Origin of the sequence: Acidovorax sp. ACV02 (assembly GCF_014851475.1) — a bacterium.
Lineage (GTDB): Bacteria > Pseudomonadota > Gammaproteobacteria > Burkholderiales > Burkholderiaceae_C > Acidovorax > Acidovorax delafieldii.
In genome coordinates this window covers 114,813-169,479 of sequence record NZ_JACUZU010000010.1, presented here as the reverse complement: position 1 = coordinate 169,479, position 54,667 = coordinate 114,813, and the positions used below count along the sequence as shown (strand labels likewise).

The window sequence follows — 54,667 nt, the reverse complement described above, 5'->3', positions numbered from 1 at the left end:
CGGTGTTCAACTTCATCCCCAAGACGGCGATGGAGTTCTACAAGGCGGTGGCCAGCGATGACACGGCCACGCAGCACCGGCTGCTCAAGTCGTTCTTCATGCCGTACCTGGCCATCCGCAACCGGGTGGAGGGCTATGGCGTGTCGATCATCAAGGCGGGTGCGCGCATCGTGGGCCATGACGGCGGGCCGGTGCGGGCGCCGCTGACGGACCTCAAGCCCCACGAGATGCAAGAGCTCAAGGCGCTGATTGACAAGCTCGGGCCGCAGTGAACGCGGCCTAGCGCAGGGCCTGGTTCACCAGGCCCTCGTTTTTTGCTCCCATTGCAGCCCCCCCTACACCCCGGGCCCGGCCGTGCACAGGTCCGGAGGCAGTCGTGGCACGCCCATTCCCAAAACCCCAACATAACAACGCAGACAGACAAAATGTTCAAGCAAATCGTTATCGCCGCGGCCGCCGCCGTGACCATTGCCGCGCTCGCAGGTTGCGCCGCGGGTGCAGCAACCACAGCCTCCTCGGCATCGACCGAACAGGCAGTGGCTGCCGCCGCAGAAAAGCTGCGCGTGGCCATGATTGACCCCACACCCGCTGCACTGACCGCCCTCGTCGCCGACGACCTGAGCTACGGCCATTCGGGCGGCCGCGTGGACACCAAGGACAGCTTCATCGGCGACCTGATCGCTGGCAAGTCCGACTTCGTGACCATCGCCATCACCGACCAGACCATCAAGGTGGTGGGCAACACCGCCATCGTGCGCCACACTCTTACGGCCGACACCAACGACTCGGGCAAGCCCGGCAAGGTGCAGATCAAGATCCTGGGCGTGTGGCAACAGCAAGGTGGCCAGTGGAAGCTGCTGGCGCGCCAGGCCGTGCGCGTCGCGGCATGATGTAGACACATCGGGGCGGCTGTGTGCCGCCGTATGCCGCCCCTTGCATTTTTTGGCACTGTTGCCCCACGAAACCATGACCACGACTCCCCCTCGCATCCTGCAAATCGGCCGCCTGCCCCTTCCTGCACTGGAGGCCGAACTGGCTGCCCGTTACAGCGTCGCCCGCCTGGCCGACCAGACCGATCCGGCGGCTTTTCTGGCGTCGCACGGTGCGGAGTTCACGGGGGTGGTGACCACCGCAGCCATCGGCCTCAAGGGCGAAGTCATTGCGGCATTGCCCAACCTTCGGGTCATCAGCAGTTTTGGCGTGGGTTTTGATGCGCTGGACATCGATGCAGCCAAGGCCCGTGGTGTGCAGGTGGGCTACACACCCGGCGTGCTCAACGACTGTGTGGCCGACATGGCGTTCGCGCTGATGCTGGATGTGTCACGCCACGTGGCCGCCAGCGACCGTTTTGTGCGCCGTGGTGAATGGCCGAAGGCCAGATACGCACTGGGCACCCGCGTGTCCGGCAAGCGGCTGGGCATTGTGGGCATGGGCCGCATCGGGCAGGCCGTGGCCGAGCGTGCGAGCGGGTTTCGCATGGAGGTGGGGTACCACAACCGCCGCCCGGCGCAGGAATGTGCACTGCCCTACTTCGAGTCGGTGACCGCGCTGGCGCAGTGGGCCGACTACCTCGTGCTCACCGTTGCAGGCGGCTCTGCAACGCGCCACCTCGTCAACCGCGATGTACTGGAGGCCTTGGGCCCCAACGGATTTCTCATCAATGTGGCGCGTGGCACTGTGGTGGACGAGGCGGCACTGATCGATGCGCTGACCGAGCGCCGCATTGCCGGCGCCGGGCTGGACGTGTTTGAGAACGAACCCAGCGTGCCCGCCGCGCTGATGGCGCTGGACAACGTGGTACTGACCCCGCACACCGCCAGCGCCACCCACGAAACCCGTCGCGCCATGGCAGACCTGGTGCTGGAGAACCTGGCATCCTTCTTTGCGACGGGCACCGTGCGCACGCCGGTGCCAGGCACGCCGGGCGCTTGAGCCCGCCACGGCGCCCTGTGTAACGCAGCTGCCCTCACAGGGAGGGTGTGGGGCAGTTCAGCGCGTCACTTCACGCGGTCGCGCGAGATGTCCATGATCATGCGCGTGGCCAGGTACAGGCGCGGCACGATGGTGTTGATCTGCACGTACTCCGCATCGTTGGAGTGCGCGCCGTAGCCCGACAGGCCCATGCCCTCCACCACCGCGCCCTTGGTCTTGAGCGCCGCAAACGCTGCGTCGGTGCCGCCGCCGGTGGCTTTTTCCACCACATTGAGCGACATGCCCAGCTCCTGGTAAATGACCTTGCCGTAACCCGCCACGCGGCGGGATGCGTCGCTGGCCTCCAGCGGCGGGCGGCGCACTTCAAACTTCACATCCACCTTGGATGCGGGCAGCAGCTTGCTCTTGACCTTCTCTTGCAGGCCTTTCTCCAGCCCGTCGAAGTCCGCCACACGCAGCGCGCGCGCATCGGCCTGGGCCGTGGCTTCGGCCGGAATCACGTTGCGGTTGGTGCCCGCCTTGGACACCGTCCAGTTCAGCTTGAGGCCCTCGTCGGACTTGGACAAGTCCTTCATTTGCAGCAGCTGGTGCGACAGCTCATACAGCGCGTTCACGCCATCCTCGGGCTTGGCCCCGGCGTGCGATGCCTTGCCCTGCACCGTAAGGTAGGCCGCTCCAATGCCGCTGGTGGCCAGGCGCAGCGTGCCGTCGGTGCCGCCGCCTTCGAACGACAACACCACGTCCTGCTCAGACGCCACACGGGTGATGGTGCTGCGCCAGCCGGGCGAGCTGATTTCTTCGTCACCGTTGATCAGCACGGTGAGCGTGCCGTAGTCCTTGAAGTTGAGCTTTTGCAGCAAGGCCACGGTGTGGATGATGAGCGCGATGCCCTGCTTGTCGTCCGAAATGCCCAGGCCATAGGCCTTGTCGCCATCGATGCGGAACGGCTGGCCTTTGAGCATGCCCTTCAGGTACACCGTGTCCATGTGCGCGATGAGCATGATCTTCTTGCTGCCCGTGCCCTTGAACACGGCCTGCACTGCAGGGCCCACCTTCTCGGGGGTGTCGTCGAGGCGGTAGATGTCACTGGTTTGCAGCACGTCCACCGTGCCGCCCAGCTGCTTGAGCTGGCTGGCAATGCGCTCGGCGATCTGATTCAGGCCTTCGATGTCCTTGCTGCCCGACTCGATATGCACCAGGTCGCGCAGGGTGTCGAGCAGCGGCTGCTGCTCCTTCTGGGCCAGCGCATGGACATCAGCCACCGGCGCAGCGTTGGCCACGGCGGCGGCAAACGCCAGCGCCAACGAGGCCATCAGGGGGCGGACAAACGAAGGGGCTGAGTGTGGGCGGCGCTGCAGATGGTGCATGGTGCAAAGGCTCGGTGAAGGAATGAGGAAAGCGATTATGGAGTCTTGCAACACCAATTTCAAACACTGATCCTCCTTGCAATGTTTCGGTCAGCGCCTGCGCGCCAGACTCAGCCCGCGGGCGCAAACACCTCGGGGCCCAGCCGTGACCTGTGGCCCCGCGGTTCGAACAGCCACATGCCATACAGCGGCAGAGATTCCGCCAGCCGCAGGGGCGCCACCAGCGTGGACGCACCGCCCAGCAACGCAGGGTGCGGCACAACAGCCAGCAGGTCGGACTGCGCCACCAGGTGCAACAGGCTGGCAAAGTCGGGGCAGCGCACGGACATCTTGGGCGCGGGCATGCGGCGCACACGGTGCGCTTCCGTCAACACATCCACCGGTCCGCTGACACTGGGCCCCACACAGGCCCACGCAGCGCCCTGCAGTTGCGCCAGCGACTGGGCCCGGACCAATGGGTGGCCCTTGCGCGCATAGACCTGGGGATGCAACTCGTACAGGGGGCGCTCCGCCACATCGGGATGCGCAAACTTGCGCGGTTTGGGGGCAATGACCGCATCAAAACGCCGCTGTAGCAGGCCTTCCAGCAGACTGCCTTCATCGGCCGTCGCCATCTCCAGCGAGCGCCGGGCGTTGGGCAGGCACCAGCTGGCATACAGCAGCGGTCCACAGACCAGCGCCGCAGAAGACGTCAGCCCCACCCGCAGCAGGTATCGGTCTGCCGCAACCACTGACGCGCGGGGCAGCGCCTCCACCCCTTGTGCCAGGGGCAGGGCCTGCGCGGCCACGGCTCGGGCCAGGTCGGTGGGTACATGGCGGCGTCCGTCCCGCACCAGCAAGGGCTGCGCGAAGTGGGCTTGCAGCGCCTTCATGCCATGGCTGATCGCAGGCTGCGACACACCGCAGGCCTTGGCCGCCAAGGCGAACGAGCCTTGTTCGATGACCGCGTGGAGGTATTGCAGGTAGCGCAGATACATAAACACCTTTTATGTATAAGCCACCATTGTCTCTTGTCGTGCGGCGCGGAGTTGGCGAAGCTACGCACTCCATTCCACGACCTTTGCATCGCCACGTATGAGCCACACCCCCATCGACACCGTCCGCACCTACCTCGCCCACCTGCATGCCAGCCACACCGACGGGCTGATTGCGTGCTTTGAAGACGATGGCGTGGTGCATTCGCCCTTTCTGGGCGCCATGCGCGCGAGCGACTTTTTCCAAAAGCTCGCCCAGGCTTCCAGCGGCAGCGTGATCACCGTGCTGGATCTGTTCGTCTCCGCGCAACCAGACAACGGCGGCGCCGTGCGGGTGGCCGCCTATTTCCGCTACGACTGGACTTTGAACGATGGGCGCGAGGTGACGTTCACCTGCGTGGATGTGTTCACGTTCGACGCGGGCAGCACCCGCATCCGCGACATGAACATCGTCTACGACACCCACCCGCTGCGTGAGGAGGTGGGCGACAAGTACGCGCCTGATCCGGTCACAGCAGCTCCACGCCCTTGAGCGTCACAAAACTCGTCTCGCGCGTGACCTGTACAAAGTCCTGCAGGTACGGCTTGGCCGACAGGCTGGGCAGGCAGGCGGCGTGCAGCTCGCCGCGCAGGCCTTTGTCGCCAGGTCCTGCCGCAATGGGCCGCGCCGTCACATACCCCCGGTCCAGGTAGCTCTGCACCGCCCACAGCGGCAGCGCCGCCACGCCGCGCCCGCTGGCCACCAGCTGCAGCATGGCCACCGTCAGCTCGGTGGTGCGGCGCGGGGGGCGCACGCCGGCGGGCTCCAGCACCTGGCGGATCAAATCGAGCATTTCGTCGGGCACGGGGTAGGTGATGATGGTCTGGTCGGCAAAGTCCTGCGCCACCAGATGCGGCTTGGCCACCAGCGGGTGCGTGTTAGCCAGCAGCGCGCGGATCTCGAAGCCAAACAGCGCGTGGTAGTCCACGCCCGCCTCGTCGGCATCCACCTCCGACACGATGGCCACATCGGCCCGGCCCTGGTGCAGCAGGCCCACGGGGTCGGCATGGAAGCCGCTCACGATGTCCAGCTCCACCTCGGGCCAGCGGGTGCGAAACGCGTCCATGGCGGGCATCAGCCAGTCAAAGCAGGTGTGACATTCCACCGCAATGCGCATCTGCCCACCCTGCCCCAGCACCAGGCGGGCGATGTCGCGCTCGGCGCCTTCCACCTGGGGCAGCATGGCATCGGCCAGGGCCAGCAGCCGCTCGCCCACGGCGGTGAACTGCGGCGGCACCGATTTGCGCTCAAACAGCGGCTGGCCGTAGCGGTCTTCCAGCAGCTTGATCTGGTGCGACAGCGCCGACTGCGTGAGGTTGAGCAACTGCGCGGCCCGCACCAGGCTGCCGCTGTCACGCAGGGCCACCAGCGTGCGCAGGTGGCGTACTTCCAGGATCGACTGGTTCATTATTAATTTTCAAGTTGATCAACTAAAACTTTCGTTTGAATAATAAACGAGCCTGCGTGACCATCGGTGCCTTCATTGCATTGCTCCATTCAGAAGAAGGAAATCACCATGTCGCTCGCCGCAGTTTCCGTAACCGCCGCCACCCGCCGCCCCGTGCGCACGCACACCCTGGGCTTTCCGCGCATGGGGGCGCAGCGTGCGCTGAAATTCGCGCTCGAATCCTTCTGGCGGGGCGACAGCACCGAGCCCGAGCTTCAAGCCACCGCCGCCCAGCTGCGCCAGCAACACTGGCAGGCGCAGGCCGATGCAGGCCTGGGTTGTGTGACCATGGGCGACTTTGCGCTGTACGACCATGTGGCCAACCACATCCAGCTGCTGGGCTGCGAGCCTGCGCGCTTTGGCTTTGATGCCCACACGCCCGAGCTGGCCCGCTACTTTGCAATGGCACGGGGCGTGTCGGCCCACACCACACCTGACCACGCAGGCTGCAGCGCCGGTTGCACCGCCAAGCACCACACCGCAGGCCAGCCTGCACTGGAGATGACCAAGTGGTTCGACACCAACTACCACTACCTCGTGCCCGAGTTCAGCGCCCACACCCAGTTCCACCTGGCCAGCGAGCGCCTGTTTGCCGAGGTGGCCGAGGCCCAGGCGCTGGGCCACCGCGTCAAGGCCGTGCTGCTGGGGCCGCTGAGCTTTTTGTGGCTGGGCAAATCCAAGGCGGCGGGCTTTGACCGCTTCAGCCTGCTGGAGCAACTGCTGCCCGTGTACGAGGCCGTGCTGGCACGCCTGAAGGCCCAGGGCGTGGAATGGGTGCAGATCGACGAGCCCATCCTGGGCCTGGACCTGCCCGATGCGTGGCGCCATGCCTTTGAGCCCAGCTACTGGCAACTCGCCCGCAGCGCGCCCAAGCTGCTGCTGGCCACCTACTTCTCGCCGCTGGCCGAGAACCTGCGCCTGGCCTGCCAGCTGCCCGTGGCCGGCCTGCATGTGGACGCCGTGCGCGCGCCCGACGAACTGGTAGGCGTGGCCGACTGGTTGCCCTCGCACAAAGTGCTGTCGGTGGGAATCGTGGACGGCCGCAACATCTGGCGCACCGACCTGGATGCGGCGCTGCAAAAGCTGCGGCCCGTGGCCGACAAGCACCAGGGCGAGCTGTGGCTGGCACCGTCGTGCTCGCTGCTGCATGTGCCGTTCAGCCTGCAGGCCGAGACGCAGCTGGATGGCGAGGTGAAGTCGTGGCTCGCGTTTGCGGTAGAAAAGCTCCATGAGCTGCGCGTGCTTGCCACCGCCTTGTCGCAAGGCGAAGCGGCGGCAGACGACGAACTGCACGCCGCCCGCACCCCCCTGGCCGCCCGCCGTGCCAGCCCGCGTGTGCACCGCGCCACCGTGGCGGCCCGCATTGCCGCGGCCGCGCCAGGGGCCGACCAGCGCGCCAGCGCCTTCCCTGCCCGGCAAAAGGCCCAGCGCGCACGGCTGAAGCTGCCGCTGTTGCCCACCACCACCATTGGCTCGTTCCCGCAGACGGCGGAGATCCGCGCCGCACGCGCCGCCTTCAAGCGCGGGGCACTGGATGCGGCCCACTACCAACAGAAGATGGAAGCTGAAATTGCCCTGGCCGTGCGCAAGCAGGAAGCCCTGGGCATTGACGTGCTGGTGCACGGCGAAGCCGAGCGCAACGACATGGTCGAGTACTTTGGCGAGCAGCTCGACGGCTTTGCCTTCACCGCCAACGGCTGGGTGCAGAGCTATGGCTCGCGCTGCGTGAAGCCGCCCATCATCTACGGCGACGTGGCCCGTCCCACGCCCATGACCGTGGCCTGGACGCAGTACGCGCAGAGCCTCACCGCCAAACCCATGAAAGGCATGCTCACCGGCCCCATCACCATCCTGCAATGGAGCTTTGTGCGCGACGACCAGCCCCGCGCCACCACGGCCGACCAGATCGCCTGGGCCATCCGCGACGAGGTGTGCGACCTCGAAGCCGCCGGCATCGCCATCATCCAGATCGACGAGCCCGCGATCCGCGAAGGGCTGCCGCTGCGCCGCGCGGGGTGGAAGAGCTATCTGGAGCGCGCCACGCGCGCCTTCCGCATCAGTGCCAGCGGCGTGCGCAATGACACGCAGATCCACACCCACATGTGCTACAGCGAGTTCAACGACATCCTGCCCGCCATCGCGGCCATGGATGCCGATGTGATCACGATTGAGACGAGCCGGTCGGACATGGAGCTGCTGCAGGGCTTTGGCGACTTCAAATATCCGAACGAGATCGGCCCTGGCGTGTACGACATCCACTCGCCCCGCGTGCCTGGCGTGCAGGAGATGGCTGCGCTGCTGGAAAAAGCCGCCGAGGTCGTGCCCGTGGAGCACCTGTGGGTGAACCCCGATTGCGGCCTCAAAACCCGGGGCTGGCCCGAGACCGAAGCCGCCCTGCGCCACATGGTGCAGGCCGCGCAGGAAGTGCGCGAGCGGTTGCTGGAAGAGGCGGCCTTGGCCTGACGGCCCCCCGGTTCAGCCAGCAGCGCGCTTGATCTCGGCCAACTTGACCAGCACCTGCAGCGCGTGGTTCAGCGGCGTCGGCACGCCCAAGGCGGCGCCGCGCTTGACCAAATAGCCATTCAGGTGGTCGATCTCGGTGGGTTTGCCACGCGCCAGATCCTGCGCGGTGGACGAATACTGCCCGGGCATGGTGCTGGCAATGCCGCGCACCGCCGCCTGCACATCGCCCGGAATCGTCACTCCATCGGCCGCCGCCACCGCCAGGCACTCGGCCACGATGTCGGCAATCACCTGCGTCACGCCGGGCACCTGCACCAGCGGGCCGTAGGGCTGCTGCGACAGGGCCGACAGCGCGTTGTAGGCGCTGTTGAGCAGCAGCTTGGCCCAGAGCGCGCCGCGCACGTTGTCTGACACCTGGGTGGGAATGCCCGCCGCCGTGAGCTGACGGGCCACCTCGTCGCTGCGCGACGAAGGTGCAATCACCAGCTCGCCCCGGCCATGGTGCACCACATGCCCGGGGCCGCCCATGGCAGTAGCCACATAGACCACCGCGGCTGCCACGGGGGTGCTGGCGTCCAGCACGGCGCGCACGCGCTCGTCGTTGTCCACACCGTTCTGCAAAGTCAGCACCAGCGCGCCAGGGGCCAAATGGGGGCGAATCTGCTGCGCGGCGTCTTCCGAGTCGGACGACTTCACGCAGAACAGCACCACGTCCGCGCCGTGCACGGCGCTGGCCTCGGTGCTGGCCGCCAGGGGCACCTGCACATCCATCGCCGCCGTCTGCAGCCGCAGACCGTTGTCACGCACGGCCAGCACGTGGGCGGGCCGCCCGATGAGCGTGACGGCATGGCCCGCCCGGGCGAGCAAGGCACCAAAGTAGCAGCCCACGGCACCCGCGCCCATCACGGCAAAACGCAGGGGCGGTGCAATGTCCAAGGCAGTGGGCAGGGAGGCAGATGAATCAGCAGCAGCGGTCATGGCGGTGTCCCGGTGGGCAAGTCACGGAAGGGGCGGTCACAAGGCGCCCCACTATATCGGCGGCAGCCTGCGCACCAATAATCAAGGGTTTTTGGGCTAATGCGCTAGTCGAACATGCCTTATCAGCTATCAAATACGTAGCAAATTGACCTTCTGCAAGGCTGCTTGCGGGGGCGCACTCCCTCCACTCGCGCCATTTTCAGCACCGCGAACCCCCGTCCGTTACCTCCCGTTCGTGGGCTCCCACCCCGCTCAAAGGCCCCTCTCCAGTGTCAGGAATTCAATCAATGCAAAGACAATAATTGTCTAGTCAATTAAATTTCCCACCCATGTCAGCCCCTCCCGAACCCAGCCAAGCCCCCGCGTTCTACAACGCCGAGCACTACGACCCCAGCAAGCTGGTGCCCGAAAACAGCGTCGGCTACCTGATGCGCAAGGTGATGTCGTCCATCCGCACGCAGGCCGATGCCCAGCTGTCTTTGCACGAACTCACCTACGCCCAGTGGCTGCCACTGTTCAAGTTGTCGCTGTGCGAGACCGCGACCGTGGCCAGCCTGGCGCGTGACCTGGAGACCGACCCGGCCTCCATGACCCGGTCGCTCGACCGCATGGAAGCCAAGGGCCTGGTGGTGCGGGAGCGCTCCACCGTGGACCGCCGCGTCGTGCAACTCAGGCTCACACCGGAAGGCCAGCGCATTGCAGCCCTCGTGCCGCCCGTGCTGGCCGACGTGCTCAACGGCCACCTCAGCGACTTCAGCCATGACGAGTGGCAGCTGCTGCTGTCCATGCTGCGCCGCATGCTGGCCAACGGCGAAGCGCTGCGCCAGCAGCCACCCTCACCCACCGAACCCGCAGCCGGTTGACCCCGCCCTGTTGCCCTGCCCCCTGGAGATTTCCGTGACCGCCACTGCCCCCACCTCCCTGTCCACCCGCTCTGCCCTCGCCGCCCATCTGGCGGTATCGGCCGTTGCCCTGGCCGCCGCGCTGCTGCTGGTGGGCTGCGCCAACCCCGGCCCGGCCCACACACCGCTCGCGCAAACCACCCCGGCCGCCGCTGGACTGACCGCAACCACCACCGACGTGGTGGCCACCAGCCAATGGTGGAAAGCATTGGGCGACGAGCAGCTCAACACCCTGATCGACACCGCCCTGCAGGGCAACCCCAGCCTGGCCGTGAGCCGTGCCCGCCTGGAGCAAGCCGTGGCCCTGAGCCAGGTGCGCGAGGCCGCCAACGGCCCGCAGGCCACCCTGGGCGTGGACGCTACCCGCCAGCGCTACACCGCCAACGGGCTGGTGCCCGCCCCGGTGGCTGGCAACACATACAACAGCGGCACCGTGCAGGCCACGCTGAGCTGGTCGCCCGACTTCTTTGGCCAGCACGCTGCCGAGCTGCAGGCTGCGCTGGGCCAGGCCCGCGCCGCCCAGGCCGATGCAGCCGCCGCCGCCAACACCCTGGCCGCCCAGGTGGGGCGCAGCTATGTGGCGCTGGCCCGGCTGGTGGCCCAGCGCGATGTGGCCACGCGCGCGCTGGAGCAACGGGAAGAACAGCGCAAGCTCACGCAAGAGCGCACCTCTGCCGGCCTGGACAGCCAGGTCGAGCTGACCCAGGCCCAGGCCGCTGTGCCCGACGCCCGCACACAAATCGAAGCGCTCGAGGAGCAGATCACCCTGGGCCGCCGCCAACTGGCCGTGCTGACCGGCCAGGCGCCCGACGCCCTGCCCCAGCTCACGCCCCGCCTTGCTGCCCTGCAGCCCACTGCCGTGCCCGAGGTGCTGGGCGCCGACCTGCTGGGCCGCCGCCCCGATGTGGTGGCCGCGCGCTGGCGCGTGGAAGCGGCAACGCAAGGTGTGAACAGCGCGCGCAGCGAGTTCTATCCCAACATCAACATCGGCGCGTTCATTGGCCTGAACTCGCTGGGACTGGACCGTTTGTTCAACGGTAGCTCGCGCCAGATGGGCGTGACCCCCGCGCTGCGCCTGCCCATTTTTGACGGGGGCCGCCTGCGCGCCCAGCTGGGCGGCCGCGCTGCCGAGATGGACGTGGCCATCGCCCAGTACAACGGCGCCGTGCTCGATGCGGTGAAGGAAGCCGGCGACGCCGTGGCCTCCATCCAGTCGCTCACCCGCCAGCAGGCCTTGCAGGACGAGGCCGTGGCCAGCGCCGAAAAAGCCTACCGCTTTGCGCAGGAGCGCTACCGCGCAGGGCTGGGCAACTACCTGGTGGTGCTCTCCACCGAAAGCCAGGTACTGGCCCAGCGCCGCCTGGCCGTGGACCTGCGCGCCCGCCAGCTCGACACCCGCCTGGTGCTGATGAAGGCCCTGGGTGGCGGCTGGACGGACGACACGGCCGTGCTGCACACCGCCGCCGCGCACTGACCGGCCCACCGCACCGGACCGCACTCATTCAAAAACACATAACAACACATTCCTGAAAGACCACAGCCATGACCGCCAACAGCGAACCCCTCACCGCCAACGAAGCCAACACCGCCCGCCGCCGCGGCCTCACCCTCATCGCCGCAGCCGTTGCGCTGGTGGCCATCGGCTGGGGCGGCTGGCACTGGGCCAATGGCCGCCATGTGGAGACCACCGACAACGCCTACGTGGCAGGCAACGTGGTGCAGATCACGCCACAGATCGGCGGCACGGTGGTGTCCATCGGCGCTGACGACACCGACTACGTGAAGGCCGGCCAGTTGCTGGTCAAGCTCGACCCTGCCGACGCCCGCGTGGCGCTGGAGCAGGCCGAGGCCCAGCTCGCCCAGACGGTGCGCGAAGTGCGCACCCTGTATGCCAACAACTCCACGCTCAAGGCCCAGGTCAGCCTGCGCAGCGCCGACCTGGCCCGTGCCCAGGCCGATGCTGCCCGCGCCCAGGACGACGTGAACCGCCGCACCCCGCTGATGGCCAGCGGTGCCGTGGGCAAAGAAGAGTTCCAGCACGCCACCGCTCAGCTGGCCGCCGCCAAGAGCATCGTGGCCGCCGCCCAGTCGGCCGTACTGGCCGCACAAGAACAACTGGCCGCCAGCCAGACGCAGACCGAAGGCACCTCGGTCGAGCAGCACCCCAATGTGCAGCGTGCCTCGGCCCGCGTGCGCGAGGCCTACCTGGCCGTGCAGCGTGCCCAGCTGGTCGCCCCGCTGGACGGCCACGTGGCCAAGCGCGGCGTGCAAGTGGGCCAGCGTGTGCAGGCCGGCGCCCCGCTGATGACGCTGGTGCCGCTGAACGACCTGTGGGTGGACGCGAACTTCAAGGAAAGCCAGCTCAAGACCCTGCGCATCGGCCAGACCGCCGAACTGGAAGCCGACGTGTACGGCACCAAGGTCACGTACCACGGCACGGTGACAGGGCTGGGCGCAGGCACTGGCGCTGCCTTTGCGCTGCTGCCCGCACAGAACGCCACGGGCAACTGGATCAAGGTGGTGCAGCGCGTGCCCGTGCGCATTGCGCTCGACCCCAAGGAAGTGGCAGAGCACCCGCTGCGCGTGGGCCTGTCGATGGAAGTCAAGGTGGACACCGCCGACCAGAGCGGCAAGACGCTGGCCGACACCCAGCGCACCACGCCCGTGGCCGCCACCGCTGTGTTTGACGAGCAATTCAAGGCCGCCGACGACGAAGTGGCGCACATCATCGCCGCCAACCTGGGCCGCAATGGCAAGGCCGCCGTGGCCGTGGCGTCGCCCAAGGTGAGCAGCCAGCCCGCAGTGCAGGCGCAAAAGCATGCATCGGCCCCGGCGCAGCCCGCTGTGCAGTCCCCGGTGGTGCAGTAAGCGGGGTTGACCGAGCATGACTGCCGCCAACCCCACTGCAGACACCGCAGGCCAGGCCCCCGCTCCGGCGGCGCCTGCTGCGGTGTCGCCACCAGCAGCCCCCCCCGGGCCGCCTGCTGCCTATCCTCCGCTGCAGGGCACCGCCCTGTTGCTGGGCACACTGTCGCTGTCGCTGGCCACGTTCATGAACGTGCTGGACTCGTCCATCGCCAACGTTTCCATCCCGGCCATTGCCGGCGACCTGGGCGTGAGCCCCGGCCAGGGCACCTGGGTCATCACCAGCTTTGGTGTGGCCAATGCGATCTCGGTGCCGCTCACCGGCTGGCTCACCCAGCGCTTTGGCGCGGTGCGGCTGTTCACCATGAGCGTGCTGCTGTTCGTGCTGACCTCCTGGCTGTGCGGCTTTGCGTCGTCGCTGGAGATGCTGGTCTTCTTCCGCGTGCTGCAGGGCCTGGTGGCCGGGCCGATGATTCCGCTGAGCCAGACGCTGCTGCTGGCAAGCTACCCGCGCGCTCTGGCGGGCACTGCCCTGGCCCTGTGGGGCGTGACCACGCTGGTCGCGCCGGTGGTGGGGCCGCTCCTGGGCGGGTGGATCACGGACAACATCTCGTGGCCGTGGATCTTCTACATCAACGTGCCGGTGGGCCTGCTGGCCGGAGTGCTGACCTGGGGCATCTACCGCAAGCGCGAGACCCCCATCCGCAAGCTGCCGATTGACACCGTGGGCCTCAGCCTGCTGGTGTTGTGGGTGGGCGCGCTGCAGCTCATGCTAGACAAGGGCAAGGAGCTGGACTGGTTTGCCTCGGGCGAGATCATCACCATGGCCGTGGTTGCGGTGGTGGCGTTTGCTGTCTTTCTGGTGTGGGAGCTGACCGAAAAGCACCCGGTGGTGGACCTGAAGCTCTTCAAGGGCCGCAACTTCACCTTTGGTGCGCTGGCGCTGTCGGTGGCCTATGCGCTGTTCTTCGGCAACGTGGTGCTGCTGCCACTGTGGCTGCAGCAGTGGATGGGCTACACGGCCACCTCGGCCGGCATGGCGCTGGCGCCGGTGGGCGTGTTCGCCATCCTGCTCACGCCGCTGGTGGGCAAAAAGGTCGGCCAGTGGGACCCGCGCCGCATGGCCACGGGTGCGTTCATCGTGTTCAGCACGGTGCTGTGGATGCGTTCGCAGTTCACGGTGCAGACGGACTTCATCCACATCCTGATCCCCACGCTGTTGCAGGGCGCGGCCATGGCGTTCTTCTTCATCCCGCTCACCACGCTGACGCTGGCGGGTGTGTCACCAGACCGCATCCCGGCGGCAGCAGGTTTGTCGAACTTTGTGCGCATCACCGCCGGTGCCATGGGCACGTCGATTGCCACCACGCTGTGGGAGAGCCGCGCCGCCATGCACCACGCGCACCTGACCGAAGGTCTGGTGCAAGGCCAGGGGGTGTTCGCGCAGACGCTGGACGGCCTGGTGGCCTCGGGCCTCACGCAGATGCAGGCGCTGGCGCAGATCAACCGGCTGATCGACCAGCAGGCGTTCACCCGCGCGGCCAACGACATCTTTTTGGGCTCGGCCGGCTTGTTCCTGCTGTTGATCGGGCTGATCTGGCTGACCAAGCGCCCTGCGCGCAGCGGCGGCGCGGGCGCGGCAGACGCAGCGGGGGCCCACTGAGAGGCTTCGGCACAGGTTGGGAGAGAAAACAGCTGCAAGTGCTAGTCAAACATGCGCCTGCAGCTATCATTTTTGATATGAATCTGCGGGGTCTCGTCCGGGCACAACCCGCGCATCCCACAGTGGGTGTCGGAAATCCCTGACCCAGTGGCGGGCGCGGCACCTGCGGGCAGTTCGCGGGGTGCACCCAACAATGCACTCACCGCAAACCACTCCAACAAGGAACTGCCATGTCACTCTCGCTGATTCTTCTGATCGTTCTGATCCTCATCCTGGTCGGCGCCCTGCCCACCTGGGGCCACAGCCGCTCATGGGGCTACGGACCCAGCGGCGGGATTGGCCTGGTGGTGCTGATCCTGGTGATCCTGCTGCTGATGGGCCGGATATGACCGGTTGTTGAACCTTCCACGCAGGTGTGGGGCGCGAGGCAACACTGTTCGCGCCCCGTCCGCTACGGAGCACTCACCCAGGGCCCTTTCGAGGGCCCTTTGTTTTGGGCGCCGCGTTGTGGATGGCTCGCCGGCACAACTGGCAAACAAGCCAGCCGGCGGCAGACACAACCCAATCAAATGATCAATTCGCGCCCAAAAATACAATCAAATTGATATTAATTGCATTTTTATAATTTATTTGATACAAACGATACCTCTGTTTGACTACCTACGCGCCCAGCGCCCATGCCTCTCCCCATCTCCACCGTCGGCAACATGCGGCAGTTTCAGGTCCGCCTGCTTCAGAGCATGTTGCTGGCCAACATCGCGCTGGGGCTTCTGTTGCTGGGGGTGGGGGCATGGGGGGTGATTCCCACGCCGGGCACATGGAGCCTGGCCATCGGGGCTGGCACCTTGCTGATGATGGCGCTGTGGGGGGCGCTGCGCTGTCGGCCCCAGGTGTATGTGTCGGTGGCGCTCGTTCAAACCATCGCCGGGCTGGCGCTGTTCACCTATGCGCTCTGGCAGCCGCTGGGGCACGAGTTGCGCGCCGTATGGTTCTTGATTGGCGTGGGTGCGGCCTACCTGTTGCTGGGGCGCGCAGCAGGCATTGGCTACACCCTGGTGACGGTGGCGCTGATGCTGGGCAGCAGTGGCCTGCAAAGGCTGCCGTATTCGCCGCACGCACTCATCACCTTCACGCTGGCACTGGTGCTCAGCAGCGTGTGCTTTTACCTGTTTGTGGGAGAGGCGCTGCGCATGTACCAGCACCTGTCCGAGCGGGATCAACAGTTCACGCTGCTCACGGAAGGCGCGGAAGAGGTGATCTGGCGGATCAACCCCGACATGACGGTGGCGTATGTGAGCCCCTCTGACGAGCGGGCGCGCGGCGTCCCCGCGCACGAGGTCATCGGCCGCTCGATCTACAAGACACTGACACCTGAGGGCGCTGAGGCACTGCGCGAGGCGGTGCGTGACCGGCAGCCGCTGTTGACGCTGCCAATGCGCTGTGCCAATGGCGGCGTGCGGTGGTTTGAGATGTCCAGCCGCCTGTACCGCGATGCCCGGGGCCAGCCAGCCGGATACCACAGCATTGGCCGGGACGTGACGGGGCGGCGGGAGCTGGAGCGCGCCTTGCAGGCAGAGCGGCAGCACCTGGAGGCTCGGGTCAAGGAGCGCACCGCAGCGTTGTCCGTCGCCAAGGAAGCCGCAGAGGCTGCCCTGCGCACCAAGAGCATCTTTCTCGCCAACATTGGGCACGAGTTGCGTACCCCCATGACACTGATCCTGGGGATGACCGAACTGGTGCGCAACCGCTCGCAGGATGAGCGACTGAAGCCCGTGCTGAACAACGTGATGGATGCGGCCAAAGGCCTCATGCGCATGCTCAACGACCTGATCGATCTGGCTGCGCTGGAAACACGCCAGGTAGCGTTCCAGTTTGCGCCGCTATCGGTCCCAGAGCTGGCCGCAGATGCGGTGCAACTGCTGGAGCCGCAGGCGCGCCAAAAAGGCTTGCAGATCTTCCTGGCCCTCGATGGCGTGGGCACCGACGCCAGCCACGTGGGGGACGCAGACCGTATTCAGCAGGTGCTGGTCCACCTGCTGGACAACGCCGTGAAATTCAGCCTCTCGGGTCACATCCAGCTGACCCTGGAGACCGAGCAGGACACCCCTGATGCGACGGTGTGGCGGCTGCGCGTGACGGACGAGGGTATTGGCATTGCGGCCGGTGACCAGCACCGCATCTTCACGTTGTTCGAACAGGTCGACGGGTCATCCACGCGCGGCTTTGAGGGTGCGGGACTGGGGTTGGCGCTGTGCAAACGCCTCGTCGAGGGCATGGGGGGCAGCCTGGGGGTGGAGAGCGAACCGGGCAAGGGCAGCAGCTTTTGGGTGTCGCTGCCGCTGCCCAAGGTCACCTGATACAGCTCCAGCCCCAACACGCGTGCTCACAGCACAGGTGGCAGGTACCGGTGCACCCTCACGGTTCAGGCTGTTCAGGCAGTCCGTGTCGAGGGCGCACGCCACTCTGCCAGAGCAAACGCCGAAGTCAGCGCTGCAAACTCGTCCTTGGCCACGGTGCCATCGGCGTTACCCGCACGGTCCATCACCTGCAGCACGGCTTGCGCAAACGGATCGCTGCCCGCCTGCTGGCCTTTGGTGCGGGCCAGCCCCTTGAGGAATTCATCGTGGGTGATGACACCATCCTTGTCCGCGTCAAAGCCCGCCGTGAGCTGCTGCTTCTGATCTTCGGTGGCACCAAACCGGGTCAGCAACGCCTGGAAATCGTCCTTGGACACGGCCCCTGCCGCACGGCCACCGGGCAATGCCGCAGTGGCCTGACCGGACGAACGCCCCACGGCCATCCCCGCGCCAGAAGGCTGGCCCTGGGTCGCCAGAGCGCCCTGCCCGGCCATTCCCGCCAGCGTCTGCGCCTCGGGGCTCAGCGTGACCACGGCCGAGGGCTCGGGCGACGCCGCCTCACCCCCACGCCGCGCGGACGCCTTGCCCGCGCCACTGGAGGCGGCATTGAAAATCATCGACGCCACCGATGCGAGGCCGGAAATGAGAGGGGACATCGCCATGAACTCCTGTGTGGCGACAGCCCGGTACCTTTGACCTGTCCGCAAGTCACCGCATCGCCCAGATGCACCAAGGGTAGCGGGCAGCAGCCCGTACGGTGGGCGAATAAGCCAACAGTTTTCACGCCAGTTTTGCGAATGGACAGCGGGCTGGAGGCTGCGAGCCCGGCAGTCGCACGCGATCCTAGGCACTCCCTCTGCCCGGCATCACCACCCGAATGCAGGTGCCCCCACCCGGACGCTGCAGCACCAGCAAGTCACCGCCCGCCATCTGGGCGCGGTGGTTCATGCCTGCCACCCCATGGCCTCCCAGTGGGCTGCCTTCGCCAGCGTGAAGCAGCATGCCGCGCCCGTTGTCGCTGACCTCGGCACACCAGGACTCGGCACCCGCACGGTAACGCACACCCACCGAGACCTCGGTGGCGCCCGAATGCTGCAACACGTTGCTCAAGGCCTCCTGAACAATGGCAACCAGGTGCATGGCACTGTCGGCATACGGAAAACTGGACAACGGCGGAATTTGCACATCCCACACCATGCGAATGCCACGCCGATCAAGCACGGGCTGGATGCGGTGCCGGAGCCGGGCCAGGCGGTCAGCAAATGGCTCGTCCGCCGCATCCATGGAGTCCACCACGAGTCGCAGGTCCAGCATGCACTTGTCGAGCAGCGAACGGAGTTCACGCACTGCGGGCGGCTCGGTCTCCAGCAGCGCCATGGCAAAGACCAGTTGTGCGCCCAAGTTGTCATGCAAATCCTGCGCAATGCGCCGCCGCTCTGCCGTCACCTCAGCACTGGCGCGCAGCCGCAGCCGGGGGCGCCACTGCAGGGCCCGCGGCAGTTGCACCAGCAGCAGGGCCCCCAGGCCCACCGAGATCACCAGGGCGGCCAGCTCCCACCATTGCCGATCCGACGGCCTCTCCTCGTCATAGCCATAAAACGCCGTCGCAAGGAGCGCCCATTGCAGCAGCCACATGCACATGCAAGCGATGGCGAACAACGGGGGACGTGTGCGAAACACCGCTCAATCCTGGCTTTCTAGGTGGCGTGGGCAACCGAGAGCACACCTGGTGACCGCACAACCCACACACGCGGCAGCCACCTGCATCACTCCGTCAAAAGAGCCCCCGCAGCGAGGCGAAGCGCACCGCCTGGGCACGGGTGCGCACCTGCAACTTGCGGTAGATGTTGCGCAAGTGGGTGTTGACCGTCATGCTGCTGATGAGCAGGCGCGCCCCCACCTCGACGCTGGTGTAGCCGCTGGCCACCATGCGCAGGATTTCCTTTTCCCGTGTGGACAGCCGATCTGCCTCGTCGGGCTGCCGTCGCTTGTTTTCGGCCGAGTGGGTGCGGTCAAACCGCTGCAGCAACCGCCGCGCCAGGTTGGGGGTGATGGAGGCGCCACCATTGGCCACCTGCAAAACGGCTTGCGAATAGTTGCCGAACCACGAGTTCTTGCCCACATACCCCGTAGCCCCCAGTTCAAAGGCCCGCAGGACCTGCTCGTCGTTTTCCATGACCGAGATCACGACCGTTTGGGCCGATGGGCGCACAGGCTTCACGTAATTCAACAGGTCAAAGGCGTCACCGTCGCCCAGGTTCAGGTCCACCAGGAGCACATCAAAATCGTGATTCTTGATGGCCTTGCGCCCCTCGCGGACACTGCCCGCCTGCGCCACCAGCAACGTGCGGGCATCGGCCATGAGCTCCTGTGCAATCACCAGGCGGATGTGCGGATCGTCGTCCACCAGCAAGACCCGCACCGGGTTGGCCTCCTGCCCAGTGAGGAAGGCGGGCCAGACCGATGGCGGATTGGAATAGGTTTCAAACCGGCCCGAGGGAAGCGATGCAAGGTCGCGCGCACTCTGCTTTGAAAGCAACGCTGAAGACGTCAACGTTTGCGATGGTGTATCGACCTGCCAACTGCTGCTCATGGGTGAACTCCTGCGGACGTGGTGGTGGGCCCCGATGGACTGGGTCTTTCAGTTGACGCATCTGTATGCAACTCTTGCGTTCACATGCATGTTCTCCAACGCACTCATGCCCCTCTGTACGGCAACGCACACAGTGCGCCAAATAAATTTCAAGGTCCAAATATATTTGGCAATGTTGCCCAAGTAGCAATTGGTTACTACCTGACTTTCTTCGGCCGATCTCATGTGGTGCGGGCGGCCAAGCCGCGCTGGCAAAGGCTTTGCGCGGGTCCAAGGGTTGAACCGCTCCGCTGTATGAGGTAGCCCGCCCGGCGTATTCGCACGAATCGCATCGGCTCGCACACTGAACTCCGACAGCGCCTAACGGCCACCGGTTCTCAAAAAACCAGGCCTGAAAGCGCCGTCCAACCCCCTCTGCACCGCAGGTTCGCTGCGGTTGCAGCCAGTGTAGAAGTCATCCTTGAAGGATCTGTCATGAAAACCCTTGCTTTCATCACGCTCAGCGTCATCGCCTCCGCCGCCATGGCCACCGGTCCGGTCCCTTCCACTCCGGACATCACCATCACCGGCAATTCCACGCAGTCGGTATCCCTGACGTCGGTGTCCGTCAACAACAACTCGACGGGCTCGAAGAGCGAAGCTTTCCAGAACCTGGCCTCCAACACCGGCAACGTCACCATCAGTGGCAATTCGACCCAGACGGTAACGGGCTTTGGCGGCAATCTGACCAACACCGCCAGCGGCAGCGAAGCCTACGCCAGCCAGAACCTGTCATCCAACGTGGGCGAAGTCACCATCATTGGCAACTCCAGCCAATTCACCTCGATGATCAACTCGTCGGTCAATAACCTCTCCAGCGGCAGCAACAGCAAGGCGGTGCAAAACATCGCCTCCAACAACGCCTGCTTCACCTGCCAGCCCACCAAGCCCGCCGGCTGGCCCTACTGAGATCGGCACCAGCTCGGCTGGTGAATAGACCTGCGAGGGTCTGATTCCGGCAGCACATCAGTGCCCGGATGAGTTCGTGCCAGGGGCACACCGGCAAGGCTGCAAACAGCAGCGCGGGTGGGCCCCTCATTCTCACCATAGGAGGTGTTCCATGAACACACGTTTTCTGGCGCCATGCACAGCTTTGCTCACGGTCTGCGGCCTGCTGCCAGGCCCCGCGTGGGCGCAGGCTCCCGGGGAAGATCCGGTCATCCTGACCAAGAAGCTCTCGGTCCAGATGCAGCCCACAGGGCCAGTGGCAGCCTCGACGGGACTGGACGGCAGCAACACCATGCCATCGTGGCTACGCGCCCGCATCGCCCGCTACGAAGCCAAGGCTTTCTCAGACGACACCACCGGCGTGCTGACCAACAACGACGTGGTCACCACTGCCAATGCACAGGGCATGCAAAAGACCTGCGTCCAGGAGGTGGGCAGCAACACCGTGTCTGCCAACACCACGGGATCGGCCAAGTACGGTCCCAACCAGGCCCCGCAGGTGGTGGTGCTGCGCGGCGATCTCGTCAATATTTGCAAATAACAGGCCAGGCGCCATGCGCCCGGCCGCCAGGAGAGAGAACATGCCGCCCACCCCGCCGAGCCCCGCCATGCCTGCATGCTCTCGCCCCCAGCGCCCACGCTCCCCACACCCTGTGATGCGCGCGATCCATGGAGCGCTTTGGTTTGTCGTCGGGCTGGGACTGGCTGGCTGTGCCACGCCCAGGGACCCGCGCAAGGACCAGGCCTTTCAGAGCCTGGCTTCCATCACCGACCGCCCCGTGGTGCGACCCACACGCTCCATCTCCAGCTTCTCCGACTCGCTGATGTGCATGGACCACATGCTGCGCGATGCACAGCTGCCCACCACACTGATCACGAGCAAGCAGATTCCCGACTACTCCACCCGCGTCACCGTGGCCACCAAAGACATGGTGATCACGGCCCTGTCCCAGATGTCGCGCCTGAGCAATGCCTTCCGCTTTGTGGACTACGAAGTGGACATCGCGCGCCAGGACACGGTGCAGAACCTCACCACCATCCTGCTCAACAACAACCAGATGCAGCTGCAGCGGCCCGCGCTGTACCTGTCGGGCGCCATCTCGTTCGTGGACCAGAACGTGATCAACAACCGGTTTGACACCGGGCTCTCCGGCCCCCGCATCGACATGGGCTACAGCCAGAGCCGCAACGCCACCATCATCGGCCTGGAGATGCACCTGGGCGACTTTCGCACCCGCACGCTGATTCCCGGCCTGGACTCCGCCAACGAAGTCATCATTGGCAACGGCGGACAGGGCGTGGACCTGGCCGGGCGCATCGGCACTTATGGCGTTCAGTTCAACGTGGGGCGTGACTACACCCAGGGTTCTGGCAGTGCAGTGCGAACACTGGTGGACCTGGCCACCATCGAACTCATTGGCAAATGGGCCCGGGTGCCTTACTGGCAATGCCTGACGCTGGAGCAAAACCACCCCGACTTTCAGCGGCAACTGCGCGACTGGTTTGACGAAGGCTCGCCCGCCGTGCGCACCCAGCTCATCACACGCTCGCTGGTCAGCCGGGGCTACCTCGCACCCGTCGCGCAACCCCTGCCGGACAACGACCCGGCGCTGCGCAAAGCCCTGGCGCGCTTTCAGGCGGACAACGGCATGGTGGTGACGGGCGTGGTGGACTTTGCGACCTACGAACGGGCGCTGCGCCACTTTGTCGGGCTGTCCGCAGACGGCACCCTGGCCCGCATTGGCTGGGCTAGCATGCACGCAGAGCCTGTGCCGCACATCGCCGCCAGTCCTGCCACTCCCAATACGGCAATCCATGTGGTGAGCAGCAATCCGGGGGCGGCCAAGTACGGAGACCCACCGCCTGCGCGCAGCATCGATCTGCAGATCGAGAACGTGCTGCTGGAGCGCACCGCATTCGAGGTGGGGGAACAAGTCTTCCTGTCGGCCACCGTGTCGCGCGCCTCCTACCTGCAGTGTTTTCTGGCCGATGCCACCGGCACAGTCATCCGCCTGCTGCCCAACCAGGCCAACACCACCGGCTGGGTGTCTGCCAACCAGGCCATACGCATCCCCGACTGGATGAGCCCCAACCCCGGCTTCATCATGGACGCAGCCAGCCCCGGCACCGAAGGTGTGGCCTGCTTTGCCACCGACGAGGACAGCACGCCCCGTTTGCCCGAGGCGCTGCGCGGACCGCCGCTCAAGCCCATCCCGAACTACCGGGCGCTGGAGCGCTTGAACGAAGCCTTCGCCACCGCCTGGGGCACCGATGGCTACACCGGCAATGCCGTGTACTGGCAAGTCATTCCACGCCGGGCCCTGCCCGCCGCAGCCAGTGCGCCTGCACAACCCGCCCCGCGCAAGTGAAACACCGTCGGAAAAGCACTGCGCAGGCGAACGCGATGACCACCACCCCAGCGACCACGGCGACCACGGCGACCACGCATTCCACCATGGGTGCGCTGCATGCACCGCAGGGCATGTGGCGCGCAACCCATGGCGCCGTGGCGCAGGTCTGGGCTGCAGCGTGCCTGGTAATGGCGGTGGTGACTGCAGCACCTGCGCTGGCATCGGTGCGGGCGCTGCCCACGCCCGCGGAAATCACCGACATCGATCGCGCCAGCCTGAACGCCGCGTCCCCCCAAGTGCCCGGGTCTGACGACCCCATGCAGGAGAAGATGTTGGAAAAACTTCGCAGCGCCGCGCAACGCGATGGGGTGCCGACGCGCAAGCCGCGCGCCCCCCCTGCCCCTACAACGCGATCAACGGGCGACCTGACGCCTGCCGATGCGGCGTGGCTGTTGGGATTGCTGGCGTTGCATGGCCTGGCCATGCCCGCTGACCCGGCGCAGGCCCAGCACTGGTTTGAACGTGCGCAAATGCTCAGCCACCCCCTGGCTCCTGCGGGCCTTGCGTGGTGCCAGCTCAGCGGGTGCGTGGCAGCACCCAATCCTTCAACCGCCATGCACTGGATTGCGCTGGTGGGCCGTTCTGATCCGGGGCTTGCCAAATACCTCGAATGGCATGCGGCCAAGGCATTGGCTCCATTGGCCGAGCCCCGTTTGCCCTCACCAGACCGATATCCCGGCTCAGCGGCCCCAGCGACGACCAGCCCATCGCTTCAAAAACTGTTGACGCAAGCTGTACGGGCCGGCAACGCGCAGGCCGGCAACGAACTGGGGCTGGAGTTCATCGCCAGCGGCGATCTCGAACAGGCGATGGTCCAGTTTCAATCAGCGTCTGCAAAATCCGAGGCCGCCGCCGCCAACGCCCGCCTTCTGGCCCGCCGCATCCAGAGCGGTCCCAACGCCCACACCCGATCAGCCCGCTACAGCGCTGCAGATTGGTACGCGGAGGCCCAGCGCTACCACCGCGGCGACGGCGTACCTGCCAACTACACCGAGGCCGTGCGCCTGTACCAGGTAGCAGCCAGCAGCGGCGACCCACAGGGCCGCAAGATGCTGGAGCTGATCTTCTCCAGACCCTTGCAAGGCGGCGCCATCGACGTCGCGTGGATGCAGCAGCTCGCCGGTCTTCACATCGGCACCAACGGCTTGTCCACCGGCACGACCACCGCAGCACCCACCAGCGGCTGGCAGCGCGAGCCCAGCCCGCTGTATGACCTGGTACCGCTGCAGTGGCGGACGCCGGGGCAAGTGTTGCGTCGATAGGTCGGCCCAAAAGCTGGGGACAAACACCCAATACCCGCCCCGACACGAGCACCCTCGAAACCTGTGCTGGGCCATGAACTCCAGCCGCACAGGTAGCGCCCCAAAAATCAGGAAATGGAATCCAACGGGCTTGTAGTGCTAGTCGAAATTGACTTATCAGCTATCAATTAAGTAGCAACTACCGCAGGCAACAACAACCCCTGCTGAGCCGCCACCGCCTCCCGCAAAAACGCCCACGTGGCCTGCATACGGGCCACGTGCTTGTTGTCACCGGGCATGGACATCCAGAAGGTGCGCTGAAAGCGTGCCACACCCGGCAGCACGGGTACCAGCGACGGGTCTTGCGCTGCCACAAAGGCGGGCAGCACAGCCAGCCCGGCCCCCACGCGGGCGGCTTCGTACTGGGCCAGGATGCTCGTGCTGCGCAGCGCGAAATGCGCGGGGCGGTGCAGTTCGTCCAGGATTTGCAGTTCCTTGCTGAACAGCAGGTCGTCCACGTAGCTGATGAAGGTGTGGCCCCGCAGGTCGTCCGGCGTGTGGATGGGGGCATGGCGCTGCAGGTAGCTGCGCGCTCCATACAGTTGCAGCACGTAGTCGGTCAGCTTCACGACCACCACCGCGCCACGCGCCGGGCGCTCCAGCGAGATGACGATGTCGGCCTCGCGGCGCGACAGGTGCACCAGGCGCGGCAGCGCCAGCAGGTCCACCACCAAACCGGGGTGTTCCGACGCGAACTGTGCCAGTTGGGGCGCTAGGATCAGGTTGCCAAAACCTTCAGTGGTGCCGATACGCACCAATCCATGCAGACCCTGGTGTACACCGGGAGCGGCACTTTCAACCACAAGAAAAGCGGCCTCCATCGCCTCCACCTGAGGCATCAGCTGCCGGCCGGCCTCTGTCAGCCGATGCCCTCCTGGCTCACGGGAAAAAAGGGCCGAGCCCATCTGGTTCTCCAGCGCCTGCAAGCGACGCGACACCGTGGTGTGCTCCACACCTAGGCGGCGCGCGGCGCCCGCAAGCGTGCCTGCGCGCGCCAACTCCAGAAAATAACGGAAATGATCCCAATCCATATCCGGATTGTGGCGCCCCGGGCCGAGACAACCCGGAAATCAAGCGCTGGTGCACTCGCACGACCGGTCAAAAAAGCCGACCAAAGACGCAACCCGGCGACGGCCCAAGGGCATCGGGAGATAAATCGCACAAAAATAATTTACACCGCATATTTTCTATTGCACACTGCGCTCGCGCCGAAGCTCGCAACAATGGAACAGCGAGCAATAACCAGAGCCCATTGGGCCAAGGCACCCGCAGCGGTTGCCAGCAATAGTCAAGTGCGAGGGAGGAAAAATGAAGACATTTGTGCAGCCCCAGAGGCTGTCCGCTGGCATGCACATGCCACACGCAGGGCAAGTCACCTGCCGCACTTAGCCATGGCCACAGGCACTGGCACACTGCCTCCCTTTTTTTGCGCCGCAGGCCCTGCGCCGGCTTGCGTTGTCCATCCGCATCCTTAGTCCCTGACCTTTATGAAACGCACCACTTTTCGTTACAAATCGCTGTGGGCCGGTCAAGCCTGCCTGGCATTGGCAACTTTTTCCGTCCACGCAGCGGACGTGAGCATCACACCGCCTCCCGGCGGCGGATTCGTGGTCAAGGGACCCGCCAATACCGAGCGCCTGCGTGTGCAAGACTCCGGCGAAGTGAGGGTTCCCAGTCTGTCAGGCACGGCCAACAACAATGCCAGCGTGCTGTGTTTTGACGGGCCTACGGGGCGCCTAGGCCAGTGCGCCCCCGGAGTAACAACAGGCGCAACGGGTGCTACTGGTGCCACAGGCCCGGCAGGTCTCACGGGAGCTACGGGTGCCACCGGCGCGACGGGTCCAGCCGGCCTGACGGGTGCAACGGGTGCCACCGGCCCGTCTGGGGCCACTGGATCCGCCGGTGCAACAGGTGCTACCGGACCAGCAGGAACCCCTGGTGCACAAGGCGTAGCGGGCCTGACTGGCGCTACCGGAGCCACGGGCGCCGCCGGTCCTGCCGGAGCTACAGGCGCGACAGGCCCCCAAGGTCCAGCGGGGAGTAACTCCATTGCCATCAATATTCGAACTGCAAGTGGCAGTGGGTCGGCAGACAGCTGCGCAGTGACCTCCTGCTGCAACGTGGGTGAAAAAGTCGTCGGCGGCGGGTACGAGGGCGCAAGCGGCGCTGCCGGAATTGACGCTGACGCTGTGTATGTGGCGGCCAACCGCCCCGTCGAGGGCGGTGCTTGTGCGGCCGGAGTCCAGGGCTGGTCGGTTCGACTCCTCAACTCCTACCGCGTACCCTCGTTGACCACAGCCTGCAGTTCTTACGCCATCTGCGCGCAATGACGTATCAGGACTCGTCGCTTGCCGACCTGCAACCCCATGGCCTGATGGTGCAGGGCATGCGGACCGCCAGGTTGCCTTGGCGTTTTGACGCGGCCACAGCCCTGGCCGAGGTGAATGCCCTGCCAGCTTCCCTCTGGCGTACCCATTTCAATGAAGGCCGCCATGACGGAGGTTGGCAGGCACTTGCACTGCGTTCCGCGCCCGAGGCTCCCATCGATGTCGTTCCCATTGATGTGCCAGCATCGGGCTATGCCGACACGCCGGCTTTGGAACAATGCCCTTCGCTGCGCGCGATGCTGGAAACCATGGCATTGCCCTGGAAATCCGTACGGCTCATGCAATTGCTGCCCGGCTGCGAAATCAAGGAGCATATCGATGCGGGTGTGTGTGCTGCGCGCGGTGAAGCCCGCCTGCACGTGCCGCTGCAAACCGGCGAGCAGGTGTTCTTCCATGTCGATGGTGAACGCATTCCGCTGCGAGCTGGCGAGTGCTGGTATGTGGATGTATCGCTGCCGCACCGTGTTCGCAACCGTGGCAGCCAAAACCGGGTGCACCTGGTGGCGGACGCCTCGGTGGACATGCGTCTGTTCGAGGCCTTCCGCGCCAGCGATGGCGGCGAGCCTTTGTCCGACCCCAGCGACCCGTGGAGCCAATTCATCCGGTTTCGCGACTTCGTGGGGGCGGATGCAGAGCGTTCCACAAGGCTCAGCGCCATCACCAACTCTGCCGAGTTCGTGCAGGAATCGGTGCGTATGGGGCAGGACGCAGGCTTTCAATTTGACGCATCAGATGTGGAGTCGGCCATGAAGGCCGGGCGCCGCGCGTGGGTGGAACAATGGATTCTGTGAACTTCAGCGGCTGGCGCCCTATCCGCTTTTACATCGCCAAAGGCCAGGTGATGGTGGACTGGATCCGCCTGCTCGATGAACCACTGCGCGAGCCCTTCTTCCAGCATGGCATCCAGAGTCATATGCTGCGCCCTTTCCATCTGGCGTTCCGGCGCCAGACGCCGCTCAGCGACCTGCTGGCCTGGCATGAGCAATCACCAGGCCTTGATCCATCTCTAGTCATCTTCCACGTCTCGCGCTGCGGCTCCACGCTCATCACGCAAACGCTCGCTGAAAGCGCACACCATCTCCAGTTGTCGGAGCCCGGTCCCGTGGACTTCCTTGTGCGGCAGGCACTGTCCAGCGGACTGATTGACGAAGTACAGGTGGTGCGCGCGCTGCGCGCTTGGACCAGTGCCTGGGCGCAACGCTGCGACAGCGACAGCCCACCGCTGCAATCCATGAGCATCAAGCTCGATGCGTGGAACACAGACAAGGCACCGCTCTTTGCAAAAGCGTGGCCGGACGCCCCCTGGGTATTCCTTACCCGGGAACCGCTGTCGGTGCTGGTGTCGCAGATGCGGGAACGTGCGTTCTTCCTGATCCCCGGCATGGCAGGCTGCGGTGTAGATGGCCTCAGCCCCCACGAATTGGCCCTCATGCCCCCTGAACTTTATTGCGCCCGGGTGCTTGGGAACATTTACGAAGCCATGGCCCGAGAGTTCGCACCTTCGCGCGCATTGTTGCTCGACCACTCCCAACTGCCCGAGGCCATCGAGTCACAGGTACTCCCCCATATGCGCTGGCAGGTCTCGGCAGAGGAGCGCGCAAGAATGTGTGAACGCGCGTCGCGGCATGGCAAGCACCCTCACCAAGTCTTTGTCCCCGATACAGAAACAAAACATAGCATGGCAAGCGACCTCCTTCAGTCCCTGGCTGCGCAATGGATCGCACCTCACTACCAGAGGCTCCACGACCCACTGCGTACCTATGTCTCCATCAAGCCCGAGGAGGCGCTGCAATGATCGCAACGCTGCATCGACGACATTTCCTGGCAACGGGTGGAGCAGCGGCAGTCACAAGTGTGCAGGCTTCGGCTGCCGCCCTGTCCTCGCTTGGTGGGCTGCGCCCCCGGTGGCGCGTACTTGGCATAGCACCTACTTCCGAGAAAATGCCCCAGCTGGCCGAAGACTACCGCCAAGGCGTGGAGCTCGGACTGGCCCAGGCCGGCGCCACCGCCTTGCTTGAATTGAACTGGCTGTCCGCTGGGCCCATACCATCGGCGCCTGCCAAGGTGATCAACTCGGCGCTACAGGAAAGCAAAATTGACGCCGTAATGGGCTGGATTCCACCCTTGCTGGCAAAGAGAATTTCCCCAGCAACCCGGAAAGCCGGTGTGCCTCTGTGGATCAGTGATACGGGCGCGGACATAGTTTCGACCGCCGAGGCCCACTCGCTGACGGTTCGCCATAGTCTGGAGCTATGCGCGATGGCATCCGCTATTGCCGACAAGGTGTATGCGCAATGCGGTCCGCGAGCCTTCTTGTCCATGGGACGGCATGAGTCAGGCTTCGACTTTCTGCAGTCTTTCCAGAACCGCTGGCAAGCACTAGGCGGCAACGTCGTGGGGCGCCATGTTGCAAACCTGCCAGGGCTCTCCTCTGAATTCGAGGATTTGAAGCGGTCTATCGTGTCCCATCAGCCCGATGTGGTGGTTGCACTCTACTCGGGTCCGCAAGCGCAGCGCTTCACCCAGTGGTGGCAGGTCCATTCAACGTCTCTCCGCACCGAGTTGGCGGGCTTTCCCTGGCTGGCCGAACACACACAGGGGGTCCATGCATGGACCGTCGCTAGCTGGCCTGCCGCCGAGGTGGCAGAGTCCGGCTGGAAGGCCCGTTTCGCGCAGGCAGGCCTTGGGTGGACGGCAGCAGCGCTGCTGGGAGCGGAAGCAGGTGCCAGCGTAGGAAAGGCCCTCGCGGCAGCATCCGATACGTCAAGCGTCCATGAGCTATGGGCTGCGCTGCGTAAAGCCCCTCTTTCCGGCCCACGCGGAGAACGCCAGTGGACCAGTACTGCCGTGGACAGCGCCGGTCCGCTGTGGGAAGGTTCTGTACAAAATACCGACGCTTGGCGGCGACGCCAAGCCTACCCTCAATTCACCGCCCACAGCGCTGCACCTGGCGGCTGGGTCACGGGATACTTTTTGACTTGATAAGGAAGTTTTATGGCGACAGCTCCAATAATGGGTGAGATCAAAATGTTTGCGGGCAACTTCGCCCCAAAGAACTGGATGTTCTGCCAAGGCCAGCTTCTTAGCATTTCACAGAACAGCGCCTTATTCGCCATCCTCGGAACCACATACGGTGGCAACGGCGTATCAACTTTCGCCCTGCCTGACTTACGCGGCCGAGTACCTGTCGGCACCGGTCAAGGTCCGGGGCTGCCCAGCATGGACTTAGGAGAAGTTGCTGGCACGCCAACTCAGACGCTGACCATTAACAATCTGCCATCACATAACCACACGGTGACAGGCAGCGTCTCCGCTTCCACCAGCATAGGCACACTGACCGGGCCCGGCTCCGGCGCGGTGCCTGCTGCATCCAACCACCGCAACGCGCAGTATGCTCCTGGTGCCAGCGCCGACACCACCCTGCCGGTGACCAGCCTGACCACTGGCGCCACGGGCAACAATTCTCCCATTTCCGTCATGCAGCCCCACTTGGGCATGAACTACATCATCGCAGTGCAAGGCGTATTTCCGTCCAGAAACTGAGCGAAACCGACCCGCGACAGCAGGTGCAAAAAAGGGCAAACGCTTGTGTTTGCCCTTTTTGCTTTCTGGCGCCTAACCTGGCCCCCTCCGCATGGGGTAATGGCACCCCGCGGGGTATGCCACTGCCAAAATGGCAACCGCAGAAATGTGCATAAAAGCACATTGAACTTGCAAATCACAGCATTGTAATTACAAATTTGCACGGATAACATGCGTGGACAGGCCTGCGCTGCGGGCCCTTTGCAACCCCCGGAGACAAACCCATGAACGCACCCACTTCCACGGCCGTGCTGGCCCCCACCGTCAAGCTGTTGATCGGCGGCAAATTCGTCGAATCCAAGTCCACCGAGTGGCGTGACGTGGTGAACCCCGCCACGCAAGAAGTGCTAGCCCGCGTGCCGTTTGCCACGGCCGATGAAATCAATGCCGCAGTGGCGTCGGCCCAGGAAGCGTTCAAGACCTGGAAGAAGACCCCCATCGGCACCCGCGCCCGCATCTTCCTCAAGTACCAGCAGCTCATCCGCGAAAACATGGCCGAGCTGGCCGCGATCCTCACGGCAGAACAAGGCAAGACCCTGCCGGACGCCGAAGGTGATGTGTTCCGTGGCCTCGAAGTGGTCGAACACGCCGCCAGCATCGGCAACCTGCAGCTGGGCGAGCTGGCCAACAACGTGGCCGGTGGCGTCGATACCTACACCCTGCTGCAGCCGCTGGGCGTGTGCGCGGGCATCACCCCCTTCAACTTCCCGGCCATGATCCCGCTGTGGATGTTCCCCATGGCGATTGCCACGGGCAACACCTTCGTGCTCAAGCCCTCCGAGCAGGACCCCATGGTGACCATGCGCCTGGTCGAACTGGCGCTCGAAGCCGGCATTCCACCCGGCGTGCTCAACGTGATCCACGGCGGCGAAATGGCCGTCAACGCGATCTGCGACCACAAGGACATCAAGGCAGTCTCCTTCGTGGGTTCCACCAAGGTGGGTACCCATGTGTACAACCGCGCCACCCTGGCCGGCAAGCGTGCGCAATGCATGATGGGCGCCAAGAACCACGCCATCATCCTGCCCGACGCGAACAAGGAACAGTCGCTCAACGCCATCGCCGGTGCCGCATTTGGCGCGGCCGGCCAGCGCTGCATGGCCCTGCCCGTAGTGGTGCTGGTGGGCGAGGCGCAAAAGTGGATTCCCGATCTGGTGGCCAAGGCCAAGACGCTCAAGGTCAACGGCGGCACCGAAAAGGGCACGGACGTGGGCCCACTGGTCTCCTGTGCAGCTTTGGCCCGTGTGGAAAGCCTGATCGAACGCGGCATTGCCGACGGCGCCACGCTGGAGCTGGACGGCCGCAAGCCCACGGTGCCCGGCTATGAAAAGGGCAACTTCGTGGGCCCGACGATCTTCTCGAACGTGAAGCCCGGCATGGCCATCTACGACCAGGAAATCTTTGGCCCCGTGCTGGCCCTGGTGCCCGCCGCCGACATCGATGAAGCCATCGAGTTCATCAACAGCAACCCGAATGGCAACGGCACCGCCATCTTCACCCAGTCGGGTGCGGCTGCACGCAAGTTCCAGGAAGAGATCGATGTGGGCCAAGTCGGCATCAACGTGCCAATCCCCGTGCCAGTGCCGTTGTTCTCGTTCACGGGTTCGCGCGCGTCCAAGCTGGGCGACCTGGGCCCTTACGGCAAGCAGGTCGTCATGTTCTACACGCAGACCAAGACGGTGACGGCCCGCTGGTTTGATGACAGCACCACGTCGCATGGTGTGAACACAACGATTAGCTTGAAGTGACATCCCCCTGAAGCGCTGCGCGCCTTCCCCCTTCTCTCGCGCTTTGCGCGGGAAGGGGGACGCCACCCGTGCCTGAACCGTGAGATGGCGGCCCTTGCACGGAGGCACTGGCCCGGGCCGCGCCGGTTTCAACGACTGCGCGCGGTGGTAAAAGCGGGGCATGCAAATTGATCTGACAACGATGCGGGGATGGGCCATGGTCTTCGGTGCTGCTTGCGCGATGCTGATGGGTGCCGATGCCCACGCACAGGCCGGTGCTGCCTGCAAACCCGGCGGCACGGTGGAAGAAACCAACGCCTGCGCCGTGCAAGCCTTCCAGGCGGCAGACACCGAGATCGCCATCCTCTACGGCGACGTGATGCGCGCCCTGTCGGCCCACGAACGGCCCCAGCTGCGGCAGGAGCACACGGCCTGGCAGCGCGAACGCACCACGCGCTGCAAGCAAGCCACGCGCAGTGCCGAGTCGCAGCCCCAGTGGCCGCGCCTGTACCACGCGTGTTTGACGACGGAGACCGAGGCCCGCCGCAAGGGCCTGATGCGCTGGCTGACGCTGGACCATCCGTCCGCCAAGCCCTGAACCTGGCGCCCAGAACAACAAGAACCGACGACGAGACAGAACACCATGGACTTTGAACTTACCGAAGAACAACGCGCCTTTGCCCAGACGGCCCGCGACTTTGCGCAAGCCGAGTTCGCACCCCACGCCGCGCACTGGGACGAGGAAGGCATCTTCCCGAAAGAAGCCATCGCCAAGGCGGGCGAGCTGGGCTTTTGTGGCCTGTACGCGCCCGAAGCCGCCGGTGGCCTCGCCCTGCCCCGGCTGGACGCCACCCTGGTCTTTGAAGAAATGGCGGCTGTGGACCCCAGCACCACCGCCTTCATCACCATCCACAACATGGCCACCTGGATGCTGGGCACCTGGGCCACGCCCGCTGTGCGCGACCACTGGGGCCCGCTGCTCACCACGGGCGAAAAGCTCGCGTCCTACTGCCTGACCGAGCCCGGTGCGGGCTCGGACGCCGCCTCGCTCAAGACCCGCGCCGAGCTGGTGGGCAACGAATACGTCATCAACGGCAGCAAGGCCTTCATCAGCGGCGCAGGCAGCACCGATGTGCTGGTGCTCATGGCACGCACTGGCGACGCGGCCTCGGGCGCCAGCGGCATCAGCGCCTTTGCCGTGCCCGCCGATGCGCCCGGCATCAGCTACGGCAAGAAGGAACAGAAGATGGGCTGGAACAGCCAGCCCACGCGCACCATCAGCTTTGACAACGTGCGCATCCCCGCCGACCACCTGCTGGGCCGCGAGGGCGAAGGCTTCAAGATCGCCATGAAGGGCCTGGACGGTGGCCGCATCAACATCGCCACCTGCTCGGTGGGCGCGGCGCAAGGCGCGCTCAACGCAGCCCAGCAGTACATGCAAGACCGCAAGCAGTTCGGCAAACCCATCGCCAGCTTCCAGGCCCTGCAGTTCAAGCTGGCCGACATGGCCACCGAGCTGGTGGCCGCGCGCCAGATGGTGCGCCTGGCGGCCAGCAAGCTCGACGCGGGGGCCCGCGATGCATCGACCTACTGCGCCATGGCCAAACGTTTTGCCACCGACGCAGGCTTCACCGTCATCAACGACGCCCTGCAGCTGCACGGTGGCTACGGCTACATCCGCGAATACCCGCTGGAGCGCCTGCTGCGCGACGCGCGCGTGCACCAGATCCTGGAAGGCACCAACGAAATCATGCGGGTCATCATTGCGCGGCGCATGCTGGACGGGGATGCGACGGAGGTGATTCGCTAGTTCTTGTCGTTGAACTTTTAGTCTTACGCCAGATGAAAAAATTCATCCCAGAAGGCCCGGCAGACGGAGTTGATCGGTTCGGCCGAAAATTCAAGAGCTGGCGAGAATGGAATAACACAAAAGACTTTCTCTCAAATCTCCAAATAGAAATCGCCATCAGCGATATTCTCTGCATTGATCCTGATCCGCCGGACACTATTTACAGAGAAGCAAGGTTTGAAATCAAAGAGATCATGGACGAAGGCAGGAAGCGTCACGATGAAATCAAGAGAGAAATTGCCAAGTATGGACGTACCTTACCGTTCGTATCCAACCCGAGTGGTGCTTTTTACGACATTCGTCCCAACGACGCTGCTGATATGGTGATTCAGAAGCTTGATGAATTTGAAATTAAAAATAAATACAAAGAAAAATCACAAATCGACTTGCTATTTTATATCAATAAAAAGCATCACTTCTTTTTAGAAGACGAATTGACACAAACTGCCGCATTTGAAAAATTTGGTTGGCGATCAATTTCGTGCGTAATTGGGTCAGGAACGAGCATCGTTTTTCACACCACACCTGGCGCGCCAGATTTTCTAAAGCATTGCACCGGAAAATACTTCAGCTCTTAGAGTGACATGCCCACCCGCCCCCTCTCCGACGAAACCCTGCACCTGATCGACGCCATCCGCACGGCGCTCGCGCACCGCAGCGACGTGGAAGAGCGCCCGCTGTTCGGCACCTACGCCTTCTTTGTGGACGGCAAGATGTGCATCGCCGTCAAAGGCGAAGAACTACTGGTGCGCCTGCCGCCCGAGCGCCACGGCGAACTGCAGGAGATGCAGAACACCCGCGAACTCTCGCCCGGCGGCGGCATGCAGGGCTACTTCTGGGTGGAGCCCAACGGCTACACCACACGCGCGCAGTGGAACTACTGGGTCGAAGAAGCCCTTGCCTACAACCCACTGGCCAAGGCCTCTCCGCGCAAGAAGAAAACAACCAACACTCCGGCTGCAGCGAAGAAAGCACCCGCCAGCACCGGCACCAAGCCGAAGACAAAAGCCGCCGCGAAGAAGCACAGCATCTTCGAAGCCGACGACTGATCTGCCCCACCCCACCCGGAGCCCACCACCACCATGCCCCTTCGCATCGTCCGCCTTGGCACCCCGCGCGCCGCCGGGGAAGGCACCCGCATCGGCACCGTGCGCCGCCCCCCGCGTGGCGTGCCCAAAGCCGAGTTCGCCAGCCGCGACTACTACGACGTGTGGTACCCCCTGCTCTCCCCCAGCGCCGACCTCATGGCCCAGGGCCAGCAGGTGCCCACCGGCCAAGAAGGCGACAAGGCGTGGGAGGCCTTCACCAAACAGTTCCGCAAAGAACTGGCCCAGCCCGAGGCCAGCCGCACGCTCGATTTGCTGGCCGCGCTGTCGCACCACAGCGCCATGTCGCTGGGCTGCTACTGCGAGGACGAAGCCCGCTGCCACCGCTCGGTGCTGCGCGCCGAGCTGGCGGGCCGCGGAGCAGACATCACCGATTGATTTCAGATTTTTTTGGGCTCAAGCGCTGGATAAATATGCGCTGGTAGCTATCAAATTCATACCAAACCCGAACCCCTTTTCTTTCACCATCACAACGACATCCAGGAGCAACACAGCATGAAAATCGCATTCATCGGCCTCGGCAACATGGGCGGCCCCATGGCACACAACCTGCACAAGGCAGGGCACGAAGTGCGCGCGTTCGACCTCTCGCAACCCGCCCGCGACAAGCTGGCCGCAGACGGCGTGCCCATCGCCACCGATGCCAAGGCGGCAGTCGCAGGCGCCGAAGTCGTCATCAGCATGCTGCCCGCCAGCCAGCATGTCGAAGGCCTGTTCCTCGGCGCGGGCGAGTTGCTGGCCCAGTTGCCTGCGGGCACGCTGATCATCGACTGCTCCACCATCGCAGCCGCCACCTCGCGCAAAGTGGCCGACGCCGCCAAGGCCAAGGGCGTGGCCTTTATCGACGCGCCCGTGTCCGGCGGCACCGGCGGCGCCATTGCAGGCACCCTCACCTTCATGGTGGGCGGCGACGCGGCCGACCTGGAACGCGCCCGCCCCGTGCTCGAAAAAATGGGCGCCAACATCTTCCACGCAGGCAGCGTGGGCGCAGGCCAAACCGCCAAGATCTGCAACAACATGCTGCTGGGCATCCTGATGGCCGGCACCAGCGAGGCCATTGCCCTGGGCGTAGCCAACGGCCTGGACCCCAAGGTGCTGAGCGAAATCATGCGCCGCAGCTCGGGCGGCAACTGGGCGCTGGAGAAGTACAACCCCTTCCCCGGCGTGATGGAGACCGCGCCCGCCAGCAAGGGCTACGCGGGGGGTTTTGGCACGGACCTGATGCTCAAGGACCTGGGCCTGGCGCAGGAGAACGCGATGGCGGTGAAGGCCGCCACGCCGCTGGGGGGTATGGCGCGCAATTTGTACGCGGCGCACAGCTTGGCGGGGCATGGGGGGCTGGATTTTTCCAGCATTATTAAGATGGTGCAGAAGGGGTAATCGCTCTTTCGCCATAGAAGAGCGCCAGCGTTTGCTGGCGTTTTTTCTTGGGCAGACTGGAGTGAAAAAACTCCCTAAGATTCGGTGAGTTTTACTTCCGATCGCGATTCAGTTCCAGAGTGCTAGCGTTGCAACGCCCAAGCTCACCGAAAAACTTGCCGCAGCGAAGCGGAGGCAAGGTTTTCCAGTGCAGCGCATTGTTAGGTTTCCACCTCGCGAAGCCCCAAGGCGAATTTGGCGTATGTGATAGCAAGTTTGGAAAACTGAACATGCTGAAGTTGTGGCGTGGAACACGCGTTGCGCACCTTGGCAATAAACGCCCGATCTGATTTGCAACCAAATATTATTCTACGTATTGCTTTTGGATTTATTGGAACCGCCCCCGTTACCCCATTCTTTATTATCCGCACTTCGTTTTCATAAGACCAGCAACTAGCTTTGGTGGAAATTATTTTAGTGATAGTCGCATGTTGATCTATAAAGTAGTTGGTTGGCTCGTAGTTATCAGTATATTTGACTTTAATGGGGGATAAGAAAAAATCTGCGTCTTGGGTAATGTCGAACTCAATGACCAAGCCTTTATGTGAATTTGTGTAATGAGACCACATCAGCAAGCTATCAAAGCTGGTTGAAAGACACAGCACTCCTGTTTGCGAAAGAACTGTATCCTTTGAAGCGGCTAGAACATTCTCCGCCTTTGCAACAGTGGTGCCCCTCGAAAGCAATTCGTCTCTATCGGGGCGTCCTTCTAAAATATGATGTAGAAATTGATCTGCTTCTTCTTGAGTATGAGAGGAAACTTCAGAAAGATTGCAATCAAACGGATCGTTAAAAGATTGCGGCGCCGAAAACCACAGCGATAAATTTGTAAATATAGCTTCTGTAAGCTCAGAATCACTTCGATATTTGTAAAGATGTCGAGGATATTGGCCGTCTTTGACAGCTTTAAGAAGAAGCTCTCGCTTGAGCGTGAAATCTGTCATGGCAACCTAACGACTGAATTCAGCGGCTGCCGAAGGCAGTCCGCTGGAATGATGGGTTAGATTTCATTGTGAGAATGAGCGCTCGCCCTCTGGATTAATGACGTAGCGGAACGTGAGTTCATCCCTGTCATCCGACCGCGTCCGGTCTTTGACATCGAGAACTTGTAAGGCAGCGAAATTCCCATGCCGATTCTTGAGTACAGCGACCTCACCCTCTTGCAATTTGCGAGAACGAGATGAACCGTCGTATGACGAAGCATCGGTTACGGCCTCGATCGAGGTTGCGCCCAGGGCTATAGCCACGGACTCAATGGAAGGCGGGTCGTTGTACAAGTGAATAGACGTGTCACTCGCCTTCGACCATTTAGTTTCGAACGCAAGATCACCCTCGCCAATCACGTAGACCCCGTTGTTATTGCTGTAGTCGAACGTTGCACGACCTGACAAGCGTTTCGCCGCATAGCTCTCACGAAAGCGCGGCCAGAACGAAGTTGCCAGCCCTGCTGCACTAGCCAGAACGCCAATCGCAGGTTCGAACCCGGGGTCAAAGAAGAGCCACAGGCAGAAGCCGAGGAGCGCGGCTAGCGAGAGGCACAAGACAATGCGTCGCTGAGTGGGTCTCATGAAATCTAACGTGATGCATCCCGCAAACATTGCGAAATAAACTGGACCGTGCGGGATATTCTGGACATCGATTCCTCTTGGATGTGGCTCCTGGCCTATATTTACAGCCATACGGCTGTTCAAAAATCCAGGTATAAAAATTTCTGTCAAACCCGGCAGCCTTAACCGTGCAAACTATAGCTCGCAAAAGTGCGTAACCGGCGCATCGGCGCTTCCCCGCGCCAACATCCGCACTTGAGTATGATTCGCATCCCCTCATGCTGCGCCGCACCATCACCGCCCTACCTTTCCACATCGTGCTTTTGCTGGTGGCGCTGTTCAACGCCCTGGCGGGTGCGCCGTTGCATGAGGCGCGGCACATTCGGGAGATGGTGCGCAGTGCCGCAGCCTCGGCAACCGCAGGCGATGTGGATGCGTTGGCAACCAGCTCCGCAGCCAGCGACGAGCACAGCGAAGAGACACACACCCCCTGCGCCTGGTGCCTGACCCACGCGCTGGAGGCGGGGCTGGCGCATTCACCGGCCCGCCCACCGCAAGTCCCCGCAGAACCCAGCGCCATCGCGCCGCACAGCGCAGACCCCTTCACGGCCCAGCAGGTGCGCTGGCCGTTTGCTGCACGCGATCCTCCGCCAGCCCAGCGGGCCTGACAGGCGTCAGGCCCCAGCCAGCCCGCGCTCTATAGCGCATCCCCTTTTCGTTTTCGCCCTTGCATTCACCCCCGTGGGGTGGGTGCGGGCACGCGACCTTGTGTGCCCGCCGCTACCCAGGCGGGTGTGGGCCGCGTTGCTCCTGGCTTTTGCATTCACCGCTTTTGGACTGGTTTGCCATGCGTTCTTCCTCTGCTTCTGTTTCTTCTTCACGCCCAGCCGCCCTGCCGCGCCCCACATTGACGGCCCTGGCGGCGGCCGCCCTGCTGGCCACCCTCCACCCCGCCTCGGCCGCAGACGGCGATGTGATCACCCCGCCCACCCTGTCTGCCGTGGACGTGGTGGGCCGCAGTGCCTCGGGCACCTACTACGCTGACGAGGCCGAGGGCGCCAAGACCAGCCTGCCGCTGCGGGAGCTGCCGCAATCCGTGCGGGTGATGTCGCGCCAGACGCTGGACGACCTGGGCGCCACGCGGCTGGATGATGTGCTGGACTATGTGGGCGGTGTCTCGCGCCAGAACAACTTTGGCGGGCTGTGGGACAACATCGCCATCCGGGGCCTGCCGGGCAACGAGAACACGGGCATGGCGACCTTGCTCAACGGCTTTTCGTCCAACCGGGGCTTCAATGCGCCGCGCGACCTGGCGGGGGTGGAGCGGGTGGAGTTTTTGAAAGGCCCCGCCGCCGCACTGTATGGCAGCAGCGAGCCCGGCGGCACGCTCAACATCGTGAGCAAGAAGCCGCTGTGGAAGGCCGCCCATTCGGTGGAGGCCTACGCCGGCAGCTACGGCCTGGGCCGTGCGGCGCTGGACACCACGGGCCCCATCAACGACCGGCTGGCCTACCGCCTGAATGTGGCGGTGGAAGACAAGGGCAGCTTTCGCGACCATGTGCGCGCGCAGCGGCAGGTAGTGGCACCGGCGTTGACCTGGAAGCTCTCGCCCGACACGGTGCTGGAATACACGGCCGAATTTCTGCGCCACGCCACGCCGCTGGACCGGGGCGTGGTGGCGGTCAACAACCGCCTGGGCGCGGTGCCTGCCAGCCGTTTTTTGGGCGAGCCTGCCGATGGCGATGTGACGGTGACCAACCAGACGCACCAGCTGGTGCTGTCGCACGAGTGGAACCCCGACTGGCGCAGCCGCGTGGGGCTGTCGTACCGCGAGACCGGGATGGAAGGCTTCTCGACCGAGGCCACCGCGCTGCAGGCCAATGGCCGCACGCTGACGCGCCAGCGGCGGCATCGCGACTTTCAGTCGGACGATGTGGCGCTGCAGGCCGAGCTGCAAGGCAACCTGCGCACGGGTGGGCTGGAGCATGAGCTGCTGGTGGGGGTGGAGAGCTACCGCTTCAGCATGGATTCGGTGATGCTGCGCGTGAACCCCAGCGCCGCCGCGCCCTACGCCATCGACATCTTCAACCCCGTCTACGGCCAGGCCCAGCCCACGCCGGGGCGCAACACCGATACGCTGGAGAAGCAGCGCAACACCGCGCTGTATGTGCAAGACACCCTCAAGCTGGGCGAGCAGTGGCGCGTGATGGCCGGGCTGCGGGCCGACCACTACGACCAGAGCCTGCAAAACCGCATCACCAGCCGCACCACGGCGCAAAGCCCTTCGGCCGTGTCGCCGCGCCTGGGCGTGAGCTGGCTGCCCACGCCGGGGTGGACGGTGTATGCCAATGCGGGCAGTTCCTTCCGCCCCAACACGGGCAGCAATGTGGCGGGCAATGGCTTTGACCCCGAAAAATCCCGCGCGCTGGAGCTGGGCGCCAAGTGGGAGAGCGCCGACCAGCGCCTGGGCGCCACGGCTGCGCTGTTCGACATCACCAAGCGCAATGTGCTGACCAGCGACCCGCTGAACGCGGGATTTTCGGCCGCCGCAGGCGAGGTGCGCAGCCGGGGCCTGGAGCTGGACCTGGCGGGCCGCCTGAGCACCCACTGGCGCGTGAATGCGAGCCTGGTGGTCAACGACGTGGAGGTGACCCGCGACAACACGCTGGAGGTGGGCGGCCGCCTGCTGAACGTGCCGCGCGTGAACGGCAGCGTGCTGGCGGTGTACGAAAACCAGTTGGCCAACGGCCAGCGCTACGGCGTTGGCGGTGGCGTGACGCACATGGGCAAACGCCTGGGCCAGGCCCGCACGCAGGCCGAGGCCAATGCGGGCACGCCTGAGTTTGAGCTGCCCAGCTACACCACGGCCAAACTGATGGCGTACTGGCGCCTGAGCCCCACGCTGAACCTGTCGCTGGACGTGGACAACGTGTTTGACAAGGTGCACTACACCAGCTCGTACAGCCGCGTGTGGGTGGCGCCGGGGGCGGCGCGCACCGTTACGGTGGGCCTGCAAGCCAAGTTCTGAGTGGTGCCGGTGACCTGCATGACAACACTCTCCTCCGCCCTCAAACCCCTGACCCGGCGCCGCGCCTTGCAGGCCCCCGTGGCCGCGCTGGCGGCGGGCGCCCTGCCCGATGCCTCGGCGCAGGGCGCACCACCCGCTTCCGCCCTCTCACCGCTGCAAATCGTCGGCCCGTGGGAGATCAGCGGCCTGGCGCCCGCCAGCAGCGGCTATGTGTTCACGCGCCTGCAGGTCACCGAAACCCTGCTGGACGCGGCGGACGATGGCCAGCCACGGCCCGCGCTGGCGCGGCTCTGGCGCCGATCTGCGGATGGGCTGGTGTGGCACTTTGAGCTGCGGCCCGGGGCGCGTTTTCACGATGGCACGCCGGTGACGGCCGCCGCCGTGGTGCGCAGCCTGCAGGCCGCGCAGGTGGCGCCTGCACTGCTGAGCCAGGCGCCCATCGAGTCCATCACCGCTCCCGACGAGGGCACGGTGCTCATCCGCCTGCAACGCCCCCACACCGCCCTGCCCGCGCTGCTGGCGCATTCCAGCACCATGGTGCTGGCCCCGGCCAGCTATGGGGCCGACGGCAAGGTGCGCAGCATCACTGGCAGCGGCCCCTACCGCATTGCGGCGCTTGTGCCGCCGCAGCAGGTCGAAACGGTGGTGTTTGACGCCTATGACGGCCCGCGCCCCGCGATTGCCGCCGTGCGCTACCTGGCTGCCAGCCGTGCCGAAACCCGCGCGTTGATGGCCGAGAGCGGCCAGGCCGACCTGGCCTACGGGCTGGACCCCGCCAGCCTGCGGCGGCTGCGGCGCCATGCGCAGAACCCGGCGCAAACAAGTCGCACGCAAGTTCGCATTGCGTCGGTCACGCTGCCGCGCACCGTCATCGTCAAGCTCAATGCGGGCCTGCCTGCACTGCGCGATGTGCGCGTGCGCCAGGCGTTGAGCCTGGCCATCGACCGCGCGGGCATTGCCCTGGCGCTGATGGGCGACGAGGCGCTGGCCGCCACGCAGCTGCTGCCGCCCACGCTGGGCGCGTGGCACAACCCCCAGCTGCCTCCGCTGCAGCATGACCCCGAAGCCGCCGCGCGCCTGCTGCTGGCCGCAGGCTGGCAGCGCCACAGCGACGGCCTGCGCGATGCCGAGGGCCAGCCGCTGCACCTGGTGATCCGCACCTTTGTGGACCGGCCCGAGCTGCCGCTGATCGCCACCGCCTTGCAGGAGCAGTGGCGGCTGGCGGGCATGGCCGTGAAGGTGAGCATCGGCAACTCGGGCGACGTGCCCCGGGGCCATCGCGACAGCAGCCTGCAACTGGCGCTGGCGGCACGCAACTACGCCAATGTGCCCGACCCCACAGGAACGCTGGCGGGCGACTTTGCCGCCCAGGGCGGCGACTGGGGCGCCATGGGCTGGCACAGCGACGCCGTGGTGCAGGCCCTGCAGGAGCTGACGCGCACCCAGACGCCGCCCGAGCGCACGCGCGCGCTGCGGCAAACCATCACACACACCCTGCAAACCGAGCTGCCCGTGATTCCCGTGGCGTGGTACCGCCAGCATGTGGCCGTGGCCCCCCGGCTGGCGGGCGTCACGCTGGACCCGCTGGAGCGTTCTTACCGCCTGACCGGCATGGAGTGGACCAACCCATGAACCCCTTGATGTCAAAACCCTGGGCCGCCCTGCTCGGCCGCAGGCTGGTGCAGATGCTCGCCGTGTCCCTGCTGATCGGCACGCTGTGCTTTTTGATGGTGCGTGCCCTGCCGGGAGACCTGGCCATGCGAGTGGCGGCGGGCCGCTATGGCTATGACCTGGTGAGCAACGCCGCCGCCGACGCCGTGCGCGCAGAGCTGGGGCTGGACCGCCCCGGCTGGCTGGCGCTGTTGCACTGGTGGCGCGACATGGCCACGTTCAACCTGGGCCAGTCGCTGGTGTCGCAGCGCCCGGTGTGGCACGAGGTCACGCACCACCTGGGCGCCACGCTGCGGCTGTCGGCCGCCGCGCTGGCCATTGCCTTTGCCGTGGGTGTGCCGCTGGGCGTGTGGGCCGGGCTGCGGCCCCAGGGCTGGGTGGACAAGGCCAGCTGGCTGATGGCCGTGGTGCTGCGCGCGCTGCCGCCGTTTTTGCTGTCGGTGCTGCTCATCCTGCTGGTGGCGGTGCAGTGGGGCTTTTTGCCTGCGGGCGGTGACGAGAGCCAGGCCAGCCTGGTGCTGCCCGCGCTCACGCTGGGGCTGGGCCTGGCCGCCGGGCTGGCGCGTGTGACCCGCGCTGCGATGCTGGAGGTGGTGGTGTCGCCCTTTTTCGAATTTGCGCGCACCAAGGGCCTGAGCGACTGGCAGGCGCTGGTGCGCCATGGCCTGCGCAATGCCGCCGTGCCGGTGGCCGCCTACCTGGGGGTGCAGGCGCTGTTCCTGGTGGAAGGCGCGCTGGTGGTGGAGACGCTGTTTGCCTGGCCCGGCATCGGCCACGCGCTGGTGCACGCCGTGTTTGGGCGCGACATCCCTGTGGTGCAAGGCACGGCCTTGTGCATGGGTGTGCTGTTTGTAGTGTTCAACCTGCTGGTGGATGCGGCGTGCCTGGCGCTGGACCCCCGCCACACACAAAAGGTGGCGAAATGAGCAGCCCCCCTGAGTCGCTGCGCGCCATCCCCCCAGAGGGGGGACGCACCCCGGTGGCCTGGCAAAGCCAGTTCCACGGGGGCGCTGAGGCAGAGCCTTCTGTCCCCCCGCGTCCTTTCCGCTGGCCTGTGCGCACTGTGCTGGGCATTACCTTGCTCGGCCTGCTGGCGCTGTTTGCCCTGCTCGGCCCCTGGCTGGTGGGCGCCAGCCCGGTGGTGCAAGACCTGCGCAACACCCTGGCGCCCCCCAGCGCCCAGCACTGGCTGGGCACCGATGTGCTGGGCCGCTCGGCGCTGGCGCGGCTGGCGCATGCGGCGCAGCTGTCGCTGGGCATGGCGCTGCTGGCGGCCGTGAGCGCCGCCGTGCCCGGCACGCTGCTGGGCATTGCCGCCGCGTGGCGCGGCGGGCGCACCGAGCGGGCGCTGCTCATGCTGTCGGATGCGGTGCTCGCCATCCCCGGCCTGCTGCTGGTGTTGCTGATTGCCGCCCTGGCGCCCGGCGCGCTGTGGGCGCTGTATGCGGGCCTGTCGGCGGCGCTGTGGGTGGAATACTTCCGCGTGAGCCGCGCGGTGGCCCGGCCCGTGCTGGCGGGCGACGCGGTGCAGGCATCGCGCCTGCTGGGTTTTGGGCGCGGCTATGTGCTGCGCCGCCACCTGCTGCCCGCGCTGGCGCCCACGCTGGGCACGCTGCTGGCCTTCACCACATCGCAAGCCGTGCTGGCGCTGGCCGCACTGGGTTTTGTGGGTGTGGGCATGCAGCCGCCCACGCCCGAGCTGGGCCTGATGATGACCGAGGCCATGCCCTACTACGAAGAAGCCCCGTGGCTCATTGCCGCCCCCACCGCCCTGCTGGTGTGGCTTGTGGCGGCCATGATGCTGCTCAACCCCGACCGGGAGACCGCATGACCACGCCTTTGAAATCCGACGCCCTGCTGGTCGTGGAGGGCCTGGGCATCCAGGTGGGCGGTAAGCGGCTGCTGCGCGACATCAGCTTCAGCCTGCGGCCGGGCGAGGCGCTGACCCTGGTGGGTGAAAGCGGCGCGGGCAAGTCGTTGCTGGCCCAGGCCATCATGGGCAACCTGCCGCCTGCGCTGCAGGCCACGGGCCAGATCACGCTGGATGGCACCACCACCCGCGCCCAGGACACCGCCGCGCGCCGCGCCCTGTGGGGCCGCAAGCTGGCGCTGCTGCCGCAGGAGCCCTCGCTGGCACTCAACCCGTTGGCCCGCGTGGCACCGCAGCTGGCCGAGGTGTACCGCCTGCTGCACCAGCAGCCCCCCAGCGCCGCCAGCGCCAAGGCCGAACAGGTGCTTGGCGCTGCGGGCCTGGGCGGCGCGGGCAGCCACTATCCCTGGCAACTGTCCGGAGGCATGGCCCAACGCGCCGTGGCCGCCATCACCCTGGCCGGGGGCGCGCCGGTGCTGATGGTGGACGAGCCCACCAAAGGGCTGGACGCGCATTGGCGCGGCCGCATGGTGGAGTTGTTCCGAGGCGTGCTGCAGGCGGGCGGCTGCCTGCTCACCATTACCCACGACATGCAGGTGGCGCAGGCGCTGGGCGGCCAGGTGATCGTGCTGCGCCACGGGCAGGCGGTGGAGCAAGGCGACATCCACACCGTGGCCGCCGCGCCGCAGCACGCCTTTACCCGCCAGCTGCTTCAGGCCGACCCGGCCCACTGGCTGCCGTTTGCCGAGCCCACGCTGGGTGAGCCCGTCGTACAGGCGCGCGGCATCTCCAAAGCCTATGGTGCGCAGAAGCTGTTTGCGCCGCTGGACCTGGAACTGCGCAGCGGTGAACGCATCGCCGTGCAAGGCCCCAGCGGCACCGGCAAAAGCACGCTGGGCAATGTGCTGCTGGGCCTGGTGGCGCCCGACACGGGCCGTGTGGAGCGCAACGCCCGGCTGCGCCCGCATGCGTTTCAAAAGCTGTACCAGGACCCGGTCAGTTCGTTTGCCCCACACATCAGCCTGGCCCAGTCGCTGCGCGATGCCGCCCGCCTGCACCGCTGCGACTGGAAGGCGGTACAGCAGCGCCTGCCGCAGCTGCGTGTGCCCGAGGACCTGCTGGCGCGTAGACCCGACCAGGTATCGGGCGGCGAGCTGCAGCGCATTGCGCTGGCGCGGGCGCTGGTGGCGCAACCGGCGCTGCTGTTTGCCGATGAGCCGACCTCGCGCCTGGACCCGATCACGCAGCAAGAGGCTATACAGGTACTGCTAGATGCCGTACACGAATCCGGGGCTGCTTTAGTGTTGGTTACCCATGATGAGGTGCTGGCAAATGTCGTTGCAACGCACACGCTGCATATGCGCGAATCGCCTTAACAAATGACCAGACAGCCCGTTGTGGACTAAAGCGCAAACACGCCGAAGACATGCTCTGTCAATCGGCCACCGCTGACTGAAGAAACTGCGCCTCAAACACCTCGGCAGGCACCGGCTTGCTCAGCAGGTACCCCTGGATCTCGTCGCAACCCAGCAGCGCCAGATGCCGGGACTGGTCCTCGGTCTCCACCCCTTCGGCCACCACCTTGAGGCCCAGCGAGTGCCCCAGGTTGACGATGGTGGACACCAGCGCCACGCCCTGCGGGCCTGAGGCCATGTTCAGGATGAAGGACCGGTCGATCTTGAGCGTGTCCACCGGCAGTTTGGCCAAGTAGCTCAGTGACGAGAACCCCGTGCCGAAGTCGTCGATGGCGATGGTGATGCCCATCTCGCGCAGCGCATGCAGGCTGGCGGTGCTGTGCTGCACATCGTCCATGACCATGCTTTCGGTGATCTCCAGCTCCAGCCCAGCGGCCGCCCCTGCGTCGTGGGACACGGCGCCGCGCACCTCGGCAATGAAGCCCCGGTGCCGCAGCTGCAAGAACGACACATTGACGGCGACCCGCAGGGGCGCCAGCCCCGCCTGGCGCCAGCGCAGGTTGTCGGCCAGGGCCTGGCGCAGCGCCCAGCGGCCCACGTCGTAGATCAGGCCGGTTTCTTCCAGAATGGGGATGAACTGCGCGGGTGGCACCAGTCCCCGGCGGGGATCGTTCCAGCGGATCAGGGCCTCGGCCCCGGCGATGGCACCCGTGGCCAGGTGCTGTTTGGGCTGGTAGTGCAGCACAAACTGGCCCTGCTCCAGTGCGTCGCGCAGGCGGCCCTCCAGGCTCAGGGCTTCGGCCACGCGGGTGTTCATCTCCGAGGTGTAAAACAGCAGGCTGTCGGCCGAGGCCTTGGCCTTGTTGAGTGCCGCCTCGGCGTTGCGCAGCAGGGTTTCTGCATCGGCACCGTCCATGGGGTACAGCGCGACACCGGCCTTGGCCGCCATGCGCAGCTCCGTGCCGCCCAGCACAAAGGGGGCACCAAAACAGGCCCGCATCAACCCGTCCAGCGCCAGCGCCACCGCGCCCGCGTCACGCGCATCGGTCACGGCGATGCCAAAGCTGTTGACGCCAATGCGTGCTACGTCGTACGCATCGCCCGCCGCTTGTTGCAGGCGCTGCGCTACCTGCTTGAGCAGTTCGTCCCCCTCCTGGCGCCCCAGGGTGTCGTTGACGAACCGAAACCGGCTGATGTCCATGAGCCCCATGCCCAACAGCGCCTTGGCCCCTTCGCGCGGCCGCAGGTGCTGGCCGCTGCGCTCCAGGAACAGGGTGCGGTTGGGCAGACCGGTGATGTCGTCGTAGTACGCCAGGTAGTTCAGCCGCTCTTCCTTGTCGAGGTGGTCCATGGCAAAGCCGATGTCCCCCGCCAGCTCGGTCAGCAGGTGCATCTCGTCATCGTCAAAGAACCCGGCTTCGTCTGCAAAGAGGGCGATCACGCCCACCACCTCGTGCGCCACCAGCAAGGGCAACACTGCCATGGATGCCACGCCGCGCGCAGCCAGCTCCTGCGGCACCAGAATGCGCGGGTCGCTCTGAATGTCTTCACACACCGCGGCCTGCTGGGTGCGCACCACGCTGGCGCTCAGGCTTTCGCCCTCCCTGGGGGTTTCGCTGAGCCACAACCGGCGCCGCACATGCATGAGGAACTCCGCCCCGGCCCCGGCGAGCGCCACCGGCACCACCTCTTGCAGAGCATGGTCCACGCGGCCGATCCAGGCGATCTTGAACTGGCCGTGCTCCACCGCGACACGGCAGGCCTCGCGGAACAGCTCGTCGCGCTGGCGCACGCGCACGATCAAGGTGTTGATGCCGCTGAGCACGGCGTACACGCGGTTGAGCCGTTTGATGCGCCGCTCGGCATCCCGGCGCGCCGTGATGTCTTCTCCCAAGGCTGCCACCCCGGTCACCTGCCCGCCCACCGAGCGCAGTACGGTGTTGTTCCAGTGCACCAGGCGCCGCCCGCCAGAGCGGGTCAGTATCTCGTTGTCGTAGTGCCACGCCGACGGCCGATCGGCCAGCACGTCAGCAAAAACACTGCGCACATCGCCCATCTCGGGTGGCACAAACAGATCGAACCAGTTGCGGCCAAACACCTCGTCGCGCTGCCAACCCGTCAGGCGCAGCAGGTAGTCGTTGCAGTAGGTGATGCGCCCTTCGCAGTCAAGCATCAGCGAGATCATCTCGACCTTGTCGAGCATGTCGTTGAAGCGGCGGTCGCTTTCGTGCAGTTCTTCTTCGGCGCGCTTTTCCTTGGTGATGTCCTGGATGGTGTTGAACCAGCGGCCCAGCTCCCCACGGCCCGCCTCGTCCTCCAGCGGCTCCATCACCTGGCGCAAGTACAGCGGCTGGCCGTCGCCACGCAGGACCCGGTAGGTGAAATCCATGCGCGCGCCCAGGTGGGCGGCCTGCAGCGCATGGCGGCGGAACATGTCGCGGTCGTCGGGGTGCACCAGTGCCAGCCATTCGCGGGCCGAGCGGGGCATGGCGCTTTCGTCCAGGCCCAGCATGTCGGGCAAGGTATCGAGCCAGCTTTCGAAGGCGCCATCGGGCCCGCTGATGACGTGGGATATCTTGGCCAGCGCCTGGGCCCGGCGCAGGCTGGCCTTGTTGGCACGCAGTGCATCCACGGCCCGCTGGCGCTCTTGCACCTGCACCTGCAATTGGTCGGCGTGCTGCTGGATCTCCAGGTAGAGACTGCCGTTCTCATAAATGCGGCCCACCTGGGCGCCCAGGATGGCGAGGACTTTTTCGTCATCGGCGCTGAAGGCATCGGCCCCCAGCTTGTTGGCCAGGCACAGCCAGCCATAGGAGAACGACAACGACACGATGGGTGCGATCACTGCCGTGTGCACCGGGGGATAGCCTGCGGGCAAACCCAGCGCCACAGGGTCGCCTCCGGCGTTCACCAGGCGCTGCGGGCGGCGTTCGGCCCGCAGCTGCCCCAACAGTCCATGCGACACCACAGGCAGATCGAGCGGTCCGTTCTGCAGGGCCGGGTCCATACCGCTGGTGCAGGTGATGGCACCGTCGCTGTGCTTGCGCACCACGCACAACACGGCGTACTGCGCACCCACCAGCTCGCGCGCACCTCGGCACACATTGGCCAGCAGCACCTGCGGGTCGCGCTCGGAGGCCAGCTGCAGGTTCAGATCGGTCAACGCGGACAGGCGCCGGTTCATGGCCTCCAGCTCGGCCATGTTGCCGGTGAGCTTGTCGGTCATCAACTGCAGGTGGCGGGTCTGAAAACTGTGCTCCAGCGCCACCGATGGCTGGTGGCGGATCTGCGTGAGCGCCTGCTCGATGGCGGCCAGGATGTCCTGCGGCTCGCAAGGCTTGAACAGCACCTGGGTCACACCGCAGGCCTTGGCAAGGCGCAGGGCTTCTTCCTCGTGATAGTGGGCGCTGCAAAAGATCACCTGCGTGGCCGCCAGGCCATGTTCAGAGCGCAGTTGCCGCACAAACTCAAAGCCGTCCATGGTCGGCATCAGGATGTCGGAGATCACCAGGTCGGGGCGTTCGGCACGGACCACGGCCAACGCCTCGGCGCCATCAGCCGCCTCCAGCGCCTGGTGGCCGCTGTGCCCGATGAGGGTCACCACCAGGGCGCGGTTCGCGGGGAGGTCATCGACGACGAGGATCTTTGCCATGCTGTACGTGCTGGATATTCAACCTGATTGGGGCGGAACCGGGTGGGCACCAGCCAAAAACGCCTCGATCTGCTGCACAAAGGTCTCGGGCGTGATGGGCTTGGACAGGTGTTCATTAAAGCCGACTTCGAGGGCCTTCTCGCGGTCGCCCGGCATTGAGAAGGCTGTCACCGCCACCAGTGGCACCACCCGCCAGCGTGGGCTGGCGCGCAGGCCGCGAGCCACCTCGTAGCCGTTCATCACCGGCATCTGCAGGTCGCACAACACAATGTCCGGACTCTCGGCCAGGGCCAGGTCCAGCCCCACGGCGCCGTTTTCGGCTGCCAGCACGCGGTGGCCAGCGGCTTCCAGCAGGTAGGTGACCAGCAGGCGGCTTGCGTCATCGTCCTCGATGACCAGAATGGTGGTGGGATGGATGGTGGTTGTCATGCCTGGGGCTCCGGCAATTGCAGAGTGAAGGTGCTGCCCAGGCCTTCGATGCTGTCAAAACCCAGGGTGCCTCCCAGTGCTTCGGCCAGCTTGCGGCTCAGGTGCAAGCCCAGGCCCGTGCCCTCATGGTGGCGGCGGTCCGCACTCTCGACCCGCGAAAACGCCTCGAACAGCCGGGGCTGCTCCTGCAGCGGTATGCCTGGCCCGGTGTCCTGCACGCGCAGCTGAACGGCGCGGCCGGTGGGCAGCTGCAACTCCTGCAGCACCACATCCACCCTCCCCTGTTGCGTGAATTTGATGGCGTTACCCACGAGGTTGATGAGAATCTGACTGAGCGCGCGCCGGTCGGTGAGCAGCAAGACATCCACCGGCGGCGCATGCACGGCAAAGGCCAAGCCCTTGCGCCGCGCCTCCAGTTCCAGTGTCGCAGACACTTCTTCGATCAGGGTCTTGCAGTCCACGGGCTCCAGGTTCAGCGTGACCTTGTTGGCGCTGAGCTTGGCCACGTCCAGCAGGTCGTTGATGAGCGACAGCAGGTGCTTGGCACCGGTCTGCACGATGCGCAACTGCTTGTCCTGTTCAGCATTGAGCGGGCCGGGCAGCTTCATGAGCAGCGTGCCGGTAAAGCCAATGATGGCGTTAAGCGGTGTGCGCAGCTCGTGGGACATGCTCGCCAGAAAACGGTCTTTCACCAGTGCCGCGTTTTCTAGCTCGAGGTTCTTGTCGCGCAGCACCTGCTCGATGCGCTTGCGCTCCGTCACATCGCGGATGGCGCTGGAGACAAACAGGCCCTCCTCCGTCTCCAGCGGGCTCAGGCTGATCTCGACCGGAAACTCGCTGCCGTCTTTGCGCAAACCGTGCAGCTCCAGCCCTGCGCCCATGGATCGGGTACGCGGTTCGGCAAAAAAGTTGCGCCGGTGGTCGGGGTGGCGGGCGCTGAAGCGCTGGGGCACCAGCAACTCAATGGGCTGGCCCAGCAGCTCATCGCGGCTCCAGCCAAACAGTTTGACCGCCTGGGAGTTGACCAGCACGATGCGCCCTTCGCGGTTGACGATGACCATGGCGTCGGGTGCGGCCTCCAGCAGATCCTTGAACTTCTGGTCTGCGCGCTTGCGGTCGGTGATGTCGCGGATGGCGCTCATCACCATGGTGCCCTCTTCGGTGTCGATGGGGCTCAGGCTGATCTCGACCGGGAACTCGCCACCGTCCTTGCGCAGGCCATGCAGCTCCAGCCCCGCGCCCATGGTGCGCGTACGCGGCTGGCCAAAAAACCCACTGCGGTGGCCCAGGTGGGAACCCCGGTAGCGGTGGGGTAACAACACCTCCACCGCCTGGCCCAACAACTCGGAGCGGGGGTAGCCAAACACGCGCTCGGCCTGCGAGTTGACGAGCACGATGCGCCCGGTCACGTTGACCATCACGATCGCGTCGGGGGTGGATTCGAGCAGATCGCGAAACCGTGCCTCCAGCAGCTTGGCATCGCGCTGCACCTTGAGCTGGGTGACATCCTTCTTGCTCGACAAAAAGTACAGCACCTGCCCGGCCGCATCGCACACGGCCTTGGTCGATACATTGACATGCACCAGCGAGCCGTCCTTGCGGCGGCGCACAGCCTCCTGCACCGAAGTGCCCAGTCGCAGGGCCTCGGCACGGAAAAGGTCCTCTTCATGCGCGCGGCCCTGGGGCACGATCAGGTCGAGGATGGAGCGCCCCTGCACTTCGGCCTGCGAATAGCCAAAGATCAGCTCGGCCGCAGGGTTCCACTCCAGCACCACGCCCTGGGGTGACAGCACCAGCAGTGCATCAGGGTTCTGTTCCCAGTACGCCGCAGAAAATTCAGTCGCCATGCAGCCCTCTCGTTCCGGGGGCGGTGGCATCACAGCGTCGGCTGTGCCTGGTGTGCCTCCGCGTTGGCCCCGGTGTCGGTGTTGTTGTGTGGGTGGAAAAGGCGCACACCACACTCGCAGTGCTTTACCTGGTCACCACCCCTTCGCCACACGGCACACCCATCACCCTGCGTCGTGAGGGCCAGGGCAGCGCATTGCGGCGAAAGCGCCAACCCATATTAGGGGGGAATGCCGCAAAACACCAACACTGAAATGCCAACCCGGCCGCGCAAAAAAACAAACCCCTGAACCCGTCAAGGATCAGGGGTGCCATTGCATCCAAGGCCGCCCATTTCAGGCCGCGGTGCAGCGGAGGCTCATCACATGTTGTCGATCATGACCTGCCCAAACCCCGAGCAGCTGACCTGCGTGGCGCCTTCCATCAGGCGGGCAAAGTCGTAGGTCACCTTCTTGGATGCGATCGACTTCTCCAGCGAGCTGATGATCAGGTCGGCAGCCGCCGTCCAGCCCATGTGGCGCAGCATCATCTCGGCCGACAGGATCTCGGAGCCGGGGTTGACGTAATCCTTGCCCGCGTACTTGGGCGCCGTGCCGTGGGTGGCTTCAAAGCACGCCACCGAGTCGGACATGTTGGCGCCGGGGGCAATGCCGATGCCGCCCACCTGTGCCGCCAGCGCGTCGGAGATGTAGTCACCATTCAGGTTCAGCGTGGCCACGACCGAATACTCGGCCGGGCGCAGCAGGATCTGCTGCAGGAAGGCATCGGCGATGCTGTCCTTGATGGTGATTTCCTTGCCGTTCTTGGGGTTCTTGAGGCGGCACCAGGGCCCGCCGTCGATGAGCTCAGCACCGAACTCCTTCTGTGCCAGGGCATAGGCCCAGTCGCGAAAGCCCCCTTCGGTGTACTTCATGATGTTGCCCTTGTGCACGATGGTCACGCTGGGCTTGTCGTTGTCGATGGCGTACTGGATGGCCTTGCGCACCAGGCGCTCTGTGCCCTCGATGGACACGGGCTTCACGCCCAGGCCGGACGTGTTGGGGAAGCGGATCTTCTTCACCCCCATCTCGTCCTGCAGGAACTTGATGAGCTTTTTCGCCTTGTCCGACTGGGCCTCGAACTCGATACCGGCGTAGATGTCTTCCGAGTTCTCGCGGAAGATGACCATGTTAGTCTTTTCAGGCTCCTTCAGCGGCGAGGGCACGCCCTTGAAATACTGCACGGGACGCAGGCACACATACAGGTCCAGCTCCTGGCGCAGCGCCACGTTCAGCGAGCGGATACCGCCGCCCACGGGCGTGGTCAGCGGGCCCTTGATGGACACCACGTACTCGCGCAGCACCTGCAGGGTTTCATCGGGCAGCCACACATCGGGGCCGTACACCTTGGTGGACTTTTCGCCCGCGTACACCTCCATCCAGTGGATTTTCTTTTTGCCGCCGTAGGCCTTGGCCACGGCTGCGTCCACCACCTTGATCATGACGGGAGTGATGTCCAGGCCGGTGCCGTCACCCTCAATGAAGGGAATGATGGGCTCGTCCGGCACATTCAGGGACATGTCGGCGTTGACGGTGATTTTCTGGCCTTCGGCAGGCACCACGATGTGCTGGTAGGTGGTCATGGGTGGGGAGTCTCCGGTGTGCGCCGAGTCTGATTCGGTCGATGAGGGGCAAAGCGAGGAAAAGAAGCACCGCCGCAGGCGCGCCAGTGTGGTTTCAAACCATTCTAATGACAAAAAATTTCGTCCAAGACCCTGTCAACGGGCCGCGCGCTGCTATCGTTGCGAGTGGAGCCGTACGGAATTCGTCCGGCCCTTCAACCTTCGTTCACACTGGAAACGGCATATATGAAAAAACTCCTCGCTGTCCTCGTGGCCGGTCTGTTCACTGCTGGTGCTTTTGCACAGGCACCCGCAGCCGCCCCTGCCACCACCGCTCCCGCAGCCGCTCCCATGACGGCCCAGGCAGCAGCACCGGCCACCAAGAAGGTCGCCAAGAAAAAGACCACCAAAAAGGTCGCCAAGAAGAAAACCGCCCACAAGGCCGCCTGAACATCGCAAGGCCTGACATACCCGCCACGGGGCCCTCAGGCCTTCGCTGATTCAAAAACCGCCCGCTCCTGCGGGCGTTTTCTTTGGTGCTACAAAACTCGTACGCACCGCCTGAACTTTTCGCGACCGCTGCAGTCCGTCCCTGGCGCAGTTGCCGCACTCTGTGTTGTCTTTTTTTGCCAGAAAGCCCCGCCCATGACCGCTTCACGCGCCCTTCCAGCCTTCCCGCTCGCCGCCCTGCGCGCGGCGACCGGTGTTCCAAGCCGCGCCCGCCGCGCCGTCGGGGCCTGGGGGGTTTGGCTGGCGGCATGTGCACTGGCCGCGCCCGCCGGGTTCGCCCAGGCGCAGGAAGGCCCACAGATGAACCTGCGGCGCGTGGAACTAACCGCCGGGATGCACCGCATCGACGCCCAGGTCGCCCTCACCCCGCAGGAGCGCCAGACGGGCCTGATGTACCGCAAGGAAATGCCCGCGCACGAGGGCATGCTGTTCGTTTTTGAGCAACCCTCCCAGCAGTGCTTCTGGATGAAGAACACCTTGCTGCCGCTCACGGCGGCCTTCGTTGCCGATGACGGCACCATCGTGAACCTGGAGGACATGAAGCCCCAGACACTGGATTCACACTGTTCGGCCAAGCCCGTGCGCTACGTGCTGGAGATGAACCAGGGCTGGTTTGCCAAGAAGGGCATCAAGGCCGGGGCCAAACTCAGTGGGACTCCGTTTGCCCGGCAGTGACGCCAAGGGCTGCTGATGCTACACATTCGATAGCAATAGAACCATGATTCACTAGCGCATCCAGTCGAAAACACT

47 protein-coding genes and 1 pseudogene are annotated in these 54,667 nt (G+C 65.0%); 34 read left to right on the top strand and 14 right to left on the bottom strand.

Annotated features, from left to right (window positions below):
* From IB236_RS22025 to IB236_RS22015, 3 genes and pseudogenes are all read left to right on the top strand, one after another.
* A pseudogene (locus IB236_RS22025) lies at positions 1 to 272 on the top strand (5-dehydro-4-deoxyglucarate dehydratase); the annotation flags it as partial.
* A 153-nt stretch (positions 273 to 425) separates the two neighbouring features.
* Complete coding sequence (locus IB236_RS22020; protein WP_192422226.1) at positions 426 to 890, top strand: nuclear transport factor 2 family protein; 465 nt, start codon at positions 426 to 428, stop codon at positions 888 to 890.
* 76 nt (positions 891 to 966) lie between these two features.
* Positions 967 to 1,932 (top strand): 2-hydroxyacid dehydrogenase, encoded by a 966-nt coding sequence (locus tag IB236_RS22015; RefSeq protein WP_192422225.1) that lies wholly within the window; start codon positions 967 to 969, stop codon positions 1,930 to 1,932.
* Between the two features lie 65 nt (positions 1,933 to 1,997).
* Here the strand turns inward: IB236_RS22015 and IB236_RS22010 are convergent, their stop codons facing one another.
* Positions 1,998 to 3,299, bottom strand: a complete 1,302-nt coding sequence (locus IB236_RS22010) for a M20/M25/M40 family metallo-hydrolase (protein WP_192422224.1) — start codon at positions 3,297 to 3,299, stop codon at positions 1,998 to 2,000.
* 110 nt (positions 3,300 to 3,409) lie between these two features.
* Positions 3,410 to 4,276, bottom strand: a complete 867-nt coding sequence (locus IB236_RS22005; RefSeq protein WP_192422223.1) for a LysR family transcriptional regulator — start codon at positions 4,274 to 4,276, stop codon at positions 3,410 to 3,412.
* A 97-nt stretch (positions 4,277 to 4,373) separates the two neighbouring features.
* Here IB236_RS22005 and IB236_RS22000 point away from each other — a divergent pair, with 97 nt between their 5' ends.
* Positions 4,374 to 4,805, top strand: a complete 432-nt coding sequence (locus IB236_RS22000) for a nuclear transport factor 2 family protein (protein ID WP_192422222.1) — start codon at positions 4,374 to 4,376, stop codon at positions 4,803 to 4,805.
* On the opposite strand, the gene IB236_RS21995 is transcribed toward IB236_RS22000, so the two are convergent.
* Positions 4,783 to 5,721 carry a LysR family transcriptional regulator gene (locus tag IB236_RS21995; protein ID WP_099655585.1) on the bottom strand — a complete coding sequence of 313 codons (939 nt, stop codon included), beginning with the start codon at positions 5,719 to 5,721 and terminating at the stop codon, positions 4,783 to 4,785. The two genes, IB236_RS22000 and IB236_RS21995, sit on opposite strands and share 23 nt — an antisense overlap.
* Positions 5,722 to 5,829: 108 nt before the next feature.
* On the opposite strand from IB236_RS21995, the gene metE reads away from it, so the two are divergent.
* Positions 5,830 to 8,223 (top strand): 5-methyltetrahydropteroyltriglutamate--homocysteine S-methyltransferase, encoded by a 2,394-nt coding sequence (gene metE / locus IB236_RS21990; RefSeq protein WP_192422221.1) that lies wholly within the window; start codon positions 5,830 to 5,832, stop codon positions 8,221 to 8,223.
* Between the two features lie 12 nt (positions 8,224 to 8,235).
* Here metE and IB236_RS21985 read toward each other — a convergent pair whose 3' ends face one another.
* Positions 8,236 to 9,201, bottom strand: a complete 966-nt coding sequence (locus tag IB236_RS21985) for a ketopantoate reductase family protein (protein ID WP_192422220.1) — start codon at positions 9,199 to 9,201, stop codon at positions 8,236 to 8,238.
* Positions 9,202 to 9,530: 329 nt separating this feature from the next.
* Here IB236_RS21985 and IB236_RS21980 point away from each other — a divergent pair, with 329 nt between their 5' ends.
* The 6 genes from IB236_RS21980 (at position 9,531) to IB236_RS21955 (ending at position 16,988) form a co-directional block, all read left to right on the top strand.
* Entirely contained in the window at positions 9,531 to 10,064 is a 534-nt protein-coding gene (locus IB236_RS21980) for a MarR family winged helix-turn-helix transcriptional regulator (protein ID WP_056062509.1), read from the top strand.
* A gap of 34 nt (positions 10,065 to 10,098) precedes the next feature.
* A complete protein-coding gene (locus tag IB236_RS21975) occupies positions 10,099 to 11,577 on the top strand; it encodes an efflux transporter outer membrane subunit (protein ID WP_192422219.1) in 1,479 nt (492 codons plus the stop codon).
* A 68-nt stretch (positions 11,578 to 11,645) separates the two neighbouring features.
* A complete protein-coding gene (locus tag IB236_RS21970; protein WP_056062506.1) occupies positions 11,646 to 12,971 on the top strand; it encodes an HlyD family efflux transporter periplasmic adaptor subunit in 1,326 nt (441 codons plus the stop codon).
* Positions 12,972 to 12,987: 16 nt separating this feature from the next.
* Positions 12,988 to 14,631 carry a DHA2 family efflux MFS transporter permease subunit gene (locus IB236_RS21965; RefSeq protein WP_056062503.1) on the top strand — a complete coding sequence of 548 codons (1,644 nt, stop codon included), beginning with the start codon at positions 12,988 to 12,990 and terminating at the stop codon, positions 14,629 to 14,631.
* 230 nt (positions 14,632 to 14,861) lie between these two features.
* Positions 14,862 to 15,020 (top strand): DUF3309 family protein, encoded by a 159-nt coding sequence (locus IB236_RS21960; protein WP_007856361.1) that lies wholly within the window; start codon positions 14,862 to 14,864, stop codon positions 15,018 to 15,020.
* Positions 15,021 to 15,308: 288 nt separating this feature from the next.
* Positions 15,309 to 16,988 carry an ATP-binding protein gene (locus IB236_RS21955; protein ID WP_192422218.1) on the top strand — a complete coding sequence of 560 codons (1,680 nt, stop codon included), beginning with the start codon at positions 15,309 to 15,311 and terminating at the stop codon, positions 16,986 to 16,988.
* Between the two features lie 74 nt (positions 16,989 to 17,062).
* Here the strand turns inward: IB236_RS21955 and IB236_RS21950 are convergent, their stop codons facing one another.
* The 3 genes from IB236_RS21950 to IB236_RS21940 form a co-directional block, all read right to left on the bottom strand.
* Entirely contained in the window at positions 17,063 to 17,644 is a 582-nt protein-coding gene (locus tag IB236_RS21950; RefSeq protein WP_056745944.1) for an EF-hand domain-containing protein, read from the bottom strand.
* Positions 17,645 to 17,831: 187 nt separating this feature from the next.
* Positions 17,832 to 18,668 (bottom strand): sensor histidine kinase, encoded by an 837-nt coding sequence (locus IB236_RS21945; protein WP_162245491.1) that lies wholly within the window; start codon positions 18,666 to 18,668, stop codon positions 17,832 to 17,834.
* A 94-nt stretch (positions 18,669 to 18,762) separates the two neighbouring features.
* Positions 18,763 to 19,581, bottom strand: a complete 819-nt coding sequence (locus IB236_RS21940) for a response regulator transcription factor (protein WP_121942993.1) — start codon at positions 19,579 to 19,581, stop codon at positions 18,763 to 18,765.
* Positions 19,582 to 20,055: 474 nt separating this feature from the next.
* On the opposite strand from IB236_RS21940, the gene IB236_RS21935 reads away from it, so the two are divergent.
* From IB236_RS21935 to IB236_RS21920, 4 genes are all read left to right on the top strand, one after another.
* Positions 20,056 to 20,529, top strand: coding sequence for a hypothetical protein (locus IB236_RS21935; RefSeq protein WP_056062488.1), 474 nt, complete (start codon positions 20,056 to 20,058; stop codon positions 20,527 to 20,529).
* 151 nt (positions 20,530 to 20,680) lie between these two features.
* Positions 20,681 to 21,109, top strand: coding sequence for a hypothetical protein (locus IB236_RS21930; protein ID WP_192422217.1), 429 nt, complete (start codon positions 20,681 to 20,683; stop codon positions 21,107 to 21,109).
* A gap of 115 nt (positions 21,110 to 21,224) precedes the next feature.
* Positions 21,225 to 22,937 (top strand): DUF4384 domain-containing protein, encoded by a 1,713-nt coding sequence (locus IB236_RS21925; RefSeq protein ID WP_192422231.1) that lies wholly within the window; start codon positions 21,225 to 21,227, stop codon positions 22,935 to 22,937.
* A 35-nt stretch (positions 22,938 to 22,972) separates the two neighbouring features.
* The gene (locus IB236_RS21920; protein ID WP_192422216.1) at positions 22,973 to 24,241 is read left to right on the top strand and encodes an SEL1-like repeat protein; all 1,269 of its coding nucleotides are present in this window, start codon (positions 22,973 to 22,975) and stop codon (positions 24,239 to 24,241) included.
* A gap of 167 nt (positions 24,242 to 24,408) precedes the next feature.
* Here the strand turns inward: IB236_RS21920 and IB236_RS21915 are convergent, their stop codons facing one another.
* Positions 24,409 to 25,311, bottom strand: coding sequence for a LysR family transcriptional regulator (locus IB236_RS21915; protein ID WP_192422215.1), 903 nt, complete (start codon positions 25,309 to 25,311; stop codon positions 24,409 to 24,411).
* Positions 25,312 to 26,606: 1,295 nt separating this feature from the next.
* On the opposite strand from IB236_RS21915, the gene IB236_RS21905 reads away from it, so the two are divergent.
* The 11 genes from IB236_RS21905 to mmsB all read left to right on the top strand — a co-directional run bounded on the left by IB236_RS21905 (position 26,607) and on the right by mmsB (position 36,311).
* Entirely contained in the window at positions 26,607 to 27,458 is an 852-nt protein-coding gene (locus IB236_RS21905; RefSeq protein WP_056745954.1) for an aspartyl/asparaginyl beta-hydroxylase domain-containing protein, read from the top strand.
* Positions 27,446 to 28,462, top strand: coding sequence for a sulfotransferase family protein (locus tag IB236_RS21900; RefSeq protein WP_192422214.1), 1,017 nt, complete (start codon positions 27,446 to 27,448; stop codon positions 28,460 to 28,462). The genes IB236_RS21905 and IB236_RS21900 overlap by 13 nt, the downstream gene beginning before the upstream one ends.
* Positions 28,459 to 29,649, top strand: a complete 1,191-nt coding sequence (locus tag IB236_RS21895) for an ABC transporter substrate-binding protein (protein WP_192422213.1) — start codon at positions 28,459 to 28,461, stop codon at positions 29,647 to 29,649. The genes IB236_RS21900 and IB236_RS21895 overlap by 4 nt, the downstream gene beginning before the upstream one ends.
* Before the next feature lie 12 nt (positions 29,650 to 29,661).
* Positions 29,662 to 30,210, top strand: a complete 549-nt coding sequence (locus tag IB236_RS21890; protein ID WP_192422212.1) for a phage tail protein — start codon at positions 29,662 to 29,664, stop codon at positions 30,208 to 30,210.
* Positions 30,211 to 30,473: 263 nt separating this feature from the next.
* Complete coding sequence (locus tag IB236_RS21885; RefSeq protein WP_192422211.1) at positions 30,474 to 31,997, top strand: CoA-acylating methylmalonate-semialdehyde dehydrogenase; 1,524 nt, start codon at positions 30,474 to 30,476, stop codon at positions 31,995 to 31,997.
* A 160-nt stretch (positions 31,998 to 32,157) separates the two neighbouring features.
* Positions 32,158 to 32,574 (top strand): lysozyme inhibitor LprI family protein, encoded by a 417-nt coding sequence (locus IB236_RS21880; RefSeq protein WP_057270833.1) that lies wholly within the window; start codon positions 32,158 to 32,160, stop codon positions 32,572 to 32,574.
* A 45-nt stretch (positions 32,575 to 32,619) separates the two neighbouring features.
* Complete coding sequence (locus tag IB236_RS21875; protein WP_192422210.1) at positions 32,620 to 33,786, top strand: acyl-CoA dehydrogenase family protein; 1,167 nt, start codon at positions 32,620 to 32,622, stop codon at positions 33,784 to 33,786.
* Positions 33,787 to 33,818: 32 nt separating this feature from the next.
* A complete protein-coding gene (locus IB236_RS21870) occupies positions 33,819 to 34,403 on the top strand; it encodes a DUF1780 domain-containing protein (RefSeq protein WP_192422209.1) in 585 nt (194 codons plus the stop codon).
* 6 nt (positions 34,404 to 34,409) lie between these two features.
* Complete coding sequence (locus IB236_RS21865; protein WP_192422208.1) at positions 34,410 to 34,874, top strand: TfoX/Sxy family protein; 465 nt, start codon at positions 34,410 to 34,412, stop codon at positions 34,872 to 34,874.
* A gap of 33 nt (positions 34,875 to 34,907) precedes the next feature.
* Entirely contained in the window at positions 34,908 to 35,309 is a 402-nt protein-coding gene (locus IB236_RS21860) for a DUF488 domain-containing protein (RefSeq protein ID WP_192422207.1), read from the top strand.
* Between the two features lie 99 nt (positions 35,310 to 35,408).
* Positions 35,409 to 36,311: a 3-hydroxyisobutyrate dehydrogenase gene (gene mmsB, locus IB236_RS21855; RefSeq protein WP_370539942.1), complete on the top strand. Its 903-nt coding sequence runs from the start codon at positions 35,409 to 35,411 to the stop codon at positions 36,309 to 36,311.
* A 200-nt stretch (positions 36,312 to 36,511) separates the two neighbouring features.
* Here mmsB and IB236_RS21850 read toward each other — a convergent pair whose 3' ends face one another.
* On the bottom strand, positions 36,512 to 37,294 hold the full coding sequence (locus IB236_RS21850; protein WP_192422205.1) for a DUF2971 domain-containing protein: 783 nt from the start codon (positions 37,292 to 37,294) through the stop codon (positions 36,512 to 36,514).
* Positions 37,295 to 37,357: 63 nt separating this feature from the next.
* Positions 37,358 to 38,068 (bottom strand): hypothetical protein, encoded by a 711-nt coding sequence (locus IB236_RS21845; protein ID WP_192422204.1) that lies wholly within the window; start codon positions 38,066 to 38,068, stop codon positions 37,358 to 37,360.
* 107 nt (positions 38,069 to 38,175) lie between these two features.
* Here IB236_RS21845 and IB236_RS21840 point away from each other — a divergent pair, with 107 nt between their 5' ends.
* The 6 genes from IB236_RS21840 (at position 38,176) to IB236_RS21815 (ending at position 45,842) form a co-directional block, all read left to right on the top strand.
* Positions 38,176 to 38,565, top strand: a complete 390-nt coding sequence (locus IB236_RS21840) for a DUF2946 family protein (protein WP_192422203.1) — start codon at positions 38,176 to 38,178, stop codon at positions 38,563 to 38,565.
* A gap of 179 nt (positions 38,566 to 38,744) precedes the next feature.
* Complete coding sequence (locus tag IB236_RS21835) at positions 38,745 to 40,925, top strand: TonB-dependent siderophore receptor (protein WP_225581309.1); 2,181 nt, start codon at positions 38,745 to 38,747, stop codon at positions 40,923 to 40,925.
* A gap of 18 nt (positions 40,926 to 40,943) precedes the next feature.
* Entirely contained in the window at positions 40,944 to 42,557 is a 1,614-nt protein-coding gene (locus IB236_RS21830) for an ABC transporter substrate-binding protein (protein ID WP_225581308.1), read from the top strand.
* Positions 42,554 to 43,522 (top strand): ABC transporter permease, encoded by a 969-nt coding sequence (locus tag IB236_RS21825; RefSeq protein WP_192422202.1) that lies wholly within the window; start codon positions 42,554 to 42,556, stop codon positions 43,520 to 43,522. Before IB236_RS21830 ends, IB236_RS21825 begins: the two co-directional genes overlap by 4 nt.
* A complete protein-coding gene (locus IB236_RS21820) occupies positions 43,519 to 44,427 on the top strand; it encodes an ABC transporter permease (RefSeq protein WP_192422201.1) in 909 nt (302 codons plus the stop codon). Before IB236_RS21825 ends, IB236_RS21820 begins: the two co-directional genes overlap by 4 nt.
* On the top strand, positions 44,424 to 45,842 hold the full coding sequence (locus IB236_RS21815; RefSeq protein WP_192422200.1) for an ABC transporter ATP-binding protein: 1,419 nt from the start codon (positions 44,424 to 44,426) through the stop codon (positions 45,840 to 45,842). Before IB236_RS21820 ends, IB236_RS21815 begins: the two co-directional genes overlap by 4 nt.
* A 58-nt stretch (positions 45,843 to 45,900) precedes the next feature.
* Here IB236_RS21815 and IB236_RS21810 read toward each other — a convergent pair whose 3' ends face one another.
* The 4 genes from IB236_RS21810 to icd all read right to left on the bottom strand — a co-directional run bounded on the left by IB236_RS21810 (position 45,901) and on the right by icd (position 53,428).
* Entirely contained in the window at positions 45,901 to 49,533 is a 3,633-nt protein-coding gene (locus IB236_RS21810) for an EAL domain-containing protein (RefSeq protein ID WP_192422199.1), read from the bottom strand.
* A gap of 18 nt (positions 49,534 to 49,551) precedes the next feature.
* The gene (locus IB236_RS21805; protein ID WP_192422198.1) at positions 49,552 to 49,962 is read right to left on the bottom strand and encodes a response regulator; all 411 of its coding nucleotides are present in this window, start codon (positions 49,960 to 49,962) and stop codon (positions 49,552 to 49,554) included.
* Complete coding sequence (locus tag IB236_RS21800) at positions 49,959 to 51,809, bottom strand: PAS domain S-box protein (protein ID WP_192422197.1); 1,851 nt, start codon at positions 51,807 to 51,809, stop codon at positions 49,959 to 49,961. Before IB236_RS21800 ends, IB236_RS21805 begins: the two co-directional genes overlap by 4 nt.
* Before the next feature lie 359 nt (positions 51,810 to 52,168).
* The gene (gene icd / locus IB236_RS21795) at positions 52,169 to 53,428 is read right to left on the bottom strand and encodes an NADP-dependent isocitrate dehydrogenase (RefSeq protein ID WP_192422196.1); all 1,260 of its coding nucleotides are present in this window, start codon (positions 53,426 to 53,428) and stop codon (positions 52,169 to 52,171) included.
* A 225-nt stretch (positions 53,429 to 53,653) separates the two neighbouring features.
* On the opposite strand from icd, the gene IB236_RS21790 reads away from it, so the two are divergent.
* Positions 53,654 to 53,857: a hypothetical protein gene (locus tag IB236_RS21790; protein ID WP_056644838.1), complete on the top strand. Its 204-nt coding sequence runs from the start codon at positions 53,654 to 53,656 to the stop codon at positions 53,855 to 53,857.
* Between the two features lie 195 nt (positions 53,858 to 54,052).
* Entirely contained in the window at positions 54,053 to 54,592 is a 540-nt protein-coding gene (locus IB236_RS21785; protein WP_192422195.1) for a DUF192 domain-containing protein, read from the top strand.
* Positions 54,593 to 54,667 lie beyond the last annotated feature (75 nt).

Excerpts from the sequence above, each read along its gene's own strand:
- IB236_RS22020 (WP_192422226.1), top strand. The coding sequence starts at position 426 with ATGTTCAAGCAAATCGTTATCGCCGCGGCCGCCGCCGTGACCATTGCC.
- IB236_RS22015 (WP_192422225.1), top strand. The coding sequence starts at position 967 with ATGACCACGACTCCCCCTCGCATCCTGCAAATCGGCCGCCTGCCCCTT.
- IB236_RS22010 (WP_192422224.1), bottom strand. The coding sequence starts at position 3,299 with ATGCACCATCTGCAGCGCCGCCCACACTCAGCCCCTTCGTTTGTCCGC.
- IB236_RS22005 (WP_192422223.1), bottom strand. The coding sequence starts at position 4,276 with ATGTATCTGCGCTACCTGCAATACCTCCACGCGGTCATCGAACAAGGC.
- IB236_RS22000 (WP_192422222.1), top strand. The coding sequence starts at position 4,374 with ATGAGCCACACCCCCATCGACACCGTCCGCACCTACCTCGCCCACCTG.
- IB236_RS21995 (WP_099655585.1), bottom strand. The coding sequence starts at position 5,721 with ATGAACCAGTCGATCCTGGAAGTACGCCACCTGCGCACGCTGGTGGCC.
- metE (WP_192422221.1), top strand. The coding sequence starts at position 5,830 with ATGTCGCTCGCCGCAGTTTCCGTAACCGCCGCCACCCGCCGCCCCGTG.
- IB236_RS21985 (WP_192422220.1), bottom strand. The coding sequence starts at position 9,201 with ATGACCGCTGCTGCTGATTCATCTGCCTCCCTGCCCACTGCCTTGGAC.
- IB236_RS21980 (WP_056062509.1), top strand. The coding sequence starts at position 9,531 with ATGTCAGCCCCTCCCGAACCCAGCCAAGCCCCCGCGTTCTACAACGCC.
- IB236_RS21970 (WP_056062506.1), top strand. The coding sequence starts at position 11,646 with ATGACCGCCAACAGCGAACCCCTCACCGCCAACGAAGCCAACACCGCC.
- IB236_RS21965 (WP_056062503.1), top strand. The coding sequence starts at position 12,988 with ATGACTGCCGCCAACCCCACTGCAGACACCGCAGGCCAGGCCCCCGCT.
- IB236_RS21960 (WP_007856361.1), top strand. The coding sequence starts at position 14,862 with ATGTCACTCTCGCTGATTCTTCTGATCGTTCTGATCCTCATCCTGGTC.
- IB236_RS21955 (WP_192422218.1), top strand. The coding sequence starts at position 15,309 with ATGCCTCTCCCCATCTCCACCGTCGGCAACATGCGGCAGTTTCAGGTC.
- IB236_RS21950 (WP_056745944.1), bottom strand. The coding sequence starts at position 17,644 with ATGTCCCCTCTCATTTCCGGCCTCGCATCGGTGGCGTCGATGATTTTC.
- IB236_RS21940 (WP_121942993.1), bottom strand. The coding sequence starts at position 19,581 with ATGAGCAGCAGTTGGCAGGTCGATACACCATCGCAAACGTTGACGTCT.
- IB236_RS21935 (WP_056062488.1), top strand. The coding sequence starts at position 20,056 with ATGAAAACCCTTGCTTTCATCACGCTCAGCGTCATCGCCTCCGCCGCC.
- IB236_RS21930 (WP_192422217.1), top strand. The coding sequence starts at position 20,681 with ATGAACACACGTTTTCTGGCGCCATGCACAGCTTTGCTCACGGTCTGC.
- IB236_RS21925 (WP_192422231.1), top strand. The coding sequence starts at position 21,225 with ATGCGCGCGATCCATGGAGCGCTTTGGTTTGTCGTCGGGCTGGGACTG.
- IB236_RS21920 (WP_192422216.1), top strand. The coding sequence starts at position 22,973 with ATGACCACCACCCCAGCGACCACGGCGACCACGGCGACCACGCATTCC.
- IB236_RS21915 (WP_192422215.1), bottom strand. The coding sequence starts at position 25,311 with ATGGATTGGGATCATTTCCGTTATTTTCTGGAGTTGGCGCGCGCAGGC.
- IB236_RS21905 (WP_056745954.1), top strand. The coding sequence starts at position 26,607 with ATGACGTATCAGGACTCGTCGCTTGCCGACCTGCAACCCCATGGCCTG.
- IB236_RS21900 (WP_192422214.1), top strand. The coding sequence starts at position 27,446 with ATGGATTCTGTGAACTTCAGCGGCTGGCGCCCTATCCGCTTTTACATC.
- IB236_RS21895 (WP_192422213.1), top strand. The coding sequence starts at position 28,459 with ATGATCGCAACGCTGCATCGACGACATTTCCTGGCAACGGGTGGAGCA.
- IB236_RS21890 (WP_192422212.1), top strand. The coding sequence starts at position 29,662 with ATGGCGACAGCTCCAATAATGGGTGAGATCAAAATGTTTGCGGGCAAC.
- IB236_RS21885 (WP_192422211.1), top strand. The coding sequence starts at position 30,474 with ATGAACGCACCCACTTCCACGGCCGTGCTGGCCCCCACCGTCAAGCTG.
- IB236_RS21880 (WP_057270833.1), top strand. The coding sequence starts at position 32,158 with ATGCAAATTGATCTGACAACGATGCGGGGATGGGCCATGGTCTTCGGT.
- IB236_RS21875 (WP_192422210.1), top strand. The coding sequence starts at position 32,620 with ATGGACTTTGAACTTACCGAAGAACAACGCGCCTTTGCCCAGACGGCC.
- IB236_RS21870 (WP_192422209.1), top strand. The coding sequence starts at position 33,819 with ATGAAAAAATTCATCCCAGAAGGCCCGGCAGACGGAGTTGATCGGTTC.
- IB236_RS21865 (WP_192422208.1), top strand. The coding sequence starts at position 34,410 with ATGCCCACCCGCCCCCTCTCCGACGAAACCCTGCACCTGATCGACGCC.
- IB236_RS21860 (WP_192422207.1), top strand. The coding sequence starts at position 34,908 with ATGCCCCTTCGCATCGTCCGCCTTGGCACCCCGCGCGCCGCCGGGGAA.
- IB236_RS21850 (WP_192422205.1), bottom strand. The coding sequence starts at position 37,294 with ATGACAGATTTCACGCTCAAGCGAGAGCTTCTTCTTAAAGCTGTCAAA.
- IB236_RS21840 (WP_192422203.1), top strand. The coding sequence starts at position 38,176 with ATGCTGCGCCGCACCATCACCGCCCTACCTTTCCACATCGTGCTTTTG.
- IB236_RS21835 (WP_225581309.1), top strand. The coding sequence starts at position 38,745 with ATGCGTTCTTCCTCTGCTTCTGTTTCTTCTTCACGCCCAGCCGCCCTG.
- IB236_RS21830 (WP_225581308.1), top strand. The coding sequence starts at position 40,944 with ATGACAACACTCTCCTCCGCCCTCAAACCCCTGACCCGGCGCCGCGCC.
- IB236_RS21825 (WP_192422202.1), top strand. The coding sequence starts at position 42,554 with ATGAACCCCTTGATGTCAAAACCCTGGGCCGCCCTGCTCGGCCGCAGG.
- IB236_RS21820 (WP_192422201.1), top strand. The coding sequence starts at position 43,519 with ATGAGCAGCCCCCCTGAGTCGCTGCGCGCCATCCCCCCAGAGGGGGGA.
- IB236_RS21815 (WP_192422200.1), top strand. The coding sequence starts at position 44,424 with ATGACCACGCCTTTGAAATCCGACGCCCTGCTGGTCGTGGAGGGCCTG.
- IB236_RS21810 (WP_192422199.1), bottom strand. The coding sequence starts at position 49,533 with ATGGCAAAGATCCTCGTCGTCGATGACCTCCCCGCGAACCGCGCCCTG.
- IB236_RS21805 (WP_192422198.1), bottom strand. The coding sequence starts at position 49,962 with ATGACAACCACCATCCATCCCACCACCATTCTGGTCATCGAGGACGAT.
- IB236_RS21800 (WP_192422197.1), bottom strand. The coding sequence starts at position 51,809 with ATGGCGACTGAATTTTCTGCGGCGTACTGGGAACAGAACCCTGATGCA.
- icd (WP_192422196.1), bottom strand. The coding sequence starts at position 53,428 with ATGACCACCTACCAGCACATCGTGGTGCCTGCCGAAGGCCAGAAAATC.
- IB236_RS21790 (WP_056644838.1), top strand. The coding sequence starts at position 53,654 with ATGAAAAAACTCCTCGCTGTCCTCGTGGCCGGTCTGTTCACTGCTGGT.
- IB236_RS21785 (WP_192422195.1), top strand. The coding sequence starts at position 54,053 with ATGACCGCTTCACGCGCCCTTCCAGCCTTCCCGCTCGCCGCCCTGCGC.